This window comes from Hafnia sp. (assembly GCF_036648275.1).
In the GTDB taxonomy this organism is placed as follows: domain Bacteria; phylum Pseudomonadota; class Gammaproteobacteria; order Enterobacterales; family Enterobacteriaceae; genus Hafnia; species Hafnia alvei.
In genome coordinates this window covers 173,015-227,264 of the sequence record NZ_JAVXIQ010000006.1, presented here as the reverse complement: position 1 = coordinate 227,264, position 54,250 = coordinate 173,015, and the positions used below count along the sequence as shown (strand labels likewise).

49 protein-coding genes are annotated in these 54,250 nt (G+C 49.3%); 36 read left to right on the top strand and 13 right to left on the bottom strand.

The window, feature by feature from the left end; all coding sequences use genetic code 11:
• Nucleotides 1-203: 203 nt before the first annotated feature.
• Entirely contained in the window at nucleotides 204-1,244 is a 1,041-nt protein-coding gene (gene rsmC, locus RSC70_RS08445; protein WP_332542212.1) for a 16S rRNA (guanine(1207)-N(2))-methyltransferase RsmC, read from the bottom strand.
• Between the two features lie 185 nt (nucleotides 1,245-1,429).
• Here rsmC and RSC70_RS08440 point away from each other — a divergent pair, with 185 nt between their 5' ends.
• The 5 genes from RSC70_RS08440 to RSC70_RS08420 all read left to right on the top strand — a co-directional run bounded on the left by RSC70_RS08440 (nucleotide 1,430) and on the right by RSC70_RS08420 (nucleotide 5,466).
• Nucleotides 1,430-1,840 (top strand): DNA polymerase III subunit psi, encoded by a 411-nt coding sequence (locus RSC70_RS08440; protein ID WP_332542211.1) that lies wholly within the window; start codon nucleotides 1,430-1,432, stop codon nucleotides 1,838-1,840.
• Nucleotides 1,809-2,276: a ribosomal protein S18-alanine N-acetyltransferase gene (gene rimI / locus RSC70_RS08435; RefSeq protein ID WP_063585868.1), complete on the top strand. Its 468-nt coding sequence runs from the start codon at nucleotides 1,809-1,811 to the stop codon at nucleotides 2,274-2,276. The genes RSC70_RS08440 and rimI overlap by 32 nt, the downstream gene beginning before the upstream one ends.
• 158 nt (nucleotides 2,277-2,434) lie before the next feature.
• Complete coding sequence (gene prfC / locus RSC70_RS08430; RefSeq protein ID WP_025799070.1) at nucleotides 2,435-4,024, top strand: peptide chain release factor 3; 1,590 nt, start codon at nucleotides 2,435-2,437, stop codon at nucleotides 4,022-4,024.
• 528 nt (nucleotides 4,025-4,552) lie between these two features.
• Nucleotides 4,553-5,167, top strand: coding sequence for a molecular chaperone OsmY (gene osmY, locus RSC70_RS08425; RefSeq protein ID WP_063585867.1), 615 nt, complete (start codon nucleotides 4,553-4,555; stop codon nucleotides 5,165-5,167).
• Between the two features lie 137 nt (nucleotides 5,168-5,304).
• Nucleotides 5,305-5,466: a DUF1328 domain-containing protein gene (locus tag RSC70_RS08420; RefSeq protein ID WP_004846733.1), complete on the top strand. Its 162-nt coding sequence runs from the start codon at nucleotides 5,305-5,307 to the stop codon at nucleotides 5,464-5,466.
• Between the two features lie 33 nt (nucleotides 5,467-5,499).
• Here RSC70_RS08420 and RSC70_RS21045 read toward each other — a convergent pair whose 3' ends face one another.
• Nucleotides 5,500-5,727: a hypothetical protein gene (locus tag RSC70_RS21045; protein WP_442904270.1), complete on the bottom strand. Its 228-nt coding sequence runs from the start codon at nucleotides 5,725-5,727 to the stop codon at nucleotides 5,500-5,502.
• A 46-nt stretch (nucleotides 5,728-5,773) separates the two neighbouring features.
• Here RSC70_RS21045 and RSC70_RS08410 point away from each other — a divergent pair, with 46 nt between their 5' ends.
• The 3 genes from RSC70_RS08410 to RSC70_RS08400 all read left to right on the top strand — a co-directional run bounded on the left by RSC70_RS08410 (nucleotide 5,774) and on the right by RSC70_RS08400 (nucleotide 9,263).
• Complete coding sequence (locus tag RSC70_RS08410) at nucleotides 5,774-6,970, top strand: patatin-like phospholipase family protein (protein ID WP_040046224.1); 1,197 nt, start codon at nucleotides 5,774-5,776, stop codon at nucleotides 6,968-6,970.
• Nucleotides 6,971-6,978: 8 nt separating this feature from the next.
• Nucleotides 6,979-7,770, top strand: coding sequence for a TatD family hydrolase (locus RSC70_RS08405; protein ID WP_332542220.1), 792 nt, complete (start codon nucleotides 6,979-6,981; stop codon nucleotides 7,768-7,770).
• A 227-nt stretch (nucleotides 7,771-7,997) separates the two neighbouring features.
• A complete protein-coding gene (locus tag RSC70_RS08400) occupies nucleotides 7,998-9,263 on the top strand; it encodes a NupC/NupG family nucleoside CNT transporter (RefSeq protein WP_332542219.1) in 1,266 nt (421 codons plus the stop codon).
• 159 nt (nucleotides 9,264-9,422) lie between these two features.
• Here the strand turns inward: RSC70_RS08400 and RSC70_RS08395 are convergent, their stop codons facing one another.
• The 4 genes from RSC70_RS08395 to uxaC all read right to left on the bottom strand — a co-directional run bounded on the left by RSC70_RS08395 (nucleotide 9,423) and on the right by uxaC (nucleotide 14,672).
• The gene (locus RSC70_RS08395; RefSeq protein ID WP_025799079.1) at nucleotides 9,423-9,956 is read right to left on the bottom strand and encodes a YgjV family protein; all 534 of its coding nucleotides are present in this window, start codon (nucleotides 9,954-9,956) and stop codon (nucleotides 9,423-9,425) included.
• A gap of 89 nt (nucleotides 9,957-10,045) precedes the next feature.
• A complete protein-coding gene (locus tag RSC70_RS08390; protein WP_304186100.1) occupies nucleotides 10,046-11,536 on the bottom strand; it encodes a UxaA family hydrolase in 1,491 nt (496 codons plus the stop codon).
• Between the two features lie 22 nt (nucleotides 11,537-11,558).
• Nucleotides 11,559-13,034, bottom strand: coding sequence for a tagaturonate reductase (locus tag RSC70_RS08385; RefSeq protein WP_332542210.1), 1,476 nt, complete (start codon nucleotides 13,032-13,034; stop codon nucleotides 11,559-11,561).
• A gap of 228 nt (nucleotides 13,035-13,262) precedes the next feature.
• Complete coding sequence (gene uxaC, locus RSC70_RS08380; protein WP_304186093.1) at nucleotides 13,263-14,672, bottom strand: glucuronate isomerase; 1,410 nt, start codon at nucleotides 14,670-14,672, stop codon at nucleotides 13,263-13,265.
• A gap of 629 nt (nucleotides 14,673-15,301) precedes the next feature.
• On the opposite strand from uxaC, the gene RSC70_RS08375 reads away from it, so the two are divergent.
• From RSC70_RS08375 to RSC70_RS08320, 12 genes are all read left to right on the top strand, one after another.
• Entirely contained in the window at nucleotides 15,302-16,597 is a 1,296-nt protein-coding gene (locus tag RSC70_RS08375; protein ID WP_040046221.1) for an MFS transporter, read from the top strand.
• 200 nt (nucleotides 16,598-16,797) lie between these two features.
• Nucleotides 16,798-17,571 carry a transcriptional regulator ExuR gene (gene exuR / locus RSC70_RS08370; protein ID WP_040046220.1) on the top strand — a complete coding sequence of 258 codons (774 nt, stop codon included), beginning with the start codon at nucleotides 16,798-16,800 and terminating at the stop codon, nucleotides 17,569-17,571.
• Nucleotides 17,572-17,857: 286 nt separating this feature from the next.
• Nucleotides 17,858-18,253, top strand: coding sequence for a fluoride efflux transporter CrcB (gene crcB, locus RSC70_RS08365; RefSeq protein WP_025799091.1), 396 nt, complete (start codon nucleotides 17,858-17,860; stop codon nucleotides 18,251-18,253).
• Nucleotides 18,254-18,549: 296 nt separating this feature from the next.
• Nucleotides 18,550-19,041, top strand: coding sequence for a hypothetical protein (locus tag RSC70_RS08360; RefSeq protein ID WP_232353155.1), 492 nt, complete (start codon nucleotides 18,550-18,552; stop codon nucleotides 19,039-19,041).
• An 82-nt stretch (nucleotides 19,042-19,123) separates the two neighbouring features.
• Nucleotides 19,124-19,801: a DedA family protein gene (locus RSC70_RS08355; RefSeq protein WP_040046218.1), complete on the top strand. Its 678-nt coding sequence runs from the start codon at nucleotides 19,124-19,126 to the stop codon at nucleotides 19,799-19,801.
• A gap of 1 nt (nucleotide 19,802) precedes the next feature.
• Nucleotides 19,803-20,204 (top strand): EnvZ/OmpR regulon moderator MzrA, encoded by a 402-nt coding sequence (gene mzrA, locus RSC70_RS08350; RefSeq protein WP_040046217.1) that lies wholly within the window; start codon nucleotides 19,803-19,805, stop codon nucleotides 20,202-20,204.
• Between the two features lie 262 nt (nucleotides 20,205-20,466).
• On the top strand, nucleotides 20,467-20,856 hold the full coding sequence (locus tag RSC70_RS08345) for a DUF1090 domain-containing protein (RefSeq protein ID WP_063585863.1): 390 nt from the start codon (nucleotides 20,467-20,469) through the stop codon (nucleotides 20,854-20,856).
• Nucleotides 20,857-20,992: 136 nt separating this feature from the next.
• Nucleotides 20,993-21,298 carry a DUF883 family protein gene (locus RSC70_RS08340; protein WP_004846778.1) on the top strand — a complete coding sequence of 102 codons (306 nt, stop codon included), beginning with the start codon at nucleotides 20,993-20,995 and terminating at the stop codon, nucleotides 21,296-21,298.
• Entirely contained in the window at nucleotides 21,298-21,699 is a 402-nt protein-coding gene (locus RSC70_RS08335) for a phage holin family protein (protein ID WP_040046216.1), read from the top strand. The genes RSC70_RS08340 and RSC70_RS08335 overlap by 1 nt, the downstream gene beginning before the upstream one ends.
• Complete coding sequence (locus RSC70_RS08330) at nucleotides 21,696-21,989, top strand: YqjK-like family protein (protein ID WP_046359347.1); 294 nt, start codon at nucleotides 21,696-21,698, stop codon at nucleotides 21,987-21,989. The genes RSC70_RS08335 and RSC70_RS08330 overlap by 4 nt, the downstream gene beginning before the upstream one ends.
• Before the next feature lie 320 nt (nucleotides 21,990-22,309).
• The gene (locus tag RSC70_RS08325) at nucleotides 22,310-22,705 is read left to right on the top strand and encodes a DoxX family protein (RefSeq protein ID WP_025799105.1); all 396 of its coding nucleotides are present in this window, start codon (nucleotides 22,310-22,312) and stop codon (nucleotides 22,703-22,705) included.
• Between the two features lie 136 nt (nucleotides 22,706-22,841).
• Nucleotides 22,842-23,822, top strand: a complete 981-nt coding sequence (locus RSC70_RS08320; protein WP_332542209.1) for a glutathione S-transferase family protein — start codon at nucleotides 22,842-22,844, stop codon at nucleotides 23,820-23,822.
• A gap of 170 nt (nucleotides 23,823-23,992) precedes the next feature.
• Here RSC70_RS08320 and RSC70_RS08315 read toward each other — a convergent pair whose 3' ends face one another.
• Both RSC70_RS08315 and RSC70_RS08310 read right to left on the bottom strand, forming a co-directional pair.
• On the bottom strand, nucleotides 23,993-24,856 hold the full coding sequence (locus RSC70_RS08315; protein ID WP_040046213.1) for a YjjW family glycine radical enzyme activase: 864 nt from the start codon (nucleotides 24,854-24,856) through the stop codon (nucleotides 23,993-23,995).
• Nucleotides 24,828-26,390, bottom strand: a complete 1,563-nt coding sequence (locus RSC70_RS08310; RefSeq protein ID WP_332542208.1) for a YjjI family glycine radical enzyme — start codon at nucleotides 26,388-26,390, stop codon at nucleotides 24,828-24,830. Before RSC70_RS08310 ends, RSC70_RS08315 begins: the two co-directional genes overlap by 29 nt.
• Nucleotides 26,391-26,836: 446 nt before the next feature.
• Here RSC70_RS08310 and deoC point away from each other — a divergent pair, with 446 nt between their 5' ends.
• The 4 genes from deoC (at nucleotide 26,837) to deoD (ending at nucleotide 31,355) form a co-directional block, all read left to right on the top strand.
• The gene (deoC, locus tag RSC70_RS08305; RefSeq protein WP_040046211.1) at nucleotides 26,837-27,616 is read left to right on the top strand and encodes a deoxyribose-phosphate aldolase; all 780 of its coding nucleotides are present in this window, start codon (nucleotides 26,837-26,839) and stop codon (nucleotides 27,614-27,616) included.
• A 256-nt stretch (nucleotides 27,617-27,872) separates the two neighbouring features.
• Nucleotides 27,873-29,195 (top strand): thymidine phosphorylase, encoded by a 1,323-nt coding sequence (deoA, locus tag RSC70_RS08300; RefSeq protein ID WP_040046210.1) that lies wholly within the window; start codon nucleotides 27,873-27,875, stop codon nucleotides 29,193-29,195.
• 108 nt (nucleotides 29,196-29,303) lie between these two features.
• Nucleotides 29,304-30,527, top strand: a complete 1,224-nt coding sequence (gene deoB, locus RSC70_RS08295) for a phosphopentomutase (RefSeq protein WP_130999289.1) — start codon at nucleotides 29,304-29,306, stop codon at nucleotides 30,525-30,527.
• 93 nt (nucleotides 30,528-30,620) lie between these two features.
• Nucleotides 30,621-31,355, top strand: coding sequence for a purine-nucleoside phosphorylase (gene deoD, locus RSC70_RS08290; protein ID WP_040046209.1), 735 nt, complete (start codon nucleotides 30,621-30,623; stop codon nucleotides 31,353-31,355).
• A 608-nt stretch (nucleotides 31,356-31,963) separates the two neighbouring features.
• Here deoD and RSC70_RS08285 read toward each other — a convergent pair.
• Together RSC70_RS08285 and metK are read right to left on the bottom strand one after the other, a co-directional pair.
• The gene (locus RSC70_RS08285) at nucleotides 31,964-33,370 is read right to left on the bottom strand and encodes a sugar porter family MFS transporter (RefSeq protein WP_025799118.1); all 1,407 of its coding nucleotides are present in this window, start codon (nucleotides 33,368-33,370) and stop codon (nucleotides 31,964-31,966) included.
• A gap of 372 nt (nucleotides 33,371-33,742) precedes the next feature.
• Nucleotides 33,743-34,897, bottom strand: coding sequence for a methionine adenosyltransferase (gene metK / locus RSC70_RS08280; protein ID WP_040046207.1), 1,155 nt, complete (start codon nucleotides 34,895-34,897; stop codon nucleotides 33,743-33,745).
• An 892-nt stretch (nucleotides 34,898-35,789) separates the two neighbouring features.
• On the opposite strand from metK, the gene RSC70_RS08275 reads away from it, so the two are divergent.
• From RSC70_RS08275 to speB, 4 genes are all read left to right on the top strand, one after another.
• Nucleotides 35,790-35,969 (top strand): hypothetical protein, encoded by a 180-nt coding sequence (locus RSC70_RS08275; protein ID WP_071842608.1) that lies wholly within the window; start codon nucleotides 35,790-35,792, stop codon nucleotides 35,967-35,969.
• Nucleotides 35,962-37,938, top strand: a complete 1,977-nt coding sequence (gene speA / locus RSC70_RS08270; RefSeq protein WP_304187507.1) for a biosynthetic arginine decarboxylase — start codon at nucleotides 35,962-35,964, stop codon at nucleotides 37,936-37,938. Before RSC70_RS08275 ends, speA begins: the two co-directional genes overlap by 8 nt.
• A gap of 113 nt (nucleotides 37,939-38,051) precedes the next feature.
• The gene (locus RSC70_RS08265) at nucleotides 38,052-38,951 is read left to right on the top strand and encodes a PHP domain-containing protein (protein WP_332542207.1); all 900 of its coding nucleotides are present in this window, start codon (nucleotides 38,052-38,054) and stop codon (nucleotides 38,949-38,951) included.
• Between the two features lie 154 nt (nucleotides 38,952-39,105).
• Nucleotides 39,106-40,026: an agmatinase gene (speB, locus tag RSC70_RS08260; RefSeq protein WP_025799129.1), complete on the top strand. Its 921-nt coding sequence runs from the start codon at nucleotides 39,106-39,108 to the stop codon at nucleotides 40,024-40,026.
• Nucleotides 40,027-40,076: 50 nt separating this feature from the next.
• Here the strand turns inward: speB and RSC70_RS08255 are convergent, their stop codons facing one another.
• Nucleotides 40,077-40,259 carry a hypothetical protein gene (locus tag RSC70_RS08255; RefSeq protein ID WP_282807477.1) on the bottom strand — a complete coding sequence of 61 codons (183 nt, stop codon included), beginning with the start codon at nucleotides 40,257-40,259 and terminating at the stop codon, nucleotides 40,077-40,079.
• 387 nt (nucleotides 40,260-40,646) lie between these two features.
• On the opposite strand from RSC70_RS08255, the gene fdnG reads away from it, so the two are divergent.
• From fdnG to fdnI, 3 genes are read left to right on the top strand one after another with little or no spacing between them, the layout of a single operon-like run.
• Nucleotides 40,647-43,694: a formate dehydrogenase-N subunit alpha gene (fdnG, locus tag RSC70_RS08250; RefSeq protein WP_115103670.1), complete on the top strand. Its 3,048-nt coding sequence runs from the start codon at nucleotides 40,647-40,649 to the stop codon at nucleotides 43,692-43,694.
• 12 nt (nucleotides 43,695-43,706) lie between these two features.
• Nucleotides 43,707-44,609: a formate dehydrogenase subunit beta gene (gene fdxH / locus RSC70_RS08245; RefSeq protein ID WP_332542206.1), complete on the top strand. Its 903-nt coding sequence runs from the start codon at nucleotides 43,707-43,709 to the stop codon at nucleotides 44,607-44,609.
• A complete protein-coding gene (fdnI, locus tag RSC70_RS08240; RefSeq protein WP_025799135.1) occupies nucleotides 44,602-45,252 on the top strand; it encodes a formate dehydrogenase-N subunit gamma in 651 nt (216 codons plus the stop codon). The genes fdxH and fdnI overlap by 8 nt, the downstream gene beginning before the upstream one ends.
• A gap of 71 nt (nucleotides 45,253-45,323) precedes the next feature.
• Here the strand turns inward: fdnI and RSC70_RS08235 are convergent, their stop codons facing one another.
• Both RSC70_RS08235 and RSC70_RS08230 read right to left on the bottom strand, forming a co-directional pair.
• Nucleotides 45,324-46,079 carry a M48 family metallopeptidase gene (locus RSC70_RS08235; RefSeq protein ID WP_227741690.1) on the bottom strand — a complete coding sequence of 252 codons (756 nt, stop codon included), beginning with the start codon at nucleotides 46,077-46,079 and terminating at the stop codon, nucleotides 45,324-45,326.
• A gap of 177 nt (nucleotides 46,080-46,256) precedes the next feature.
• A complete protein-coding gene (locus tag RSC70_RS08230) occupies nucleotides 46,257-47,012 on the bottom strand; it encodes a M48 family metallopeptidase (protein ID WP_025799139.1) in 756 nt (251 codons plus the stop codon).
• Nucleotides 47,013-47,263: 251 nt separating this feature from the next.
• Between RSC70_RS08230 and tkt the strand changes: the two genes are divergently transcribed.
• The 5 genes from tkt (at nucleotide 47,264) to mscS (ending at nucleotide 54,183) form a co-directional block, all read left to right on the top strand.
• The gene (gene tkt / locus RSC70_RS08225; protein WP_332542205.1) at nucleotides 47,264-49,258 is read left to right on the top strand and encodes a transketolase; all 1,995 of its coding nucleotides are present in this window, start codon (nucleotides 47,264-47,266) and stop codon (nucleotides 49,256-49,258) included.
• A 323-nt stretch (nucleotides 49,259-49,581) separates the two neighbouring features.
• Nucleotides 49,582-50,625 carry an erythrose-4-phosphate dehydrogenase gene (epd, locus tag RSC70_RS08220; RefSeq protein ID WP_332542204.1) on the top strand — a complete coding sequence of 348 codons (1,044 nt, stop codon included), beginning with the start codon at nucleotides 49,582-49,584 and terminating at the stop codon, nucleotides 50,623-50,625.
• Nucleotides 50,626-50,665: 40 nt separating this feature from the next.
• Nucleotides 50,666-51,829 carry a phosphoglycerate kinase gene (gene pgk, locus RSC70_RS08215; RefSeq protein WP_025799145.1) on the top strand — a complete coding sequence of 388 codons (1,164 nt, stop codon included), beginning with the start codon at nucleotides 50,666-50,668 and terminating at the stop codon, nucleotides 51,827-51,829.
• A 145-nt stretch (nucleotides 51,830-51,974) separates the two neighbouring features.
• On the top strand, nucleotides 51,975-53,054 hold the full coding sequence (fbaA, locus tag RSC70_RS08210; RefSeq protein WP_040046200.1) for a class II fructose-bisphosphate aldolase: 1,080 nt from the start codon (nucleotides 51,975-51,977) through the stop codon (nucleotides 53,052-53,054).
• Between the two features lie 262 nt (nucleotides 53,055-53,316).
• Nucleotides 53,317-54,183: a small-conductance mechanosensitive channel MscS gene (gene mscS, locus RSC70_RS08205; protein ID WP_040046199.1), complete on the top strand. Its 867-nt coding sequence runs from the start codon at nucleotides 53,317-53,319 to the stop codon at nucleotides 54,181-54,183.
• Nucleotides 54,184-54,250 lie beyond the last annotated feature (67 nt).

Genomic DNA, 54,250 nt, shown 5'->3' with positions numbered 1-54,250 from the left:
CACGGAGGCGAATTCTAGAGATTTTCGCGGTTACGTCAACACTTATTTCCCCATCAATGCTTGTTTGATGCGCGTTTGCTGAAAATGTGGGCATTTATTTTGTAAATCACGATAGGACAATGAATTATCGTGATCAATAACACGGCATGCAGAAAAGCAGGTGGGGCGCTGGTAAACCGAGGTTTACCAGCTAAAAGCAGAAATTAACGTTTTTTCTTGGCCATTGCAGCACGGCCTAAGCGCGCCGAATACACTTTGAAACGACCGGTCTGTGCCAGCACTTCGTGAGCGCCAAAAACATCGTCCAACAGCTGCGGATAAGGCAGGAAGGCGTTAGCCACGATACGCAGTTCACCACCAATTTGCAGCTGTTTAGCCGCGCCGCGGATCAGCGTTTCTGCAGCGGTTAAGCTGGTTTGCATGCCGTCATGGAACGGTGGGTTCGAGATGATCATGTCAAAGCGTCCGGTAATGTCGGAATAGACATTGCTGGCAATCACTTCGCCCTGAATATCGTTAGCCGCAAGCGTTGCACGGCTAGATTCAAGCGCAGCAGCGCTGACATCGCTGAGTGTCAGCTTAATTTTTGGTGACATTTTTGCCATTGCGGCAGACAGCACGCCTGCGCCACAGCCGACGTCTAGAACTTTACCTTTCATGTGTGGTTCAAGCGATGACAGCAGCAGATGACTGCCGACATCCAGCCCATCGCGGCTAAATACACCCGGCAAGGTAGCGATAGTCAGGCTGCCCGTCTGGTAGTTTTCCCACCAGTCTTCGAGTTTGAAATCGCTCTGTTTTTCTAAACGACCGTGATACAAACCACAGCGGCGTGCGCTGTCGATTTTATTCAGCGGGCCAAACGCTTCGATGACACCTTCGGCGCTACGCACGCCTGCGCGGTTTTCACCGACGATAAACAATTCAGTGCCTACTGGCAGCAAAGAGAACAGGTTTTGCAGCTGGAACTGCGCTTCTTGCTTGCTCTTGGGCCAGTAATAAATCAGGGTATCGCAGCCAGCAACCAGCTCTGCATCAGCCGTCAGCCCAAACTGGCAGCGCTCTGCCATCGTGCGGCTCAACTGCTGCCAATGATGATACTGATTGGTGTGAACACGAACCTCTGCCGCTTCAAACTGTGCTGGCAGGGTATCTTGTAAATCGCCTGCAAAGAGGACTCGGCGTGGTTCGAATTCCTCGCTGTGGCGCAGAATGACTTCGCTGGCAGGGGTAAATAATGACATTAAACGTGTTTCCTTAGGTTAACTAGCCGCGCAGTATATACCCAAACTACGTGGAGTTGCAGCCAACACCGCGCCGCTTCGTGCAACAAGGCGATTGAGCTTTAATGACGCGGGTTCGCTAGCTTTGCTAGAATACGCGGCAATATCGTTTCTTTAACGTCATTTTGACACTTTAGCAGGACAGTATGGCCACCCGACGCGACCTTCTTTTACAGCAGCTTGGTATTACTCAGTGGGTGCTGCGGCGTCCAACGGCGCTGCATGGCGAGATTGCGGTGAGTGTACCTAGCTCGACCCGCTTATTAATTGTTTCCGCGGAGCCGATTTCTCCCGATGACGTTTTGTTGTGTGACGTTCTCAAGGCATTAATGCTCACACCGGATCAGGCGGTTATTCTCACGCCAGAACAGTACGCCATGCTTAATGATGGTGCGGAATATTATGTTTGGTGGCTAGGCGATCCTCCGGCTACCGAACGCGCAAGCGCCACGCTGCATTCTCCGGCGCTTAGTGCGCTTTACCATAACTCAAGCGCCAAACGCGCGCTATGGCAGCAAATTTGTCATGATGAACAACATTTCTTCCCTAAAGGGTGAGATCTCACCTCTCACCGAGGCTGATTTTAAAGCGGCTTTTGACATCGAATGTGCCAGCCACGCGTTTCCGTGGACGGAAAAAACGTTCCTCAGCAATCATGGGGAGCGTTATTACAATCTAAAATTAGAGTGCGACGGAAAACTCGCCGCTTTTGCGATTACGCAGGTGGTGCTTGATGAAGCCACGCTTTTCAATATTGCCGTTGCTCCCTCACACCAACGTCAGGGCCTTGGCCGCGAATTGCTGGATGCGTTGATTGCAGGCCTTGAGGAAAAAGGCATCGTGACATTGTGGCTAGAGGTACGAGACTCGAACCGCCCAGCGATCGCGCTTTATGAGTCGCTAGGCTTTAACGAAGTTTCAATACGCCGCAATTATTATCCAACCGCCGATGGTCGCGAAGACGCCCGTATTATGGCGCTACCATTGGGCTGACGACCTTTCCTTAGATAATTACATTATTGCGCGTTGTCTAACCTGACTAAATCAGGGAAAATAGCCCGCTATACCCTTTTTATTCCCGCTTTGCGTAACAATAAATCGCCTGAATTACGGGCGTTGGCGCAGGGTGGCTAACGATAGAACGTAAAAACATGTCTCCTAGTGAATACGCTCGCGAAGTGGCTAAACGCCGCACTTTCGCAATTATTTCTCACCCCGATGCCGGTAAAACCACGATCACTGAAAAAGTTCTGTTATTCGGACAGGCTATTCAGACCGCGGGTACGGTAAAAGGGCGCGGCTCCAACCAGCATGCTAAATCTGACTGGATGGAGATGGAAAAACAACGTGGTATTTCGATTACCACCTCGGTGATGCAGTTCCCTTACCACGATTGCTTGGTAAACCTGCTCGATACCCCAGGGCACGAAGACTTCTCTGAAGATACCTATCGTACCCTGACCGCCGTTGACTGCTGCTTGATGGTTATCGATGCGGCAAAAGGCGTCGAAGATCGTACCCGTAAGCTGATGGAAGTTACGCGTCTGCGTGATACGCCGATCTTGACCTTCATGAACAAAGTCGACCGCGAAATTCGCGATCCGATGGAGTTGCTGGACGAAGTCGAAAACGAGCTGCGTATCGTATGTGCGCCAATCACTTGGCCAATCGGCTGTGGTAAATCGTTTAAGGGTGTTTATCACCTTTATAAAGACGAAACCTATCTGTATCAAACAGGTAAAGGCCACACCATTCAGGAAGTCCGTATCGTTAAAGGTTTGGACAACCCTGATCTGGATGCTGCCGTTGGCGAAGATCTGGCCGAGCAACTGCGTGGTGAACTGGAGTTGGTGAAAGGCGCTGCCGCTGAGTTTGATAAGGACGATTTCCTTAATGGCGAATTGACCCCTGTCTTCTTTGGTACGGCGCTGGGTAACTTCGGTGTTGACCACATGCTTGATGGCTTGGTGGATTGGGCTCCTGCGCCAATGCCACGCAAGACCGATACTCGCGTAGTTAGCGCTGATGAAGAGAAGTTCACCGGTTTTGTGTTTAAAATTCAGGCCAACATGGACCCAAAACACCGTGACCGCGTAGCCTTTATGCGTGTGGTGTCTGGCCGTTATGAAAAAAGCATGAAACTGCGTCAGGTCCGCACGGGCAAAGACGTGGTGATCTCTGACGCCCTGACCTTTATGGCTGGTGACCGCTCACACCTTGAAGAAGCCTATGCAGGCGACATCATCGGCTTGCATAACCACGGCACGATTCAGATTGGTGATACCTTCACTCAGGGTGAAGATATGAAGTTCACCGGTATCCCGAACTTTGCGCCAGAACTGTTCCGCCGTATTCGTCTGCGTGATCCGCTGAAACAGAAACAGCTGCTGAAAGGCTTGGTTCAGCTGTCTGAAGAGGGCGCGGTGCAGGTGTTCCGTCCAATTCACAACAACGATCTGATTGTGGGGGCGGTCGGTGTGCTGCAGTTTGAAGTGGTGGTAGCGCGCCTGAAAAGCGAATATAACGTTGAAGCTATCTACGAATCCGTTAACGTATCAACCGCTCGTTGGGTTGAGTGCGATGACGTGAAGAAATTCGAAGAGTTCAAACGTAAGAACGAGCTGAACTTGGCGTTGGATGGTGGCGATAATTTAGCCTATATTGCGCCAACGATGGTTAACCTTAATCTGGCTAGCGAACGCTATCCTGAAGTGAAATTCCGCAAAACTCGCGAGCATTAATCGCTTTGTTCGTGTAATTTTTCTGCTGAATTTGCTGATAAACCGCACTCATGTGCGGTTTTTTTATACCCAAAATTCGCAGAATCGTCTTAATAAGCCGCTTTTTTGCACAAAAAAACGCCGGTTATTGTGATCTAAACTGCATTTTTTTGTTACTGGGCTATAGTTATTCCAGTGGCGCATGACACCGAGAATTAATCGGTTCGATTAGATTAGTTTAACAGTCGAGTGCTTCACCAAGGTAAAGCGGGAAGCATAACGTATTGATTTTAAATCAGCAGACTAACGATTGATAGTTTAAATAATAGATGATGAACGCTTCACAAGGCATGTTTTCATACCGTGATTTGTTAATCGTTTGTTTGTTAATTGCTGGTTTTAACTGTTTCTTACTGAGCCGATGGTGAACGATAGGCTACGTTTTTAAGCATTAGCACAGCGAGTCTCCGATGAGACGATGTGATTAAGGGCTGAAAGAAATACGGCCCACGGCGTTAAGCCGTTACTGAAATCAAAAGGAAGAAATCGATGAAAAATACCAAGTTTGCACGTTCAATGATGGCAATTGTTTTAGGTTCTGTACTGGTTAGCGGTAGTGCTATGGCAGAAGAAACCTTAATGCAGAAAGCACAAAGCGCGGCTGACTCTACCGGTGCGAAAATCGATAGCTCCATGAAGAAAGTTGATGGTTACATGGACGATAGCGGAATTACCGCTAAAGTTAAAAGTGCACTGGTTGATGCCAAAGATATCAAAAGCAACGATATCTCTGTGAATACCAGCAAAGGTGTCGTTACCCTGAACGGTTTTGTCTCTTCACAAGATCAGGCAGAACGTGCGGTGACTCTGGCGAAAGGCGTTGAAGGCGTTAAATCCGTGAGCGATAAGCTGCACGTGAAAGATAGCACTAAGGCCAGCGTTAGCGGATACGCCAGCGACACGGCGATCACTAGCGAAGTCAAAGCGAAATTACTGGCTGATGACATCGTCCCATCACGTAATGTGAAAGTGGAAACCGAAAATGGTTTGGTACAGCTTTCCGGTACGGTGAAAACCAAAGCTGAATCCGATCGTGCTGAAAGTGTTGCTAGCGCGGTGGAAGGTGTAAAAAGCGTTAAAAATGATCTGACGGTAAAACAGTAATCTGCTTTCCCCGAACGAACCACGGCGTGGGGCGTTCGGTGTGATTACCTATGAGAAACAAAGACCTTTTAGAAACAAAGAAAAGAACGTCGTTGGTCGACACTTCATTTTTATTTTAGGCAAGGTAAGGAGAGCATATGTTTCGTTGGGGAATTATCTTTTTAATCATTGCATTGATCGCTGCAGCATTAGGTTTTGGTGGTCTGGCCGGCACAGCGGCATGGGCAGCTAAAGTGGTGTTTGTAGTGGGTATTATTCTGTTCTTGGTCAGCCTATTTACAGGACGTCGTCGTCCTTAGGTAAGGATACCTTTAGCGCTCATTGTTAGGACATTAGACATGAGCGATAGGGGTATCAACACCAAATTCGCATCCATTTTGAATGGAAAGCACAAAAGGTTTGTAAATATGAACGGTGACATTGTTGTCGGTAAGTGGAAACAGATTCGCGGTCAAGTCAGGTCTACTCTGGCTGAATGGCTTGGCAGTGACGGCGAATGGCTTGCTGGCAACAATGATTGCCTCCTTGGATTGCTGCAAGAGGATTACGGAATTGCGCAAGACAGGGTATCCTCGGAGGATGTGACGACTCATTGAGGATGGATGGTTGGGATACCGAATACCGATTACGCTGGGCAATATAGAGCCCCTAGCGTACAAACCCTACCAGCCGGGTAAAATTGCGCTGGTATGTGAAGGCGGCGGTCAGCGTGGTATTTTTACCGCTGGCGTGCTGGATGAATTTTTGCGTGCGCGCTTTAACCCCTTCGATCTCTATCTCGGCACTTCTGCCGGAGCACAAAACCTTTCCGCCTTTGTCTGTGGCCAACCGGGCTACGCACGACGCGTCATCACGCGCTACACCACCTCTATTGATTTCTTTAATCCGTTACGCTTTGTTCGTGGCGGGCACTTAATCGATCTTGATTGGCTGATTGAGGCGACGGCGAACGATCTGCCGTTAGCGATGGATTATGCGGAACAACATTTAGTCGATGGCCGCCAATTACTGATGTGTGCCAGCCGCACTGAAGATTTCGCGCCAACCTATTTCCCCGCTCAGCGTAAAAATTGGCTGGATGTAATCAAAGCCAGCAGCGCGATCCCAGGGTTTTATCGCTGGGGCGTTGAGCTAGACGGTGTAAGTTATCAAGACGGTGGGATTAGCGATGCAATCCCGGTGCGCGAGGCTCATCGACGCGGTGCGGATACCATTGTGGTGATACGTACCGTGCCGTCACAAATGTTCTACACGCCCAAATGGATGCGTCGAATGGAAGCTCTGCTGGGCGAAAGTAGCCTGCAGCAGATGGTCAAGATGATGAAGTACCATGAGAAAAGCTACCGTCGTATCCAGCGCTTCATTGAGAAGCCGCCGGGAAAGGTAAGGGTATTTGAAATCTACCCGCCGAAGCCGCTGGCGAGCCATGCGCTAGGGAGCAAAATTGCTGCCTTAAATGCGGATTATCATCTTGGGCGCCGTTGCGGTCGCTATTTCTTAGCCACCGTTGGGCATTGGCTATTGCCACGAGAAGATCAGCCCAATGTAGACAAACGCGCGTTCTCTCGTCGCCTACTACAGCCGTCAGATACTATTTCTCCTGAAATGCCGATTGTGGCGGCAACGCACTCGGCGGCTAAAAATGGCATTGTCCTGCCGGAGCCGCAAACCAATATGGTGGCAGAGAAGTCTTTGATTTTGCCTGACAGCGTGCACTTGGATAAAAGCGCTCGGCAAACCACCATTGACCCGAGTGCTGCAAAAAAAGCAGATAAACCGTCTTCGCAGGACAGTTCGACGTGACAGATCCTATGGCTGCTGCGCAGTTCGTCGATACTCACTGCCACTTTGATTTCCCGCCCTTTAGCGGTAATGAGACTGAAAGCCTTGAGCTGGCCTACGCACAGGGAGTGCGTAGCATCATCGTTCCAACCATCAGCGCACAGCGTTTTCAGCAAGTGCTTGAGCTAGCGAACCGTTACTCGATGCTGTACGCCGCGTTAGGACTTCATCCGCTGTATATCGCCCAACATCGTGAGCAGGACATTGATGCTCTAGCGCAAGCATTGGCGCAGAAACCCAATAAGTTGGTGGCAATCGGTGAGATTGGCCTTGATTTGTTTATGGATGATCCACAGCTTGAGCGACAAATCTCACTGCTAAAAGCCCAGCTAAAACTGGCTAAGCGATATGATTTACCGGTGATCTTGCATTCTCGCCGCTCCCACGATCAGTTGGCTCGTGAGCTGAGAAACGCAGCGGTGCCGCGATGTGGCGTTGTACACGGTTTTTCTGGCAGCCTTTCACAGGCTCAGGCTTTCATCAAGTTAGGCTATTTTATTGGCGTTGGTGGCACGATAACCTACGAGCGAGCGCAGAAAACGCGGCAGGTGATTGCCCAATTGCCATTAAGCGCATTACTGCTGGAAACCGATGCGCCCGATATGCCATTGGCCGGTTACCAAGGACAGCCCAATCGCCCAGAACGCGTGCGTCAGGTGTTCGAAACGCTATGCCAACTCAGACCTGAATCTCCCGCAGTGATTGCTGAGGCCATATTGGTAAATACTGATAGATTATTCGGTATTTCCGTGCTGTTTTAGATTGATTGCTAACTATTCTAAATGCAGCTGAATTATTTATTTTCATTGATATGATGAGCGTCTCATTTTAATGATTTTTGATGCTTCAGGTTGTATAAAACTGTGACAGCGTTGACCAATAAATCTTCTCTCCTCGGTATAATCGCCGCCATCGGCAATGTGAATCTTTCGTCGATACTCAATCAAAAAATCTAACGCGTTACAGGGACTATTCCATGCAACTTATTATGAGCGTGGTAGGGATGGCGGTACTCATTCTGATTGCCGTGCTACTTTCGAGCAATCGTCGTGCTATCAACCTACGCACCGTGATTGGCGCATTTCTTATTCAGGTCGTTATCGGCGCGTTCGTGCTTTATGTCCCCACTGGGCGGGATGTGTTGGGTGCCATGTCCTCCGGCGTCGCCAACGTGATTGCCTACGGAAATGAAGGGATTTCGTTTATTTTTGGCGGGCTGGTGTCTGACAAAATGTTTGAAGTCTTCGGCGGCGGCGGGTTTGTATTCGCACTGCGTGTTTTGCCCGTTATTGTTTTCTTCTCTTCATTAATTGCCGTGCTGTATTACCTCGGCATCATGCAAATCGTTATCCGTTTACTCGGCGGCGGTTTACAGAAACTGTTGGGCACTTCTCGCACAGAATCTCTGTCTGCAACCGCAAATATCTTTGTGGGTCAGACTGAAGCACCGCTGGTGGTTCGCCCATATATTTCCACCATGACGCAGTCTGAGCTGTTTGCCGTAATGTGCGGTGGTTTGGCTTCGGTGGCGGGTTCGGTATTGGCGGGTTATGCGCAAATGGGCGTGCCGTTGGAGTATCTGATTGCAGCGTCATTTATGGCGGCTCCTGGCGGCTTACTCTTTGCCAAGCTGATTGTGCCTGAAACAGAAAAAAACCACGACAAAACTGACGCAGCGGCGCTGATTGCTGAAGAAGATCGCCCGGCTAACGTGATTGATGCCGCGGCTGCGGGTGCGGCGTCTGGTATGCAGTTGGCGTTGAACGTGGGCGCGATGCTGTTGGCGTTTATTGCGTTGATTGCGCTTGTTAACGGTATGCTGGGCGGTATCGGTGGCTGGTTCGATTATCCGCAGCTTTCGCTGGAATTGATCTTAGGTTGGGTCTTCTCGCCGATTGCTTATCTGATTGGTGTGCCGTGGAGCGAATCCCAGATTGCGGGTTCTTTCATTGGTCAGAAGATTATCGTGAATGAGTTCGTGGCATACATGAACTTTGGTGAGTATCTCAAAGCGGATGCGGAAGTTGCCGCAGCGGGCTTACAGGTTCTCTCCGACCATACAAAAGCGATTATCTCCTTTGCACTGTGCGGGTTTGCGAATCTCTCTTCGGTGGCTATTTTGCTCGGAGGTTTGGGAAGCATGGCACCTACGCGTCGTCATGATATCGCTCGCTTCGGTCTGAAAGCCGTGGCCGCAGGGACGTTATCAAACCTGATGAGCGCCACAATTGCTGGTTTCTTCCTCGCGCTGTAATGGTTTTACGCAATCTCCAGCCCGCTCGTTGGGCTGGAGGTTTTGACCTATCGATAGATTAATATCGATTATTTAAAAGCCTGATTTTAGGGGGAGCACCCCGCGGGGTGCTAGACCCGTGTATCTCGATCCCTTAAACGATCTGGCATGCCTCTATCGCTAAGCCTTACCTTCAACTTTAAACGGATCGATACCGCGCAGCTGCATGCGGCGAAAACGGATAATATTGAAGCCGTTCATCAGCAAAAAACTTCCTTCAATCAGCGAACCACCAATCGATCCCAGCCAAATATTGTGCGTGACCCAGCAAGCCGTGGAGCACCACATAACGCAGCGCGTGGTTAATCCTTTGGTTCGGAAGAGCGCCCAGGTACTGGCAACGGTGCCGATAATTGGCAGCAACTCCATTGCGTGCTGTAGGCTATAGCCGCCAAATCCCAGCGTGAGGGCGATAAAAATAAACATCACCCAATTGCTACGTGTGCGGGTAGATATCACGGTACGAATGGCATTAAGCTCGGCGGCAGCGGCGGCTGAATGCGCTCCCATCAGGAAAAAATGCAGACCAATAATGGCTGAATAAATAGAGAGTTGGTATTTGAAGCGCAGCTCATTTCGATTGAAGAAAGTGGTGATACCCACCAAAAAAGCAAAAACGCCGACGCCCTGTGCAAACCACTCGTAGCTGTGCATATCTAACTCCCTTTAATCCTTTCCTCATATCGCTTCAGATAGAAAAACGGCGCTCAGATGAACGCCGTTTCCGGAGGGCGACTATGGGTTTACAGCGTTACACCGCTTTTAAAAATGGCCAGTTCGCGGAAATCATTAATTTCATTACGCGTCTGATGACCATTGGCAATATTGACGATCATATCGATGAATGAAACCAATAGTTGCTCCATGGTTTTACCATGCAACAACTGACCTGCATCGAAGTCGATCCAGTGCGGTTTTTTGGTTGCGATTTCTGTATTGGTCGCCAGTTTCACGGTTGGAACGAAGCCGCCGTATGGCGTACCGCGACCGGTACTAAACAGCACCATATGGCATCCAGCTCCGGCTAACGCGCTGGTGGCAACCGCATCATTGCCCGGTGCGCTCAGCAGATTCAGCCCCGGCGTTTTTAACCTTTCGCCATAGCGCAGCACGTCGATAACCTGACTCTGTCCTGCTTTTTGCGTACAGCCTAAGGATTTCTCTTCCAGCGTGGTGATACCGCCTGCTTTGTTGCCCGGAGACGGGTTTTCATAAATAGGCTGGTTGTGTTCGATGAAGTATTGTTTGAAGTTATTAACCATGTCGACGGTCTTTTCAAACGTTGATTCATCGCGGCAACGGCTCATCAGAATGCGCTCAGCGCCAAACATTTCAGGCACTTCGGTGAGAACGCTGGTGCCGCCGTTGGCGATCACATAATCAGAGAAACGGCCCAACAGCGGGTTCGCGGTAATACCGGATAAGCCGTCAGATCCTCCGCACTCTAAGCCGAATTTCAACTCGCTGAGTTTGCCCGCTTCACGGCGATCGTTGCGCATCACTTGATAAAGCTGATGCAGATGTTCGATACCGGCTTCAACTTCATCATCCTGTTGCTGACATACCATGAAATGCACGCGGCTGGCATCGTATTCACCCAATGTGTCACGGAAAGCCGCAATTTGGTTATTCTCACAGCCCAACCCAACCACCAGGACAGCACCGGCGTTAGGGTGGCGCACCATGTTTTGTAGCATGGTACGGGTATTGATGTGGTCGTCGCCCAACTGTGAGCAACCAAATGGATGAGTAAACAAATGAGCGCCGTCGATGCCTTCTGCATCGCCGGTTTCCTTCAAAAAGCGGGTTAACATCTGACGAGCCATACCGTTAACGCAGCCAACGGTAGGCAAGATCCAAAGCTCATTACGGATCCCGACATCGCCGTTTTGTCGGCGGTAGATCTGTACGTCACGATCGGCCATCTGCGCCGGAAGATCGGCAAAATCTGGTTGGTATTGGTACTGATCCAGATCGTTGAGGTTGGTTTTCGCATTTTGCGAATGAATATGCTCACCAGCGGCAATCGCCGTTAAGGCATGGCCGATGGGCAAACCATATTTCACAATCATGTCGCCCGATGCTAAAGGCGCGAGGGCAAATTTGTGCCCACGAGCAATGTCGCTCAGCAGATGAATGGACTGTGATTCCACGCTAAGGGTTTCACCTGCGCTGAGATCGCGCAGGGCAACAGCGACATTATCCAGCGGATGAATTTTAATAACGCTTGGCATATTTTGCATAATTCAATTCAGCTCAGGCAGTAACGGATAATGATGAAACGGCAGAACGCATACCGTGCTGTTCAATTTGCTGCAAGTATCCGGTGATGGTTTGGGTCATTTCAGGAATCTGGTTAAGATCTTGTCCCCAGTGGTCAGCGTCGCTCAGGATTTTTTGCACGAAGCTTTCCAGACTTTCACTGCCTGCTTTTACTGCGCTCCATCCAGAGTGATAACGCTTGAGCCAATGTGCATCATCTTGCAATGGATAGGTTTCGCCATCACGTTCGCCACGGTAGAACGCGATCAACGCGGCAAGTGCGAAGCATAAATGCTGCGGCAGTTTGCCCGTTTGCTGCTGATAAGCCAGCACCTGAGGCAGAATACGGGTGCGGTATTTCGTCATGCCGTTTAATGCAATGGATAACAGCTGGTGCTGAATGTACGGGTTACGGAAACGGCTTAGCACCGCATCAGCAAATGATTTCAGTTCATCGGCAGGCAGATCGAGCACCGGTACGATTTCTTGGCTAATCGCTTTCTCGACGAATTCGGTTATCTGAGCGTCATTCATGCTTTCGCCCACGGTGTTAAGTCCGGCCAAGAATGCCACCGGAACCAGAGCGGTGTGAGCGCCGTTCAGGATTGCTACTTTGCGCTCTTTATAGGGCTTGATGTCATCCACGATACGAATGTTCAGCGGCTTATGATCTTTAGCAAAGGTATCTAAACGAAGCTCTTGAGCCAGTGACTGTGGGCCTTGGATGACAAACAGATAAAAGTGCTCTGCGGTATCTAAAAATGTGTCTTGATAGCCCAGCTCGTTCGTTAGCGCTTCGACTTCGTCTCGCGGGTATCCGGTCACGATGCGATCTACCAGCGTTGAGCAGAACGTGTTGCTTTGTTCTAACCACTGAATGAATTCTGACGGTAAATCCCACTGCTGAGCGTAGCGCAACACCAGCTCGCGCAGCGCTTCACCGTTGTAGTCGATTAACTCGCATGGCAGCAATACCCAACCTTTATCGGCTGCACCATCGAAATGGCAAAAGCGTTCGTACAATAAGCGTGTCAGCTTGGCTGGGAAGCTGGTTGGTGGGGTATCGGTTAGCTTATCTTCGGCGACATAGCTAATACCTGCTTCGGTGGTGTTCGAAAACACAAAGCGGATGTTGGCATCATGCGCCAGCGCCAAATAGGCATCAAAGTCTTGATACATATTGATTTCGCGGTTCACGCTGCGAATGATGCGAGACTCACGAACGGCTTCGCCTTGTTCGTTCAAACCACGAATAATCGTGGTAAACAAACCGCCCTGCGTGCTGAGTGACGGCGGGAAATCGCTGTTTAGTGGGCGTACAACCACCACGCCCGCATTCAAATCGGTATGCTCATTCAGCAGATCCAACTGCCAGTCTACAAACGCGCGTAGGAAATTGCCTTCACCAAACTGAATCACTTTATCTGGGTGCTGGCGGCCGGGAAAATCACGACGATTAAGAGTTTGCATTCTGGATCTACCTCAGAGGGGCCGCCATTTAGCGGCCTTCAACATATAAAAGGAACAAGCGTTGGGTGTTATACCCTCATACTTCAAGTTGCATGTGCGTTGGCTTTCCTCGCTCACCCTAGTCACTTACTCAAGTAAGCTCCTAGGGATTCACTGCGTTGCCGCCTTCCCGCAACTCGAATTATTTGGGGTATAGAAAAAAGGGGCGGCTAAACCGCCCTAGGATAATTACAACTCAATCGCAAAATAGTTTTTGGCATTATCGAAGCAGATGTTTTTCACCATATTACCCAGCAACTCGATATCTGCCGGTGCTTCGCCATCGGCAACCCAGCGGCCAATCATTTGGCACAGGATGCGGCGGAAATATTCGTGACGGGTGTAAGACAGGAAGCTGCGGCTATCGGTGAGCATGCCAACGAAGCGGCTCAGCAAACCAAGCTGGGCGAGCTGAGTCATCTGGCGCTGCATACCGTCTTTCTGATCGTTGAACCACCAGCCAGAACCGAACTGCATTTTCCCTGCCATGCCTTCGCCTTGGAAGTTACCGATCATGGTGCCGATGACTTCGTTATCGCGTGGATTCAGGCAATAGATAATGGTTTTGGCTAAGCCACTAGAGCGGCTTTGCGCATCGAGCAAGCGAGAAAGTGCGAAAGCCACCGGCGCGTCATGGATAGAGTCAAAACCGATATCAGGGCCAACGGTTTCAAACATGCGAGAGTTGTTATTGCGCAGTGCGCCAATGTGGTATTGCTGCACCCAACCGCGTTTGTGGTATTCGGCCCCCAAGAACAGAAGCACCGCAGTTTTAAACTGGGCAACTTCTTGCTCGGTTGGCATTTTGCCTTCAAGGCGACGGGTCAGAATGCTGTTCAACGTGGTTTCGTCGGCTTCGCCGTACATAACCACATCAAGCGCGTGGTCAGACACCTTGCAGCCATGTGCGGCAAAGTGGTCCATCCGGATTTTAAGCGCATCGCAGACATCGCTGAATTTACGGATATCAACGTCAGCTGCTGCACTCAGTTTTTGCATATATTCAGGGAAGATCGCGGCATCAATGTTAAATGCTTTATCTGGACGCCAGCTCGGCAGCACTTTGACGTCAAAGCTGCTGTCTTCCGCGATGATTTTATGGTGGCTCAGATCGTCAATAGGGTCGTCCGTAGTGCCCACCATTTTGACATTCATCTGCTTCATGATGCCGCGAGCGCTGAACTCTTCGCGTTCAAGCAGCGCATTACAGCGATTCCAAATGTCGTCTGCCGTTGCGCCAGAGAGCAGGGTGCCGGTAATGCCAAATGGGCGACGCAATTCTAGGTGAGTCCAGTGATAAAGCGGGTTACCAATGGTATGAGGAACGGTTTCAGCCCAAGCTTGAAACTTATCACGATCGCTTGCGTCGCCGGTACATAGGCGTTCGGCAACGCCGTTGGTGCGCATCGCACGCCATTTATAGTGGTCACCTTTCAACCAGATGTCATACAGGTTTTTAAACCGATAATCCTGTGCGATTTGCTCAGGAGGGAGATGACAGTGATAGTCAAAAATTGGCTGTTCAGCCGCGTAACCGTGGTACAGGCGGCGCGCAAACTCGGTATCAAGCAAGAAATCTTCGGTTAAAAACTGCGACATAATCGGGTTCCTCAGGAGCGTAACGCTTCGGTGAGCTATTCTTTTGCGGCTAAAGTTATCACACCAATTATGGCGCTCGTCCAGAACTTTTTCCGCGATTAGCGTAATGAAAGCAACAAAACAGAATAATTACTCAGCACTTTCGCTTATGAAGCCACTTTTCTGCGTGGCTAAGGTGTGCGTTTATTATTCCTTAATCCAAAAATGGTTTTTGTGATGGCTCTCAACTTTTAAATCTGTATGACAAGTTATCTTAGCCACCGCTGCGAAATGAGTATTGCCCTAACCAATCATGAGCAGTGGTTTGACCAATATCTATTTACCAAGCAACAGAAAACCAATTCAAAGTCGGAACAGGAACGTCCGAACTTTCCATCTAGAGCCGTAGTTTTAGAACCACAGCGCAGATGAATAAGGTAGATGCGTACCTCACAAGTAACGCTATCACCGTTTCAATATGGAGAGTTATTACGCGGCGCAGTCACAAGCGCGGTTCATTGCAGCCTTGCACACATCGCCAAAGGCGTTCCACAAGGCAGAGTTCTAAGCCCAAACAATTTCAACGTGTCGGAAGTCGGCCAATGCTGATGTCGCTTGAAGGTTACGGGATATACTGGGAGAGAGTTTAAATGCGTAAAATTAAAGGCTTACGCTGGTACATGATAGCCTTGGTTACCGTGGGAACTGTATTGGGTTACTTAACTCGTAACGCCATTGCTGTTGCTGCTCCGACCTTACAAGACACCATGCATATCACCACCCAGCAATACTCTTATATTATTGCTGCGTATTCTGCGTGTTATACCATCATGCAGCCTGTTGCAGGCTACGTGCTTGATGTGCTGGGAACGAAGGTAGGTTATGCACTGTTTGCCATCCTGTGGGCGGTATTCTGCATGGGCACCGCATTAGCCAGTAGCTGGGGTGGCTTGGCCATCGCACGTGGTGCGGTGGGTATGGCTGAAGCAGCCATGATCCCTGCGGGGCTGAAAGCCTCATCCGAATGGTTCCCTGCGAAAGAGCGTTCCATCGCCGTTGGCTACTTTAACGTAGGTTCATCGATTGGTGGGATGATTGCGCCTCCATTAGTGGTATGGGCTATCGTTGCACACAGCTGGGAAATGGCCTTCATTATTACCGGTGCACTCAGCCTGATTTGGGCAATCTGCTGGTTAATCTTCTACAAACATCCGAAAGACCAGAAAAAACTGTCTGATGAAGAGCGTGATTACATCCTGAGCGGTCAGGAAGCGCATCACCAAACTAACAATGCTAAGCGTATGTCTGCATGGGAAATTCTGCGTAACCGCCAGTTCTGGGGTATTGCCCTACCACGTTTTCTGGCTGAGCCAGCGTGGGGGACTTTCAACGCCTGGATCCCGCTATTCATGTTTAAAGCTTACGGCTTCAACCTGAAAGAAATTGCGATGTTTGCTTGGATGCCAATGCTGTTTGCTGACGTTGGTTGCGTGCTTGGCGGCTATTTGCCTCCGCTGTTCCAGAAATATTTCAAAGTAAACCTGATTGTTTCGCGTAAGTTGGTTGTCACCATGGGGGCGGTTCTGATGATTGGCCCTGGCATGATTGGCTTGTTCACCAGCCCTTATGCGGCAATCGCTCTGTTGTGTGTCGGTGGTTTTGCTCACCAGTCTCTGTCTGGCGCCTTGATCACGCTATCTTCCGACGTCTTTGGACGTAATGAAGTAGCGACGGCCAACGGCTTGACCGGGATGGCCGCATGGACTGCGAGTACCATGTTTGCGCTAGTCGTCGGGGCATTGGCAGATACTATAGGCTTTAGCCCGTTGTTCGCAGCATTAGCGGTCTTCGACCTGCTGGGTGCACTGGTTATCTGGACGGTGTTGCAAAACCGCACGGCGGAAGAAGTTGAGGCTTCATCGGGTCATCAGAAAGCAACGGTGTAATTTATTTGATGTACTAACGGTTTAGCTTATCGACCGTATACTTAGAATCCGCCGTATATCGGCGGATTTTTTTATCTGCATTTTCCCTCTCACCAGGGCGTTGGGCTCTCTGGTGCCCATATTGGAAAAGTGGTATAACAGATTTAAATCTGCATGTATCACAGCCTTTGCCCACTCTTAACCCTAATAGAGCACCATAAATGGAATTCACAGAACCCAGAAGACTGTACCAACAGTTAGCCGCAGAGCTGAAACAGCGCGTCGAATCAGGCGTTTACCCTGTGGGTGAGAAACTGCCAGCCGAGCGTTATATCGCCGAAGAGATGAACGTGAGCCGCACCGTGGTTCGCGAGGCTATCATCATGCTGGAGGTTGAGGGCTATGTTGAGGTGCGTAAAGGCTCGGGCATCCATGTCATCAGCAATCAGCCAAAAACGTTGGTTCAGCCTAATCGCAATATTCAGTTTGCGAGCGCAGGGCCGTTTGAGCTGCTGCAAGCACGCCAGCTGATTGAAAGTAATATTGCCGAGTTTGCGGCAACTCAGGTCACCAAACAGGATATTGTGGCGCTGATGGAAATTCAGGAACATGCGCGTCAGGAAGATCGTTTCCGTGATTCTGAGTGGGATTTGAAATTTCACGTACAGGTGGCCTTGGCGACGCAGAACTCAGCCATGGCTACGATTGTGGAGCAGATGTGGAGCCAGCGTATTCATAATCCATACTGGCTAAAACTCCATGAACATATCGACGATGTGTCGATCGAAAGCTGGTGTGAAGATCACGACAAGATCCTTAAAGCGCTGATGCGCAAAGATCCCTACGGTGCGAAAGTGGCGATGTGGCAACATTTGGAAAATACTAAGCAAATGCTTTTCCAAGCCACCACAGATGACTTCGAATTTAATGTCGATCGCTATTTGTTTGCCGAAAATCCTGTGGTGCATTTGGACGGCGTAACCAACGCCAAATGATTTCACCTAAGTGATTGTGCGTTGTAAAGAATCGTTGGCTTAATCTATAATTCAATCGGTGATGGTGCTCCACCGTTGGTTGCTCAATTCTCGGCAACTAAAAACCGCCAAAAGAGTTTTCTCTTTTCGCTGATGACGCCTGGCAGAAGTTTGAGTTTTATTTCTCTGTTTATTCAGAGCGATAGTGCTTGGCTGCCGGGCTGCAATCCTCTCCCTGTGGTTAATCAAATCGCCTCTGCTGACAGTCTTCATCTATAACATGCTTGTTATTATCAAGGAGCACGCCATGAGCTATGGCCTAACACTACTGATTGTTGCCTTTGGTGGCGCCGTGGGAGCTATTACCCGTTTTCAAATCACCAACTGGTTCAACGGTTGGTTTGGGAATTCATTCCCTTACGCCACGCTGACGGTGAACGTGGTGGGGTGCTTTATCATGGGATTATTGGTTGCTGCGCTAAATACCGGAACACTAATTTCTCCTCATTGGCGTCCACTGATTGCGGTTGGTTTTCTGGGGGCGTTAACCACTTTTTCTACATTCTCGTTTGATACCTTGGCGCTGTTTACGCAAGGATTCTGGCTGCGGGCAGCCATGAACGTTATTTTGAATCTGGTGCTGTGCATGATCGCGGTTGCTGCAGGCTATGCGCTGCTGAGCCGTGGCTCTATGCCGGGTTAATCAGTCATCGGTATATCTAGCCGTGTTTATTGAGAACGTAGGATTATTAAGAACAAATCGGTAAACACGGCATAGTTCATTGATCATACTAATACCCACTTTTTTCCCTTCTGGTTTCCTTTTCTTGAACCTCGCGGAAACCAGAGGCAAATAAGCACCTATATCGCTAAATTCGTCGCGATAAATGCGTATTTTCTGCTGTTTCCTAGACGGTGATTTTGCTACAGTTAGCCGACTTTTTTCTGCATATGTCTGGAAGCAACAAAATATTGAAGCGTCTTTCGTCTGCCACCGTTATGTTACTGTTGTTATGCTGGGTCAGTGTGGCCTCTGGCAAGCAAACGGCTTGGCATTCGCACAATGCGAATCACTATGCTATTCCAGCCTACGTTGTTAAAGCAGATAGCGATTTAGGCGAAATATTTACAGATAGTTTGTCCATGTCGGTCATGCAACCGTCAGATGAACCAGCGCAATATCTTTCTCGTAAATCGAATGCGCGGAAGCTAGCGGCGCTACTGCGCCTCCATATGCAAACAGGTTCAGAACAAGGGCGAACGTTGCCTAAGTTGCCGGATGCTCCTCTACCGCTGCGCGCGGAAATTCCCTATTTTGAAGCTTCTCGACAATATAGCGACGAGAGCGTTTCTCTTGCTCTTTTACGAACATTACAGCTTCCCCCACATCAAAATCGGCTGGGTGGCTGGAAAGAGAGTAATATTCTATACAGAGGCAAGCTGACGTATGACCAACCGGATGCCAAGCGCACGTTGGTTAACTTTAGCTAGCTCCCTGACTCCATCGTCCTTTGTGACGTCCATGAGATGAGCTGGCGGATGGACCTTCCGAATTTTCAGTTAGGAATACTCGATGGATATGATTAACGAATTGATACATGCCCTGTGGCAACAGGACTATGAAACACTGGCGAATCCATCGCTGGTGTGGACGATTTACGGCATTTTGTTTGTGATTTTATTTCTGGAAAATGGTTTGCTGCCGGCGGCCTTTTTACCGGGCGATAGTTTGCTGATCCTCGTCGGCGTGCTGATTGCTAAAGGCACTATGGGCTTTGGCATGACCATCTGTGTTTTGACCACTGCGGCCAGCCTCGGCTGCTGGGTGGGATATATCCAAGGACGATGGTTGGGGAATACCAGACTGGTGCAAAAGTGGCTTTCTCACCTTCCTGCGCACTATCATCAGCGCTCGCATCATCTGTTCCACAAGCACGGTCTTTCGGCGCTGCTGGTTGGGCGTTTTCTTGCTTTCGTGCGTACGCTGTTGCCGCTGATCGCGGGTCTTTCTGGTTTAAGCAGCACCCGCTTCCAGTTCTTTAACTGGATGAGCGGTTTCCTGTGGGTCATTATTTTGACAACGCTAGGCTATGTGCTGGGCAAAACCCCGTTGTTCCTACGTTACGAAGACCAGCTGATGTTTCTGCTGATGATGCTTCCGCTGGTACTTCTGGTGGTAGGACTGGTGGGCTCATTGGTCGTGTTATGGCGTAAAAAACATACAACGACACAGCCTGAGCAAAGGAAATAACGTGACTCTGCTACTTATTCAGCGGCTTGGATGGAAGCGTGCTTTACTGCTTTTGGCATTGATCGTCGCTGCATTTGCATGGTGGGTTGTGCCACATTTAGTGCACAAAGAAACCACGCTGCAAATCAGCGCGACGCAGTCTGGTTTAGCGACGCCCGATGGTTTTTTTGTCTATCAGAAACTCGATGAGCACGGCATCAGCATTAAAAGCATCACGCCAGATGGAAACGGCTTGTTGGTTCATTTAGCTAAGCCTGAACAGCAGGATGAGGCAATGCACGTGTTGCAGACGGTGCTGCCACGTGGCTATAGCATCGCGTCTAAAACGCATCGGCGCACGCTATTCCAGTCAGCCGAAAGTGACGTCAAGGATCCTCCCAGGCAACCGAGACTTAGCAGCTAAACATTAAAAACAGAGCCTTATGGCTCTGTTTTTGTTTTTAAGGATTGTCTGATTTTTCGATTATCGGCTCCCATTTTTTACTGCAAAGCACCTATTATTTAATGATAGTGATAAGTAATCGTTAATAATTGCAGGTTATAGTTATAACGGTCGGGCGCACTCCAGTGACGAGGTAATGCGTATCGAACCCTAGGCTTGTTTTGATGATACAAAGATATATGTCCCCGGAGTGGGGCACTTTTAAACTCAATAAGGACTTTTCATGACATTCAAAAAAAACGTACTTTTAGCTGTGACCGTTGCTTCTTTGGGCATGATGAGCGCGGCCGCTAATGCGGCGGCGGTGACCTGTGCGAGCAAGCAGCAAAGCATTGAAGAGCAGATCCAATACGCCCAACAGCACAACAACACACATCGCGTTGCCGGTTTGCAAAAGGCGCTTAGTGAAGTGAAAAGCAACTGTACTGAAGCTGGACTACGTGCCGATCTGCAAAAGGACGTAAAAGAAAAACAGCAGAAAGTGGCTGAACGTCAGCAAGAACTCAGCGAAGCTCAGCAAACCGGAAAAACTGACAAAATCAGTAAAAAAGAGAAAAAACTGGTCGAAGCTCAAGACGAGTTGAAAGAGGCGCAGCAGGCGTTAGGGCAGTAATTAACGTCAGCAAAATGCCGAGTTTTTTCATACCAAAAACGGCAGATACAGAAGGATATGTGGCAATTACCTTTGCGCTCATGGAAAAAGCTCGCTATGTTAAAAGACCATATCAGTAAAGTTAAGGAGTCTAGGAATGGCTAACGATTCAACTTCCGAGCAATTACGTGCTGAACTGAAGTCCCTCGCCGATACCTTAGAAGAAGTTCTGAATTCTTCTACCGACAAGCCGAAGGCCGAGCTGGAAAAAATCCGCGCGAAAGCTGAAAGCGCGTTGCAAGGTAGCCGTGCGCGCTTGAACGCGGCCGGTGAGAAAGTGGCTGCACAAACCAAAGAGATCGCAGATCGTGCAGATAGCTATGTTCATGACAATCCTTGGACTGGCGTTGGCATCGGCGCAGCGGTCGGTGTGGTGCTAGGCGTTCTATTGGCTCGCCGTTAATGCCTGCTGATAACACCACTTCTCAGGGCCCCGCTCGCGGGGTTCTGAGTACCGCTCAGCGCATTGTCACCATTATTGTTGGCATGGTGGAAACTCGGCTGCGTTTGGCCGTGGTGGAGCTGGAAGAGGAAAAGGCTAACGTTATTCAATTGCTGATGATGGCAGGTATTACGCTGCTGTTTACGGCATTTGGTTTGATGACGTTGCTGGTTCTGCTCTTCTGGGCGATTGATCCGGCCTATCGCCTGATGGCTTTAGGGATCACCACCGCTGTTTTGCTGGGGCTAGCATTAATTGGGGCAATTTGGACTATCACCAAAGCTCGACGATCAACGCTGTTAGGGGCCACTCGGCGCCAGCTAGAAATTGACCGAGAGTTACTGGAAGAGGATCGCAAGTGAGCCGTAATCGTCAAGAACTCGCCTTAGAGAAAGCGCGTCTGCTGCGCCAGGTTCAGCAGCAACGTCTTGATTTAGCCGGTGAGCGTCGTGCATGGTTACAGCTCACGGCGAAATTCGACCACCGTGTTTCGGCCGTGATGCGGTTGCGCAAATTTATGCTGCTAGGCTCAAGCCTACTGGCGCTATATGGCGCTCGTCATCCGGCTAAAACCGCTCGCTGGACGCGCCGCGCATTTAGCGTATGGGGCGTGGTTAAAGTAGTACGTAAAGCGTTTTACTCAAAAGCCTAGCCAGATTTCCCTCTCTTCAGATCTATAAAAATCCCACAAAAATCTTGCGGTTTTATCTAAAATAAAAGTAATAACTTGCGAAATCACTCGCATGCTATCTTTTAACTTATTGTATTTGATTATTTTCTTATAACTTTTTGACTTCAGTTTTTTTGAAGAATTCCAGCAATTTTACTCGCTAACACTCCTTCATGCTTTGTCCTAGTATTAGCCCATCGAGAGAAACGCGCTCCACAATATGGCTAACGCCACATGGATTGCACGCCTCACACCGAACAGCGCTGCATAAGCGGCAACATCAAATTGTCTGGAGCATGAAAATGAGCAACAAATTAGAAAATATCGCACTGCTGGCCGCCCGTATCCTGATGCCAATCCTGTTTATTTCTGCGGGTTGGGGCAAAGTCACTGGCTACGCTGGCACCCAGCAATACATGGAAGCCATGGGCGTTCCGGGCGCACTGTTGCCGCTGACTATTTTGTTAGAGCTGGGTGGTGGTTTAGCCGTTCTGTTCGGTTTACTGACTCGCACTACCGCACTGTTTACCGCAGGCTTCACGATTCTGACAGCATTCCTGTTCCATTCGAACTTTGCGGACGGTGTTAACCAACTGATGTTCATGAAAAACCTGACTATCGCTGGTGGATACTTGGTTCTGGCAGTTGCAGGCCCAGGCGCATTCAGCATCGACCGTTTGCTGAACAAAAAATGGTAATGACTTACCTTTCTACAGCTCGAATGATTTAGAGTAAAAAGGGCTATAGTGAGATAGTAAAGGGGCGGAAACGCCCCTTTATGCTTTGGTATAAAGTCACTTCTCTGCGAATTATTGGGCACAATCAGGAGGATTTATGGGACAACTCGTTGACGGTATCTGGCAAGATATCTGGTATGACACCAAATCTACCGGTGGACGTTTTAAGCGTTCAAACGCGCAGTTTCGTAACTGGGTTACTTCTGATGGATCTGCTGGCCCAAATAATGAACCGGGATTTAAGGCAGAAAAAGATCGCTACCATCTTTATGTCTCTTTGGCCTGTCCGTGGGCACATCGCACGTTGTTAGTTCGTAAGCTCAAGGGGCTGGAAACGCTGATACCTGTTTCCGTAGTCAGCCCGCTGATGCTGGAAAATGGTTGGACGTTTGATCGCTCCTTCGATGCCGCGACCGGTGACGAACTTTATCACCATGATTTTCTCTATCAGCTCTATCTACAGGCCGATCCGCACTATACCGGACGCGTCACTGTCCCTGTGCTGTGGGATAAACAAACTCAAACCATCGTCAGCAATGAATCTTCAGATATCATTCGTATGTTTAATACTGCGTTTGATGATTTGGGCGCAAAGCCGGGTGATTTTTATCCGTCGGAATTGCGTACTGAAATTGATGAACTCAATAGCTGGGTTTATGACACCGTCAATAATGGCGTCTATAAAGCAGGGTTTGCGACGTCGCAAGAGGCCTATGATGAAGCCGTTAGCGCGGTATTTGCCTCATTAGATAAGCTGGAAAACATTCTTTCTCGTCAACGTTATTTAACCGGCGAGCGTTTAACCGAAGCCGATCTTCGCTTGTGGACCACGTTAGTGCGCTTTGATCCGGTATACGTGACGCATTTTAAATGCGATTGGCAGCGGATTAGCGACTACCCGAATCTGTATGGATTCCTGCGTGATATTTATCAGATGCCGGGTATTAAAGAGACGGTCAATCTGGAACACATCCGTAATCATTATTATCGCAGCCATAAAACCATCAACCCAACGGGCATTATTTCGATTGGGCCAAAGCAAGACCTTGATGCTCCGCACGGCCGCGATAAACGTTAAAAAAGCCCTGCAAAAGCAGTAACACCTTTCACTTAAGTGTGATTTTAGGGGAAGTACACCGATGGGGTCGTAGCAGCTTTAGCTGCCGGAGCGCCCCGCGGTGTGCTAGCCCCGTGTATCTCGATCTCTTAAACGAACGGCGTTATGCAAAAGCAGGGCTTTTCGATTTCTCATAAATACAGCGCAGGGCGAATAATCTGCTTCACTCCACGTTGGGTGAGTGCGGTGGCTAGCGTTTCAATATCTTCTTTTGTGGCACTTTGCCATGCCTGCGCATCACCGCGAACGCCATGATGATGAAAGGCGTTGAGGCGTACAGGAATATCCCCGAGAGTGGTAATAAACTGTGCTAGTTCATCGGCATGCTGAAGATGATCGCTATGCTGTGGGATCACCAGCAAACGCAGTTCGCTGAGTTTGCCATGTTTTGCCAACCACTGAATGCTTTGCTTGATCCTTTGATTATCTCGCCCCGTCAATGCGGTGTGGCATTCGCTTCCCCACGCTTTAAGATCGATCATGGCACCGTCCATCCATGGTGCGATTTTCTCCCAACCCGCCGTGGATAGTTCGCCGTTACTGTCGATCAGGCAGGTTAAATGCTTGAGCGTTGGTGCGGATTTAATTGCCGTAAAGAAATCATATAAAAACGGCAGTTGCAGCGTTGCTTCGCCACCGCTAACGGTTATCCCATTGATAAACAGTGCATTGCGTTTTACCTGTGCCAAAAGGGAATCTACGCTGTAGCGCTGCACCATTGGGCTGGACTGCCGTGTACAAGTTTGCAGGCAGGTATCGCATTGCTGGCAGGCCTTCTCATCCCAATGCACACTCCCTTCCACTAGACTTAATGCTTGATGAGGGCAGGTGGCTACACAGTCTCCGCAGTGGTCACAAAGACCAATGGTGTAGGGGTTGTGGCAATTTTTACAGTTTAAATTGCACCCTTGTAGAAAAATGGCCAAGCGACTGCCTGGCCCATCGACGCAGGAGAACGGTAAGATTTTACTTACCGAAGCGCATCGTTTGTTCATGACTAATCACTCGTGGCTGGCGTTGCATGATCCCGGTATTTTTGGCTGCTTCCTCACCCAGCCACGTCGTATTTAGGCGTGAACCTTCCGCATTGAATTTTTCAATATCAGACAGACGCACCATGTAGCCGGTAATACGAACCAGATCGTTACCGCAGACGTTGGCTGAAAACTCACGCATACCAGCGGCAAAACCCCCAAGGCAAAGCTGCATCATAGCTTCAGGATTGCGCTTGATGGTTTCTTCCAGCGTTAAGATGTCGCTGATGCCCGATGTGTAATGCGCATGGTGAGGGGCAACGGTCATCAAATGGGTTACGGGATCGGGTTCTGTGCCGTAAGGAATTCGAGCACCCGGTGTAGTGCCAATGTCAGAGCTAATACCCGATTGAGCATGCAGCATGGCACGCTGTTTCCAGCCGTGTTTAACCGGCGTTTGTGCCACAAATTCAGCTAATTGTTCACTGATACGATAGCCAAGCTGATTAGCTTGCTCGCTTTCACCGTAAACACCCGATAAACCGTCTTTCTCCTGCAAAATATTTACGGCTTCTGCCAACGCATAAATCCCAAACATAGGTACAAAGCGCTGAGGATCGATTAAACCTTCTTTTACGAGGAAGCTTTGCTCAAAGAAATGCGATTGGTTGTAGAGGAAGTCGGTGCGAGCATCAATAATATTAATTTGCTGGCGGCAATAATACGGTAGTTGGCGAGTGAAGAAGTCCTGCGAAGACTCGCTGCGTAACGCAACCTGCTTCAAATTAATACGAACTAACGTGTTTCCGCCTCCGGCAAGTGGCAGAGAATTGTAACAGCTGACAATACCGTAGCCGCCTTTTGTGAAAATATTATCATGCGCAGGGCCGTTGGCGATGTGAGGCTTACTGCATTCACAAATGTTTTTAGCGGCCTGAAGTAGCAAAGATTCAGGAGTAATTTGTGGATCGTAGATAAACGTGAGATTAGGCGCAACCTGCTTCAGTTCAGCGTCTGCGCGTAAAATTAGGCGAGTCAGTAGGTTATCGTTTGGCCCAATATTGGCATGCATAAAGGCATCTGGCAAAGTGCGATCCAGGTAACGCCAGAAACGTTTTATGCGGATATATAATTCGTTTTCTGTTAGAATTCCAACATAAGGCAGCAGTAGGCTGTCTAAATGGCCGAGAAACACGGGCATAGAGGTAACTGAAGGGACATGGTGGTACAGGATGCACAGCATATTTAGTGCGTCGTCAAAATCCTGTGCCGGTTCCAGTTCCAGATATTCGGAGCCCTGTGACAAAAACTTGACGTAATCCGGCAGAACGTAGCGTGGTTTGTACGGCGCATGCCCTTCAAACATATCGCAAATGACGTTCTCATCCAGTGCCTGACGGGCTTCTGGTGGTAAATTGGGATACGGTAGAGCGTTCTCGGCTTCTAGAGCCAAAAAGTGACGTTTTTGCTCTGGAGACAGCGTTTCGCTGGTCGCAATTTGCTGGCAGCGCTGTAGTAAAGCAGGTAGTACAGAAGTATCGGTGGAATTCGTCATAACGCCTCTCTGCGGGCAATAGTGCTGTTTTATCGTCATTCTAAAGAGGATAAGCAAGCAAACTATTGATCCTGATATAGGCCGTGAGAAGGTAATGCGTTTTTCATTCATATAAGAGGTTATTTCGTGATGTTAATCACATATAATCTCGAGTTGTTACAGTTGGTTTTTCATCTACTGTGACGATGAGCACAAATGTGACGGAGGGTTTGTGTTCAAATAGTAACATATGATGTTGACCATGAAGGGCCATATGCGGTGAGATGGATCTCAGTTGCTTTCCGGTCAGAATGACGGAACAGAATCTTCAAGGAACCAAGTCCGCTCGCCAACGTATTGGGATACCTTCAAGGCTTTCGCGCTTATCGTGAACTGTGAAGCCTCCGAGCCCTAAATCATTGTGTCTGAATCTAGGCAAAGCCAGTTCAGCCCAGTTGGAGAGTAAAATGACTGATTTAAAAGTTGCTGCAAAACGTGCGTTACAGTTGATGGATTTGACTACCCTGAACGAAGACGACACCGACGAAAAAGTGATCGCTCTGTGCCATCAGGCAAAAAGCCCAGCTGGTAACACCGCAGCAGTTTGCATCTATCCACGTTTCATCCCAATTGCGCGTAAAACTTTGCGCGAGCAGGGCACCCCTGAAATTCATATCGCTACCGTGACTAACTTCCCGCACGGCAACGATGATATCGCTATTGCACTGGCAGAAACCAAAGCGGCTATCGCTTACGGCGCTGACGAAGTTGACGTGGTATTCCCATACCGCGCGCTGATGGCGGGCAACGAGCAGGTTGGTTTCGACATGGTTAAAGTCTGCAAAGATGCCTGTAACGAAGCTGGCGTATTGCTGAAAGTGATCATCGAAACCGGCGAGCTGAAAGATGCCGCGCTTATCCGTAAAGCGTCTGAAATTTCTATCAAAGCGGGTGCTGACTTCATCAAAACCTCTACCGGTAAAGTTCCTGTTAACGCCACGCTGGAAAGCGCAGAGATCATGATGACCGTGATCCGTGATATGGGCGTAGGCAAAACCGTTGGCTTCAAGCCTGCTGGTGGCGTTCGTACCGCTGAAGATGCCGCAGAATATCTGGCTCTGGCTGGTCGTTTGCTGGGTGATGACTGGGCTGATTCCCGTCACTTCCGCTTTGGTGCTTCTAGCCTGTTGGCAAGCCTGCTGAAAACGCTGGGCTACGATGCTAAAGGCACTGGCAGCGCTTACTAATTCAGTTTTGGTTTAACTGTTTTTCGCCGCGGCGGTTTCGTCGCGGTGATACTTATTGTTTTATTTAAATTATTTGTTCGATACCCAAAATGATTGACGTTGCATCAAGGCGGCAAACATAGCCAACGTAGCGGCAACTTCAAGCAGAAAGGGGCGGGGCGTTCCGCAGAACATACCTCTTTAACCTACACACATATCCAATGTCTTGAGCATGCGCTCTAAGTTCTGAGGATATAATCAGCAGGGGGATACAACCTTGTTCCTAGCACAAGAAATTATTCGTAAAAAACGTGATGGCCACGCGCTCAGCGAGGAAGAAATTCGTTTTTTCATCAACGGTATTCGTGACAATACCGTTTCTGAAGGTCAGATTGCCGCATTGGCGATGACCATCTTTTTCCACGATATGATCATGCCTGAACGCGTTGCTCTTACTATGGCAATGCGAGATTCCGGTACGGTTCTGGACTGGAAATCATTGAATCTGAACGGCCCGATTGTGGATAAACATTCCACCGGCGGCGTGGGTGACGTGACTTCATTGATGCTTGGCCCAATGGTGGCGGCATGCGGTGGTTATGTTCCGATGATTTCTGGCCGTGGTTTAGGCCATACCGGCGGTACGCTGGATAAGCTGGAAGCGATCCCAGGATTTGATATTTTCCCTGACGATGCGCGTTTCCGTAAAATTATTTCTGAAGTGGGTGTGGCTATTATCGGCCAGACCAACTCTTTGGCACCGGCAGATAAACGTTTCTACGCGACGCGTGACATTACCGCGACCGTTGACTCCATTCCGCTGATCACCGCGTCTATTTTAGCTAAGAAATTGGCTGAAGGACTGGATGCGTTAGTGATGGACGTGAAAGTCGGCTCAGGTGCCTTCATGCCTACTTTCGAGCTCTCCGAAGCGCTGGCGCAGTCTATCGTTGGCGTGGCTAACGGCGCAGGCTGCAAAACAACCGCGTTACTGACTGATATGAATCAGGTTCTGGCGTCAAGCGCCGGTAACGCCGTTGAAGTGCGCGAGTCTGTGCAGTTCCTTACAGGTGAATACCGCAACCCGCGTTTGTTTGAAGTGACGATGGCTTTGTGTGCCGAGATGTTGATTTCTGGTAATTTGGCCGCAGATCAACAGGACGCACGCAATAAACTGCAAGCCGTGTTGGATAACGGTAAAGCGGCAGAGATCTTTGGCCGCATGGTGGCAGCACAAGGTGGCCCAGCTGATTTTGTTGAGCGCTACGATAGCTACTTACCGCAGGCCACATTAAGCAAGCCGGTCTTTGCTGAACACAGTGGTATTATTACTGCTATGGATACCCGCGAACTGGGTATGTCAGTGGTTGGACTGGGTGGCGGGCGTCGCCGTGCGACCGACAGCATCGATTACAGCGTCGGTTTAACTGATATGGTTCGTTTGGGCGACAGCGTGGATGCGCAGCGTCCATTGGCGATTGTGCATGCGTCCAATGAAGAAGATTGGCAACAGGCTGCTCGTGCAGTACGCAGCGCAATTGTGTTGGGTGACAAAGCTCCGGCAGAAAATCCGGTAGTTTATCGCCGTATCACTGAGTAAACGCCATACTTAACGGGTGTTGGTTAAACCAGCCTTAGGATTAAAACCAGAGAGTCGCCAAGTTTGCATCGGCTCTTTGGTCACAGCGCTAAAGCGCAGGAGAGTAAGATGAAACGTACATTTATCATGGTATTAGACTCATTTGGTATCGGTGCGAGTGAAGATGCTGAACGCTTTGGCGATGTGGGTTCCGATACGCTAGGTCATATTGCTGACGCCTGCGCGCGCGGCGAAGCAGATATTGGCCGCAAAGGTCCGCTGACCCTGCCTAACCTGAGCCGTTTAGGTTTAGGTAAAGCGGCTGAAGAATCAACTGGTCGTTTCCCGCAGGGCTTAGATAAAAACGCTGATATCATCGGCGCGTATGGTTATGCGAGCGAACTCTCTTCCGGTAAAGACACCCCGTCTGGCCACTGGGAAATCGCCGGTGTTCCTGTTCTGTTCGATTGGGGCTATTTCTCCGATCATGAAAACAGCTTCCCACAGGAGCTGTTAGATATTCTGGTCAAGCGCGGCAATCTGCCAGGTTATCTGGGTAACTGCCACTCTTCTGGTACCGTGATTTTGGATCAGTTGGGTGAAGAGCACATGAAAACCGGCAAACCGATTTTCTATACCTCAGCTGACTCCGTATTCCAGATTGCTTGCCATGAAGAGACCTTCGGGCTGGATCGTCTGTATGAGCTGTGTGAAATCGCGCGTGAAGAGCTGACTAAAGGTGGTTACAACATTGGTCGTGTGATTGCGCGTCCATTCGTTGGTGACAAACCAGGCGAGTTCAAACGTACCGGCAACCGTCATGACTTAGCGGTTGAGCCACCGGCACCAACCATGCTGAAAAAGCTGGTTGATGAGAAGGGCGGTGAAGTCGTTTCTATCGGTAAAATTGCTGATATCTACGCTAACGTCGGCATCACTCAGAAAGTGAAAGCGACTGGCATCGATGCGCTGTTTGATGAAACGCTTATCGAGATGGAAAAAGCGGGTAATAACACCATTGTGTTCACCAACTTTGTTGATTTCGACTCCTCTTACGGCCACCGTCGTGACGTCGCAGGTTATGCTGCTGCGCTTGAGCTGTTTGACCGCCGTCTGCCAGAAATGCTGAAATTAGTGAAAGATGACGATATCATTATCTTCACCGCTGACCACGGCTGTGACCCAACATGGGAAGGCTCCGACCATACCCGTGAACACATCCCAGTTCTGGTTTACGGACCTAAAGTGAAACCGGGTTCGTTGGGCCATCGTGAAACCTTCGCAGATATTGGCCAAACCGTAGCAAACTACTTTGGTCTGTCTCCGATGGATTACGGTAAAGTGATGTTTTAATTTCTGAGCGCCACCCGGCTTTAGTGAGTCGGGTGGCGTTTCATTTCATAGTTAGCTTGATATTTAGACTTACATACCAAAAGGATACGAATTATGGCTACGCCGCATATTAATGCCGAGATGGGTGATTTTGCAGACGTTGTGTTGATGCCGGGCGATCCGCTGCGTGCAAAACACATTGCTGAAACTTTCCTGCAAGACGTCCGTCAGGTAAACAGCGTGCGCGGCATGCTGGGCTTCACCGGTACTTATAAGGGTCGTAAGATCTCCGTTATGGGTCACGGCATGGGTATCCCATCATGTTCTATCTATGCGAAAGAGCTGATCACTGATTTTGGCGTGAAAAAAATCATCCGCGTGGGTTCATGTGGCGCAGTGCGCATGGACGTTAAACTGCGTGACGTGGTTATCGGCATGGGTGCATGTACTGACTCTAAAGTTAACCGTATGCGTTTCAAAGACCACGACTATGCAGCGATTGCAGATTTCGACATGGTGCGTAACGCATCTGACGCTGCGAAAGCCAAAGGCATCAATGCACGCGTAGGTAACATCTTCTCCGCTGACCTGTTCTACACGCCAGACCCGTCTATGTTCGACGTGATGGATAAGTACGGCATTCTGGGTGTGGAAATGGAAGCTGCGGGTATCTACGGCGTTGCCGCTGAGTTTGGCGCGAAAGCACTGACTATCTGTACCGTATCTGACCACATTCGTACCCACGAGCAGACCACTGCTGAAGAACGCCAGACCACTTTCAACGACATGATTGAAATCGCGCTGGAATCCGTTCTGCTGGGCGATGCGGAAGAAGCTGCTGCTAAGTAATAGCGGATAGCTGGAATACGTTTAGAGGCTCCTGAAAAGGGGCCTTTTTTGTATTCGGTGATGGTGTAAGGTTTCGTTCGCCTATCAATAACGGCGTTTATATGTAGCTAATTCGAAGGCGACCGATGAGGGGCGCCAGCGCGCGCCCCTTCAATCCTCGCGCTTTTATCCAAGACGCCATCTCCGCTCCGGTTTGGTATCGCCCATCCCGGGCGGCCCAAACTCCGCCGGTACATCCCTGTACCGGCGGCTCTTTCTACCAAAACTTACACAGGTAAAAAGACAAAGAGACAAAAATATCTTTTGTCTTTTCCGTGTTAGATGAAATGCATTTTAGAGCCGCCAGCAGGGATGCTGGTGGCAGGTTGAGGGCGCACAGGACGTGCGCTCCGAGACCGGTCGGTCAAACGACTCGGTAAAAAGCGCGCGAGTTGAGAGTCCCCGCGCAACGGGACTCTCATCGGATGCCTACGGCAGCGGTTTCATGGAAACATAAAAGCTAACCGGCGTACGAAACCTTTCACTGTTCTAATATAAATACAAACAAGGCGACACACTGGCCGCCTTGTTCGTATCTGTGTAGAGAATCGATATTACATCAATTTAAATCACTTAGACCCAATCTTACGCAGTGGTTTACCCTGCATCAGGTTACGTTCAATGTGCTCCAGAGAGATGTTCTTAGTCTCAGGGATCAGCGCTAACGTAATGAAGATGAAGATAACGTTCAGGCCGGCATAGACCCAGAAGGTATGTGCGCTACCCAGAGAGTTCAGCATGGTCAGGAAGGTTGCCCCGACGATCATGTTGGCAATCCAGTTGGTGGCGGTTGAACAGGTGATACCAAAATCACGACCTTTCAGCGGCTGAATTTCAGAACACAGCACCCAAATCAATGGACCGGCGCTCATGGCAAAACCGACGATGAAGATTAGCAGCATGATAACGGCAAAGTACTGAGCAAACACGGAGCTGATACCGATGTTCATCATAGTACCCAAGGTGCCCATACCTAAAGCCATCACGATGAAGCCGAGAATCAAGGTTGGCTTACGGCCCCAGCGGTCAACCAAACCGATGGCAATAAAGGTGGCTAATACGTTAACCAGACCGACAATAACCGTGCCCCACATCTGCTGTGAGGTGCTGGCAAATCCGGCTAAGTCGAAGATTTTTGGTGCGTAATACATAATGACGTTCATACCGGTGAACTGCTGCATCACCTGTAACAACACGCCAAGATAAACGGCACGGCGGAAGTTTTTATTGTTGATAAACAATGCCCAGCCGCTTTGTTTCACTTTCAGACTTTCGCGAATTTCATCCAGTTCACTTTTGGCTTGTTCACTGGTATCACGCAGTTTTTCTAACACACGGCGGGCTTTTTCATCGCTGCCGCGAGCGGCTAACCAGCGCGGGCTATCTGGCAGGAAGAACACACCAATCAATAGCAGAATAGCTGGAATAGTGATGACACCCAGCATCCAGCGCCATGCGCCGGTGTAGCTGAAAGCGGTGTCAGAAAGATAAGCGGCCAAAATACCGATGGTGATCATCAACTGGTACATTGAAATCATACTGCCGCGAATCTTTTCTGGTGCAATTTCAGAAAGATAAATCGGCGCTGTATAAGATGCGATACCCACCGCCAATCCCAACAGTACGCGAGAAAGGATCAGGATTTCAACGTCAGGTGCGAAGGCAGAAAACAGGGAGCCAACCACAAACAGGATTGCGCCAATCATCAAGCTGTATTTACGGCCAATGCGGAAGTTCAACCAGCCGCTACCTACTGCACCGACTGCCGCACCAAACATCATAGAGCTCACAACCCATTCTTGTTGAGAGCTGGTGATTTGAAACGTCTCGCTGATAAATGGCAAAGCACCAGCGATAACACCAATATCCAGCCCGAACAGTAAGCCTGCCAGCGCAGCTAAAAAGCAGACAAAGAACGTTAGACTGGCATTTGAACGGGTCTTGCGAACCGATTGTGTACTCACGGTAGTACTCATACTGCCTCCGAAAAGAAACTCGTTTGTATGCTTATCATGTTAAGAATCTATGGCGCTAATGTAAGTGCTCCCGATCACATAAATGTAATCGCTTACACTAATATGGCATTCATGCGGAAAGCGAGTAGGTACAAGGTTATGGATTTACTTACAGTGTTACGTGGTTAATTAATTGGTTTTAAAACAATTTAATCCATAAAATAGAATGGTACTATATTGGTTTATATGGGTATTTTTTAATCATTAAACGTATTTTTAGTTTAAGTATGAATTTAATGTAATCGTTTTCATTTTGGCGGTAATACCGACGAGTCAATTTTTAGACAATAAAAAAGCAGGCACAAAGGCCTGCTTTTTCAGTCAGGGTTAACCTTATTTCAGGCCAGCGGCTTCACGCAGAAGTGCGGCTTTGTCGGTTTTTTCCCATGGGAAGTGCTCACGGCCAAAGTGACCATAGGCTGCGGTTTCACGGTAGATTGGTTGGATCAGATCCAGCATCTGAATCAAACCGTATGGACGCAGGTCGAAGAATTCACGTACCAGCAAGGTAAGCTGCTCGGTAGAGATTTTTTCGGTGCCAAAGGTTTCGATCATGATTGAAGTTGGCTCAGCGATACCAATTGCGTAAGAAACCTGAATCTCACAGCGATCAGCCAGACCCGCAGCAACGATATTTTTTGCTACGTAACGAGCAGCGTATGCCGCTGAACGGTCAACTTTTGAAGGATCTTTACCGGAGAATGCACCGCCACCGTGACGTGCTGCGCCGCCGTAGGTATCAACGATGATTTTACGACCGGTCAAACCACAGTCACCCATTGGGCCACCGATAACGAAACGGCCGGTTGGGTTGATGAAGTATTTGGTATTAGCAGACAACCATTCTGGCGGCAGAACCGGCTTGATGATTTCTTCCATTACCGCTTCTTTCAAATCAGGCAGGCTGATGGTATCAGAGTGCTGAGTGGAAAGAACCACGGCATCGATGCCGGCAATTTTGCCGTCGTCGTACAGGAAAGTGACCTGGCTTTTGGCATCCGGACGCAGCCATGGCAGAGTGCCGTTTTTACGCACTTCAGCCTGACGCTCCATCAGACGATGAGCATAGGTGATTGGCGCAGGCATCAATACGTCGGTTTCGTTGGTCGCGTAACCAAACATAATACCTTGGTCGCCAGCACCCTGTTCTAAAGGATCGGTACGGTCAACGCCTTGGTTGATGTCTGGTGATTGTTTGCCGATAGCGCTCAGCACGGCACAAGAGTTAGCATCAAAGCCCATATCAGAACTTACATAACCGATTTCAGCAACGGTTTTACGGGTCAGTTCTTCAATGTCTACCCATGCATTAGTGGTGATTTCACCACCAACCAGCACCATGCCGGTTTTGACATAGGTTTCACATGCAACGCGCGCTTTTGGATCCTGTTCGAGTATCGCATCAAGCACGGCGTCAGAAATTTGGTCTGCAATCTTATCAGGATGCCCTTCGGACACTGATTCAGACGTGAAAAGGTGTTTAGCCATGGTGTTCTTTACCTTTAAAAGACGGGTTTAAAGTCACTGCGTAATGCTGGGGTATGTACATCAGTATCTAGCTTGTGGCTAGCTCTGGTGCCTGATGCATCCTGCAACGCCCCTCAGGCAAAGCCGTTCAGCAGTTTATCAGTCAATAAGTATAGATGGATTAACATCTGGACGGCTATTTTAAGACAGACCCGTCGTAGTTTTCTAGTCTTTTTGTCACTTTATGTCCGCAAAGGAGTATTTTTTTCTATACAGCCCGTTCTTTTACACCTGCGTAAACGCACAGAAACAGTTTTTAGCAAAATTTCATTTTGCAATTTCTAGCTGTTGATTGTATAAACTGCGCGCGGCTTACCGGTGCATGACGCTTTAACCGAATCGCTAAAATGTGTTAACAGCAGGGATTTTTGGATAACTTGCTGAAAATACAAGTGATAAGGGGCGGCTATGTGTCTCACTTCCGGCCGAGGAGGGTATGAGTTGTTGCTCATACTGTCAGTCTCAACACACTGTTAACTTTTTGGATCTGCGCGTTATTTTAGCCGCAGGCATGGAGGTGGTTCAGGTAATGATCCGCACGAACATCTCAGCGACAACTGTCGCGTTTCACATTATTGCTTCCGGCAATATTCTGCGTCTTCATGGCGCTCCGCTGTTCCGCGCTTTGCGCCTTCCTTCCTATTTATCTGCATTTCTCGCATTTTCCCGATGTTATTCACCACTTTGGTGAAGATGGGGCGCGACTCAGGATTCTTACGCCGATAGCGGCAACTGATGACTGAACAAGGGTAACCTGCGGCGTGGTATTGCTACCAAACAACGCGCAGGCGAATTTTCATTGGGGTTTATCCTGCATTCAAGAATGCACTCCCCGACCCACGGAGTTAGCGACGTGTTTTGCTCTTATACTTATATCAGTCCGGCATTTTGTCCGGTGCTGAGCTTTGTGGTCACGCCAAAAATCCCGGCGTGTGGGTTGTTAAGCGCAGATGTTGCTGCGATAGTGAATAACCGTGCTGTGAATAATTCCATTATTTGCCACGACAGTGCACAAGGAGTTCGTCATGTCTAACGAACTTCGCCAACGTCCGCAGGAAGCGGCCGGAAACCATCAATTGCGTTCTATGCAGGAGGTTGCCATGAATGATCGTAATGCCAGCAAAATGCTGAGTACTTATAACGTCGCCTACTGGGGTGGCAACTATTATGACGTCAACGAGTTAGGTCATATTTCAGTTTGTCCAGATCCCGACGTCCCAGAAGCGCGCGTCGATCTGACGCAACTGGTAGAGAAGCTGCAAAAAGAGAGCAACCAGCGTTTGCCTGCGCTGTTCTGTTTCCCGCAGATCCTGCAACATCGCCTGCGTTCAATTAACGCAGCGTTTAAGCGTGCGCGTGAATCTTTCGGCTATGAGGGCGGCTACTTCTTGGTTTATCCGATTAAGGTAAACCAGCATCGTCGCGTCATTGAGTCGTTAGTGAATTCTGGCGAGCCCTTAGGTTTAGAAGCAGGTTCGAAAGCGGAGTTGATGGCGGTGCTGGCTCATGCCGGTATGACGCGTTCCGTGATTGTGTGTAACGGCTATAAAGATCGTGAATACATCCGCTTGGCATTGATCGGCGAAAAACTGGGTCACAAGGTGTATCTGGTTATCGAGAAGATGTCTGAAATCAAGCTGGTGATGGAAGAAGCCGAGCGCCTGAACGTGGTGCCCCGCCTTGGCGTGCGTGCACGCTTATCTTCGCAAGGCTCCGGTAAATGGCAGTCGAGCGGCGGTGAGAAATCTAAATTTGGCTTGGCGGCAACGCAAGTGTTGCAACTGGTTGAAACCCTGCGTGAAGCGGGTCGTTTAGATAGCCTGCAGCTGCTGCATTTCCATTTAGGTTCTCAGTTGGCGAACATTCGCGATATCGCCACCGGCGTGCGCGAATCTGCACGTTTCTACGTTGAGTTACATAAGCTGGGCGTGAACATCCAGTGCTTTGACGTCGGCGGCGGCTTGGGCGTGGACTACGAAGGAACGCGTTCTCAGTCTGATTGCTCGGTGAACTATGGCCTGAACGAATACGCGAACAACGTCATTTGGGGTATCGGTGATGCCTGTAATGAGCATGGTTTGCCGCATCCGACGGTGATCACGGAGTCCGGTCGTGCGGTAACGGCGCATCATACGGTGCTGGTTTCCAATGTGATTGGCGTTGAACGTAATGAATTCCACGCGCCTGTGGCTCCGGCTGAAGATGCACCTCGTGCGCTGCAAAGCCTGTGGTCTACATGGGAAGAGATGCAGGATTCTGATACCAAGCGTTCATTGCGTGAATGGTTGCACGATAGCCAGCTCGATCTGAACGACGTGCACAGCCAGTATGCGCACGGTATTTTGGATCTTACTCAGCGTGCATGGGCTGAGCAGCAATATCTGACGATCTGTAGCCAGATCCAAGAACATCTTGATCCAAGCAATCGCGCACACCGTCCGATCATTGATGAACTGCAAGAGCGTATGGCTGACAAGCTGTATGTGAACTTCTCACTGTTCCAGTCAATGCCTGATGCGTGGGGGATCGATCAGTTATTCCCTGTTCTGCCATTGAGCGGTTTGGATCAGGCGCCTGAGCGTCGTGCGGTGCTGCTGGATATTACCTGTGACTCAGATGGTGCCATCGATCACTACATCGACGGCGATGGGATCGCAACGACGATGCCGATGCCGCAGTACGATCCAGAAAATCCGCCGCTGATTGGTTTCTTCATGGTGGGGGCGTATCAAGAGATTCTGGGCAACATGCACAATCTGTTCGGGGATACGGCTTCGGTTGACGTCTTTGTCTTTGAAGATGGCAGCGTTGAGGTGCAAGACTCGGACGAAGGCAATACGGTTGCCGAGATGCTGGAATATGTTCAGCTCGATCCTGAAGTATTGTTGACCCGCTTCCGCGATCAGGTCCGCAAAACGGATCTCGACGCTGAGCTACAAACCCAGTTCTTGGATGAATTTGAGTCTGGTCTCTACGGGTATACCTATCTTGAAGATGAGTGATCGGTTGATCTAACAGACATCGAGATCACAAAGTGTAAGGGTGCTTCGGCACCCTTTTTTGTGGCTGATGTATAGTGAGAAATTATACCGATCTGAAGAATGGGAGTATTCACATGGAAAAAGTCGACCTGCATATGCACTCGCATCATAGTGATGACGCAGATTATCCGGTTGCAGAACTGATTGCTCGCTGCGTTCGTGAAGGCGTTACCACGCTGGCGATAACCGATCACAATTCGGCGTTTTCATTTGCTGAATCTGAAAAGTGGCGAAGTGATGCGCTGAATATCATTTCTGGCATTGAAATCGACTGTACCTTCCAAGGACGTAACTTTCATTTGCTCGGCTATGGCTTTACGCCATCGGATGATTTCACGCAGGTATATGAAAACTTCAACGATATTCAGCGTGAGCTGGTGCCCGTGAAGTTGGCGAAGCTCCGTGAGTTCGGTTTCTTTATTGATGACGAGCATTTAGCGCGGCTGGCGAATGACCGTTTGCCTCAGGAAGAGCAAATGGGCGAGGCTATTCTTGAAGATGAGCGCAATGCCAATAATCCACTATTGCTGCCGTACCGCTCCGGTGGTGCGCGCGCCGATATGCCATTAATCAACTTTTACTGGGATTTTTTCGGCCTCGGTAAGGCCTGCTATCAGCCTGTGACCTATCCGGCTCTGGAAGAGATGGCGGATTTGATCCGTGATAACGGCGGTATTCCCGTTATTGCGCATATTGGGGCCAACGTGAAAGAAGATCACGAGGCGATACTCGAGCAAATGCTGGAATCTGGCGTAGCGGGAATTGAAGTGTTCTCCAGCTACCATGATGATGAACTGGCGCAGCGCTTATATGATTTTGCCTTGGAGCAGGGCGCTTATGTGACCTGCGGCAGTGATTTCCACGGACGTAACAAACCCAAAATTGAAGTGGGAACCTGTCGATACAATCCAGAGCAGCTGATAGAGATAAAACGTTTTCTGGATGTGGTGAGCGAGAGTTCACATCAGGCTTGAAGAGTCGAAATTTTACGGCGATAATCGTCTACAGCAGCTTTTAAAGCGAACAATGAATCCCTTTCTCGTCGGGCTAACGACGCGGAAGGGATTTTTTTTCATCGGTACTTTGACTTCGGCCAGCGATAACTGCGGCCTTTTACGAGGATTGATTATGAGCACCCTGGGCAATAAACCCGATAACTCACTGGTTTCTAACGCCTTTGGCTTCCTGCGTTTTCCGCTGAATTTCCAGCCATACGACAGCGATGCTGATTGGGTTATCACCGGTGTACCTTTCGATATGGCGACTTCAGGTCGTGCTGGTGGGCGTCATGGCCCAGCGGCAATTCGTCAGGTCTCCACTAATCTGGCGTGGGAAGGCAACCGCTGGCCGTGGAACTTCGATCTGCGCGATCGCTTAAACGTGGTTGACTGTGGCGACGTAGTATTTAATTTCGGTGACGCGCAGGATATGAGTGATTCTTTGCAGGCTCATACCGAAAAGCTGCTGGAATCCGGTAAGCGTTGTTTGACTTTCGGCGGTGACCACTTTGTGACTCTGCCATTGTTGCGTGCGCATGCTAAGCATTTTGGCAAGATGGCGCTGGTGCATTTTGATGCGCATACCGACACCTATGCTAACGGCAGCAAATTCGATCACGGTACGATGTTCTTCCATGCGCCGAATGAAGGCCTGATCGATCCAAATCATTCGGTACAGATCGGTATTCGTACTGAATTCGATCACGATAATGGTTTTACCGTGTTGGATGCCGCACAGGTGAACGATCGTGGCGTAGATGATGTGTTAGCGCAGATCAAACAGATCGTCGGCGATATGCCGGTCTATCTGACCTTTGATATCGACTGTTTGGATCCTGCTTTTGCACCAGGTACCGGTACTCCTGTTATTGGCGGACTGACTTCTGATCGTGCGCTCAAACTGGTGCGTGGCCTGAAGGATCTTAATATCGTCGGTATGGACGTGGTGGAAGTCGCTCCGGCTTACGATCAATCTGAAATCACCGCGCTGGCAGCTGCAACGCTGGCGCTGGAAATGCTCTACATTCAGGCAGATAAAAAAGGCGAGTAATCCTCGCGTTTTTGCTGATATCAAGGCGACCTTCGGGTCGCCTTTTTTCGTTATGGATAGCTAATTTTTTTGGCCAACAGCAAATAGATTTTCATATTGATGGGACGGCTGGTGGAGGCAAAAACCGACTCACCAATCCTGTGAGACTGTTGGCACAGTATTTGGGAATAATGCATGGGCTGCAGCGTAATAATTTTGCACATGATTTTCGCCTCATCTGTATAGATACTCATGCGATAAAGCCAGAATAAGACGATCGTTATAAAGGTTGGGTAAAACGTCATCGGGATAGAGTAAAAAATGTGTAAAGCCGCATAATTCAAACTTAAGAAAGCCTGTTCTCCCAATTATTGAATGTTATATCTATTCATTCTTTTTTATCTATTTACACCAATAATCACTTTTTTAATCTAATTTTTTGAATGACTACCTGATTGCAGATAAATCCTACAAATCCTTATTCTGTGTGCCACAAGAGTTAACGAAACGTTACCCTTTCTACTTATTAAGGGGTAAATATTGAGTGAATAGTTCTATTTTTTGATTTGACTCAATATGAGCAGGGTTGTAACTGTTAGTTTGCCGCTGACAAAAACATCATTGAAGCAATGAGGATGGCAATGGACGTCAGTCGCAGACAGTTTTTTAGAATCTGCGCCGGCGGGATGGCTGGTACAACAGCGGCAGTTTTAGGATTTACTCCTACTATGGCGCTGGCGGAGTCACGTAACTATAAGTTGCTGCGTGCAAAAGAAACCCGTAACTCCTGTACCTATTGTTCTGTTGGCTGTGGGTTATTGATGTATAGCCTTGGCGATGGTGCCAAGAACGCGAAATCAACGATTTTTCACATTGAAGGGGACCCGGATCATCCGGTAAACCGTGGCGCACTTTGCCCGAAAGGTGCTGGCCTGCTGGATTATATCCACAGTGAAAATCGTCTTCGTTACCCAGAATACCGTGCGCCAGGCTCTGATAAATGGCAGCGCATTAGCTGGGACGATGCTTTTGAGCGCATCGCCAAGCTGATGAAAAACGACCGTGATAAGAATTTTGAAACGACAAACGCCGAAGGCGTCACGGTTAACCGCTGGCTTTCAACCGGTATGTTGTGCGCCTCTGCGGCCAGCAATGAAACCGGTATGCTCACGCAAAAATTCGCCCGTTCACTGGGCATGTTGGCGGTTGATAACCAAGCGCGCGTCTGACACGGACCAACGGTAGCAAGTCTTGCTCCAACATTTGGTCGCGGTGCGATGACCAACCACTGGGTTGATATCAAAAACGCCAACGTAGTTATGGTGATGGGTGGCAACGCCGCTGAAGCGCATCCGGTTGGATTCCGCTGGGCGATGGAAGCCAAAAACAACAATGACGCCACGCTGATTGTGGTCGATCCGCGCTTTACCCGCACCGCTTCGGTTGCGGATATTTATGCGCCGATCCGCTCTGGTACCGACATTACCTTCTTGTCGGGCGTTTTGCTGTACCTGATTTCTAACAACAAAATTAACGCTGAATACGTTAAAAACTATACCAACGCCAGCCTGCTGGTGCGGGATGATTTTACGTTTGAAGACGGTTTGTTCAGCGGCTATGACGAATCTAAACGTCAGTACGACAAAACCACGTGGAACTACCAGTTCGACGAAAATGGTTATGCTAAACGTGACGACACTTTGCAGCATCCGCGCTGCGTGTGGAATCTGCTAAAAGCGCACGTGAGCCGCTATACGCCAGACGTGGTGGAAAACATCTGTGGTACGCCGCAGGCGGATTTCCTGAAAGTCTGCGAAGTCTTAGCGTCAACCAGCGCAGCCGATCGTACAACGACGTTCCTGTATGCATTGGGTTGGACTCAGCACACAGTGGGTGCGCAGAACATCCGTACCATGGCGATGATCCAGTTGCTGTTAGGCAATATGGGGATGGCCGGTGGTGGTGTTAACGCCTTACGTGGTCACTCTAATATTCAGGGTCTTACCGATCTTGGTTTGCTGTCTACCAGCCTGCCGGGCTATTTGACGCTGCCATCAGAAAAGCACACCAATCTAGAAACTTATCTCGCAGCCAATACGCCAAAAGCGACGCTGCCGGGTCAGGTTAACTATTGGGGCAATTACCCGAAATTCTTCGTCAGCTTGATGAAGGCTTTCTATGGTGACGATGCGCAGAAAGAAAATAACTGGGGCTTTGATTGGCTGCCGAAGTGGGATCAGTCCTACGACGTGATGAAGTACTTCCAGATGATGGATCAGGGCAAAGTTACTGGCTATATCTGCCAAGGCTTTAACCCGGTGGCGTCATTCCCAGATAAAAATAAGGTCGTTGAGTCGCTTTCTAAGCTGAAATATCTGGTGATTATCGATCCGTTGGTGACAGAAACTTCAAACTTCTGGCAAAACCACGGTGAGATGAACGAGGTTGATACGGCATCGATCCAGACTGAAGTCTTCCGTCTACCTTCAACCTGCTTCGCAGAAGAAGATGGTTCGATTGCAAACTCAGGCCGTTGGCTGCAATGGCACTGGAAAGGCGCTGACGCCCCAGGTGAAGCGCGTAACGACGGCGAAATTCTTGCCGGTCTGTACCATCGCCTGCGCACCATGTATCAGAATGAAGGCGGTAAAGGCGTTGAGCCGTTACTGAAAATGGGCTGGGGCTATGAGCAGCCAGATCATCCTGAATCTGAAGAAGTGGCGAAAGAAAACAACGGTTATGCGTTGGCCGATTTGTACGACGCTAACGGCACGTTGTTAGCCAAGAAAGGTCAGTTGCTGGATACCTTTGCTCATCTGCGCGATGACGGCACCACGGCAAGCGCCTGCTGGATTTATGCCGGTAGCTGGACCAGCAAGGGCAACCAGATGGCGAACCGTGATAACAGCGATCCGTCCGGCTTAGGTAATACCTTGGGCTGGGCTTGGGCATGGCCGCTGAACCGCCGCATTATTTATAACCGTGCGTCGGCAGATCCAATGGGTAAACCGTGGGATCCTAAGCGCATGCTGATCGAATGGAATGGCAGTAAGTGGGTCGGAAACGATATTCCAGACTACAACACCGCCGCACCGGGCAGCGGCGTCGGGCCGTTTATCATGCAGCCGGAAGGCTTGGGTCGTCTGTTTGCCATCGACAAGATGGCGGAAGGGCCATTCCCTGAGCACTACGAGCCGTTTGAAACACCGTTGGGTACCAACCCACTGCATCCAAACGTTATCTCCAATCCGGCGGCGCGTTTGTATGAGGCGGATGCCAAACGTATGGGCAACAAGACTGAGTTCCCTTACGTCGGTACCACGTATCGTCTGACCGAGCATTTCCACACGTGGACGAAGCATGCGCGTCTTAACGCCATCGTTCAGCCTGAACAGTTCGTGGAGATCAGCGAAGGTTTGGCTAAAGCGAAGGGCATTGAGCACGGTGATACGGTGAAAGTCAGCAGCAAACGCGGCTTTATCAAAGCGAAAGCGGTGGTGACTCGCCGTCTGCGTACCTTGCAGGTCAATGGTCAGGAAGTGGATACCGTGGGTATTCCAATTCACTGGGGCTTTGAAGGCGTGGCACGCAAAGGCTTTATCGCCAACACCCTGACTCCGTTCGTTGGCGACGCTAACTCGCAAACGCCAGAGTACAAGGCGTTTTTAGTTAACGTGGAAAAGGTATAAGGAGCCGAACTTATGTCCATGCAATCACAAGACATTATTAAGCGTTCGGCGACTAATGCCTTAACGCCGCCGCCGCAGGCTCGCGACTACAAAGAAGAAGTGGCTAAGCTTATCGACGTGTCTACCTGTATTGGCTGTAAAGCCTGTCAGGTAGCCTGTTCTGAGTGGAACGATATCCGTGACGAGGTAGGGCACTGCGTTGGGGTTTACGATAACCCTGCCGATTTGAGCGCTAAATCTTGGACGCTGATGCGTTTCTCGGAAGTCGAGCAAAACGGCAAACTGGAGTGGCTCATCCGTAAGGATGGCTGCATGCACTGTTCCGATCCGGGCTGCCTGAAGGCATGCCCGTCGGCTGGCGCAATCATTCAGTATGCAAACGGCATTGTAGATTTCCAGTCTGAGCACTGTATCGGCTGCGGCTACTGCATCGCAGGTTGTCCGTTCAACATTCCTCGCTTAAATCCAGACGACAACCGCGTGTACAAATGCACGCTGTGCGTTGACCGCGTGAGCGTGGGACAAGAACCCGCCTGTGTGAAAACGTGTCCGACCGGTGCGATTCATTTCGGCAGCAAGAAAGAGATGCTGGAAGTGGCGAGCGAGCGCGTTGAGAAGCTGAAAAAACGTGGCTTTGAGCATGCGGGTATTTATAACCCTGAAGGCGTTGGCGGCACTCACGTGATGTATGTTCTGCATCATGCGGATAAGCCAGAGCTTTATCACAACCTGCCGAAAGATCCGAAGATCGATATGGCGGTTGGTTTGTGGAAAGGGGTATTGAAGCCGCTGTCCGTCGCTGGATTTATCGCGACCTTTGCCGGTTTGATTTATCACTACATTGGCGTAGGCCCGAACAAAGAAGTGAGCGACGAAGAAGAAGGTGATGACGAGAAGGGGAACCATCATGAGTAAAAGTAAAATGATAGTTCGTACCAAATTCATCGACCGTGCCTGTCATTGGACGGTGGTAATTTGCTTCTTCTTGGTTTCGCTATCTGGCATCGCGCTGTTCTTCCCAACGTTGCAGTGGCTGACACAAACGTTTGGTACACCGCAGATGGGGCGCATCATGCACCCATTCTTTGGCGTGCTGATTTTTGTGGCGCTAATGTTCATGTTCTTCCGTTTTGTGAAGCACAACATTCCTGAACGTGAAGACGTGCCGTGGGTGGTGAACATCGTTGAAGTGCTCAAAGGCAATGAGCACGAAGTTGCTGATGTGGGTAAATATAACGCCGGTCAGAAAATGATGTTCTGGAGCATCATGAGCCTGATTTTCGTGTTGCTGGTTACCGGCATCATTATCTGGCGTCCGTATTTTGCCCAGCACTTCCCGATCGAAATGGTGCGCTATTCGCTGCTGATCCATGCGGCTGCGGCTATCGTGCTGATCCACGCGATCCTGATCCATATGTATATGGCATTCTGGGTTAAGGGATCGATCAAAGGCATGGTGGAAGGTAAAGTCAGCCGTCGCTGGGCGCGTAAGCATCACCCGCGCTGGTATCGTGAAATCGAAGCCAAAGAAGCGAAAGGCGAGAAAGCAGACGACTAATTCGTTTTGTTGTGTTCGCTAAATAAAAACCGCAGCCAAAGAAAAGCTGCGGTTTTTTTATGCGTCAGTTCTTATTTGTCTGCAGCGATACGATCGCGGATATGCTGTGCGCGTTCGGTTGATGGTGGGTGAGAATCGAACATGCTGCCTTTGCGGCCACCGTCGAGCTCAGCCAGTTTCTCAAAGCTGGTTGCCAGCCCCAGCGTGTTCAGCTTGTGCTTTTTCAGGAAATCATAAGAGAAGTCATCGGCTTCAGATTCCTGATGCTGTGAGAACTGCGAGTTGATCAGCGCTTCTCCCAGATCGGCTAACTGCGTTTGTGATAGCTCGGCGGCCACGCCGCTGGTGGAAGCTACCGCTGTTCTTGCCGCGATGGTGCCATAAGCAACCTTCATGGCTTTCAGGCTGTGACCGAGTGCCACGTGCCCCATTTCATGGCCTAACACGCCTTCGATTTCATCGTCGGTCATCATGTCCATCAGGCTGCTGTATACGCGGATACAGCCGTTCGCCATCGCGAACGCATTGATGTCATCGGTCATGTACACCTTGTAGTTGACCGGTAGCCCATTGATGTTGTTACCCATCGCCTTCGCAATTTTGTTTAAGCGTTTGGTGTATTTGCTTTTGCTGCTGGCGATTTGGCTTTGGCTATCCAACTCCTTACAGGATTGATTAGCGAGGGATCTTGCGTCTGCATCGCTGAGCGTTGCGGCCTGAATCGCTTGCACGCCAGACTGCGCGGCCATTTGGGTATTAATATTCTCACAGCCGGTTAATGCGGCTGATGCGATTGCTATCGCAATAAGCGTTTTAATGTTCATTATCTTTATCTTTCGTTGACAAATGATAGGTTAATTATATGATTTTTATACAGTAAAATCGGCTGAGACTATCATTGGGTAGACGCTGGAAGTAGTTAATTTACGATTAAAATAGACGCAATTTCGTGGGCGGGAATGAGGTGAAAAATGGCTCCGAAATGATTTCGGAGCCTGAGTTTATTATTGCTCTGCGGCGATGCGATCGCGAATGTGCTGAGCACGAGCCTGAGAAGATGGGTGGTCGTCAAACATGCTGCTTTGACGCCCTGCTTCCTGAGAGGCCAGTTTGTCGAAGCTGGTGGCTAGCCCAATCGGGTTGATTCCGCGCTTTTTAAGCAGATCGAAAGAGTAGTCATCGGCTTCGCTTTCTTGTTTTTGCGAGAACTGTGAATTCACCAGTTTTTCTCCCAGATCGGCGAGCTGTGATTGGGATAGCTCAGCGCCGATACCGCTGCTGGCGGCAATGGCGGTACGTGCAGCCGTGGTGGCATAAGCCACCTGCATCGCTTTACGTGAATGGCCTAATGCAACGTGGCCCATTTCATGCCCAAGCACGCCTTCGACTTCGTTGTCATTCATCATGTCCATAAGTCCGCTGTAGACACGCACGCAGCCGTTAGCCATCGCCCACGCGTTGACGTCTTTCGTCACGTAGACTTTATAGTTGACTGGGGTACCATTGATATCGCTGCCCAGCGCTTTTGAAATGGTCGCCAGACGTTTGGCATAGGTGCTATCCGCAGGGGCGATTTGGTTCTTGCTGTCCATTTCCGCGCAAGACTGTTCACTCAGGGCCTTAACTTGAGCATCAGATAGCGTTGCGGCCTGAAAGGCCTGCGCGCCAGACTGCATCAGTCCTTCAGTATTCATGTTTTGACAGCCGCTGAGGAAGGCAGAGGCTGTTAGAGCAATAAGAGGAAGTGTTATTTTGTTCATGTTATTTTCCTTGGGTGCAGTCTTTCCAGAGATTGAATGACGATCTGTGGTAGTGTATCCAGCGCCAATTGTGCTGTCATTGAGTATGTATTCTGTCTATACAGACCCCGTATGAAAGCGGATTAATCTGCTATTAAGAGAAATATAATGAGACATCATCGACTCATTTAGCCTTAGGGATTGCTGTTTTCATACGTAGTCTGAGAAAATACCCCGAACCCTGTTTCTTTAAATCCGACTTGGAGTAGAACATGTCCTCTCGTAAAGAGCTTGCCAATGCGATCCGTGCACTCAGTATGGACGCTGTGCAGAAAGCCAATTCTGGTCACCCAGGTGCCCCTATGGGTATGGCTGATATCGCGGAAGTCCTGTGGCGCGATTACATGAATCACAACCCGACCAATCCAAATTGGGCCGATCGTGACCGCTTTGTGCTTTCTAACGGCCATGGCTCTATGTTGATTTATAGCCTGTTGCACCTCACTGGCTATGACCTGCCAATCACCGAGCTGGAAAACTTCCGTCAGTTGCATTCTAAAACTCCAGGTCACCCAGAATACGGCTATACCCCAGGCGTAGAAACCACCACTGGCCCACTGGGTCAGGGCATCGCGAATGCGGTGGGTATGGCAATTGCTGAACGTTCTTTGGCCGCGCAGTTTAACCGTCCTGGTCACGATATCGTGAATCACCACACCTATGCGTTCTTGGGTGATGGCTGCATGATGGAAGGCATCTCTCACGAAGTTTGCTCTTTGGCGGGTACCTTGAAGCTGGGCAAACTGACTGCGTTCTATGATGACAACGGTATTTCTATCGATGGTCACGTTGAGGGCTGGTTCACCGATAACACCGCTGAGCGTTTTGAAGCTTACGGCTGGCACGTTATCCGTGGCGTAGATGGCCACAACAGCGACGCAATCAAAGCGGCTATCGAAGACGCACGTAAAGTGACCGACAAGCCATCTCTGCTGATGTGCAAAACCACTATCGGTTTCGGTTCACCAAACAAAGCAGGTTCTCACGAAGCGCACGGTGCCCCACTGGGTGCCGCTGAAATTGAAGCAACCCGTAAAGCGCTGGGTTGGAACTACGCTCCGTTTGAAATCCCTCAGGAAATCTATTCTCAGTGGGATGCGAAAGAAGCGGGCAAAGCGAAAGAAAGCGCTTGGGATAAGAAATTTGCTGCTTATCAGGCTGCATTCCCTGAACTGGCTGCTGAGTTCAAACGTCGCGTAAGCGGTGAACTGCCAGCTAACTGGGCTGAAGAATCCAAGAAATTCATCGATCACCTGCAAGCTAACCCAGCGAAAATCGCTAGCCGTAAAGCGTCTCAAAACGCGCTGGAAGCTTTCGGTAAAGTGCTGCCTGAATTCCTGGGTGGTTCTGCTGACTTGGCACCAAGCAACCTGACTATGTGGTCTGGTTCTAAGCCGTTGAACGAAGATCTGGCCGGTAATTACATCCATTACGGTGTACGTGAATTCGGTATGTCAGCCATCATGAACGGTATTGCTCTGCACGGCGGTTTCCTGCCATACGGCGCAACCTTCCTGATGTTTATGGAGTATGCACGCAACGCCGTTCGCATGGCTGCGCTGATGAAAATCCGTAATATCTTCGTTTATACCCATGACTCTATCGGTCTGGGTGAAGATGGCCCAACTCACCAGCCGGTTGAGCAGATGGCTAGCCTGCGTGTGACACCAAACATGAACACATGGCGTCCATGTGACCAGGTTGAATCTGCGGTTGCATGGCAGTTCGCTATTCAGCGTAACGATGGCCCATCTGCGCTGATCTTCTCGCGTCAGAATCTGGCTCAGATGGATCGTACTCCAGAGCAGGTGGCTAACATCTCTCGCGGTGGTTACATCTTGAAAGATTGCGCTGGTCAGCCAGAGCTTATCTTCATTGCGACCGGTTCTGAAGTTGAACTGGCTGTGAACGCTGCAGATCAGCTGACCGCAGAAGGTCGTAAAGTTCGCGTTGTTTCAATGCCTGCAACTGAAGTCTTCGACAAGCAAGACGCTGCATACCGTGAGTCCGTACTGCCAGCGGCAGTTAGCGCTCGCGTTGCCGTTGAAGCCGGTATCGCTGACTTCTGGTACAAGTATGTTGGTCTGAACGGTGCCGTGGTCGGTATGACTACCTTCGGCGAATCTGCGCCAGCTGAGCTGTTGTTCAAAGAGTTTGGCTTCACCGTAGACAACGTCGTAGCTAAAGCGAAAGCGCTGCTGAAGTAATTCGGTAGCCATCGCTGATAAAAACGGGATTGCCGCAGGGCAGTCCCGTTTTTTTATGCTTAACGATGGGCTTTAATGCCCATAATTTGTGAGCTATAGCACATTTTAAGCGAAAGAAAGCGAGGCATAACGCCCATTTTATTGCGGTTATTTCTTTTATTGAGCCTTTGGTTTATTCTTGGCTGAAGCGTTTCAGTTGATTGATGAAACATCAATTATCGAGATTATGTGACAGCGGGATTTCCATCGTTTTCGATGCTGGATTACTCTATGCTCTTGCCTTAAAACTTTCGTTTTAAACTGCGTTTGGCGCAGGGAGTGATATGACTATTCGCATCGCAATAAACGGTTTTGGCCGAATCGGACGCAGCGTATTACGCGCGTTATACGAATCTGGCCGTAGAGTAGAGATGTCCGTGGTAGCGATAAATGAATTGGCAAATGCGGAAGGCATGGCTCATTTATTGAAATACGATTCCAGCCATGGGCGCTTTGCTTGGGATGTCCGTCAGGAACGGGATACGATGTGGGTGGGCGATGACACAATTCGTCTGCTGCATGAGAAGCAGATTGCAGATTTACCGTGGCGTGAACTGGGTGTGGATATCGTACTCGACTGTAGCGGTGTTTATGGCAGTCGAGCCGATGGTGAAGCTCATATTATGGCGGGGGCCAAAAAAGTTTTGTTCTCCCACCCAGGCAGTCACGATCTTGATGCAACCGTAGTCTACGGTGTAAACCAGCAGGAATTGCAGCCAGAACACCACATTGTGTCTAACGCATCTTGCACGACTAACTGCATTATCCCTGTCATTAAATTGCTCGATGATGCGTTTGGGATTGAATCAGGTACGGTTACCACGATTCACTCATCAATGAACGATCAGCCGGTGATAGATGCGTACCATTCCGACCTGCGTCGGACGCGTGCCGCCAGCCAGTCGATAATTCCCGTCGACACGAAGTTAGCGGCTGGTATCACCCGCATATTTCCTAAGTTCTGCGATCGCTTTGAGGCGATTTCAGTGCGAGTGCCGACGATTAACGTGACGGCAATCGATTTGAGCGTTAGCGTGCAGGCCGCAGTAAAGGTGAGTGATGTCAACCACCTACTGCAAAAGGCAGCAAGCACCTCATTTCGTGGTATAGTTGACTATACAGAATTACCACTGGTTTCGACCGATTTTAATCACGACCCGCACAGTGCCATTGTTGATGGCACGCAGACGCGCGTCAGCGGTCAACACTTGATAAAAACGTTGGTCTGGTGTGACAACGAATGGGGTTTTGCCAATCGTATGTTAGATACAACGCTGGCAATGTTCCAAGCGGTTTCCAGTACGGCACAGCGGCCTGTGCTGCTGTGACGGTCAAGCAACTTTAAGAGAATCAACGAGAGGGTTCACCATGTCTGTAATTAAGATGACCGATTTGGATTTGGCTGGTAAACGTGTCCTGATCCGTTCAGATCTGAACGTTCCAGTTAAAGAAGGCAAAGTGACTTCTGATGCGCGTATCCGTGCGTCTCTGCCAACTATCGAAGCTGCTCTGAAACAGGGCGCTCGTGTTATGGTTACTTCCCATCTGGGTCGTCCTACCGAAGGCGAATACAACGAAGAGTACTCTCTGCTGCCGGTTGTTAACTATCTGAAAGACCACCTGAAGTCTCCAGTTCGTCTGGCTAAAGACTATCTGGACGGTGTTGACGTTGCAGAAGGTGAACTGGTTGTTCTGGAAAACGTTCGCTTCAACAAAGGCGAAAAGAAAGACGACGAAACCCTGTCTAAAAAATACGCTGCGCTGTGTGACGTTTACGTCATGGACGCATTCGGTACTGCACACCGTGCACAGGCTTCAACCCACGGCGTAGGTAAATTTGCACCTATCGCATGTGCGGGTCCTCTGCTGTCTGCAGAGCTGGAAGCACTGGGCAAAGCGCTGGGTAACCCAGCACGCCCAATGGTTGCTATCGTTGGTGGTTCAAAAGTTTCTACCAAACTGACCGTTCTGGACTCTCTGTCTAAAATCGCTGACCAGCTGATTGTTGGTGGTGGTATCGCGAACACCTTCGTTGCTGCTCAAGGCCACAACGTAGGTAAATCACTGTACGAAGCGGATCTGGTTGATGAAGCTAAAAAACTGCTGACTACCTGCAATATCCCAGTACCTACCGACGTACGTGTTGCTACCGAGTTCTCTGAAACTGCGGCTGCAACGCTGAAATCTGTAAACGACATTAAAGATGACGAACAGATTCTGGATCTAGGCGATGCTTCAGCACATCAGCTGGCTGAAATTCTGAAGAATGCGAAAACCATTCTGTGGAACGGCCCAGTAGGCGTGTTCGAGTTCCCTAACTTCCGTAAAGGCACCGAGATCGTTGCTCAAGCAATCGCTGATAGCGAAGCATTCTCTATCGCAGGCGGCGGTGATACTCTGGCGGCTATCGATCTGTTCGGTATCGCAGACAAAATTTCCTACATCTCTACTGGCGGCGGCGCATTCTTAGAATTCGTTGAAGGCAAAAAATTGCCAGCGGTAGTAATGTTGGAAGAACGTGCTAAGCAGTAATGAACCGTAACGGGAGGCCGAGCCTCCCGTTGTTCTATCTATTTGGATACACGGCGCTCTATGACGATATTCGTGATAAGCGTGTAACAAGTAGCTGAAAACGATTTATTTTTTACTTACGGCCCACGAAACAGGACGACGTAACATGTCTAAAATTTTTGATTTTGTTAAACCGGGTGTCATCACTGGTGATGATGTTCAGAAAGTTTTCCAGATCGCTAAAGAAAACAATTTCGCATTGCCTGCAGTTAACTGTGTTGGTACAGACTCAATCAATGCGGTAATGGAAGCGGCTTCTAAAGTACGTGCTCCGGTTATCGTTCAGTTCTCAAACGGCGGTGCTGCATTTATCGCTGGTAAAGGCGTGAAAACCGACGTTCCTCAGGGTGCTGCAATTCTGGGTGCTATCTCTGGTGCGCATCATGTACATCAGATGGCTGAACACTACGGTGTTCCAGTAATCTTGCATACTGACCACTGCGCTAAGAAACTGCTGCCATGGTTAGACGGCCTGTTGGACGCGGGTGAAAAACATTTCGCCGCTACTGGCAAACCACTGTTCTCTTCTCACATGATCGATCTGTCTGAAGAGTCTCTGGAAGAAAACATCGAGATCTGCTCCAAGTATCTGACCCGTATGTCTAAACTGGGCATGACGCTGGAAATCGAACTGGGCTGCACCGGTGGCGAAGAAGATGGCGTGGATAACAGCCATATGGATAGCTCTGCGCTGTACACTCAGCCAGAAGACGTTGATTACGCGTACACTAAACTGAACGCAATCAGCCCACGTTTCACTATCGCTGCCTCTTTCGGTAACGTACACGGCGTATACAAGCCAGGTAACGTACAGCTGACGCCAAAAATCCTGCACAACTCTCAGGAATACGTTTCTAAGAAACACAACCTGCCACACAACAGCCTGAACTTCGTATTCCACGGTGGTTCTGGTTCTACTGCTGCAGAAATCAAAGAAGCGGTCAGCTACGGCGTAGTTAAAATGAATATCGATACCGATACCCAGTGGGCAACATGGGAAGGTATTCTGAACTACTACAAGAAAAACGAAGGCTATCTGCAGGGCCAACTGGGTAACCCAGAAGGCGCAGACAAACCTAACAAGAAATTCTACGATCCACGCGTTTGGTTGCGTGCTGCTCAGACCAGCATGATTGCTCGTCTGGAACTGGCATTTGACGAACTGAACTGCAAAGACGTTCTGTAATGCTTGTTGCATCACGCTAATTTGATTAGCGTGATGGTCGAATAAAACACCCTAGCGTTCTCGTTGGGGTGTTTTTTTTTGTGTTTTTATTACCACTAAGCTATTCGTAATGGCTATTTCGACTAATCCCAATTTTGCTATTTAGGCTTTGATTAGTTGGCGTATAACGCATTGTCCGTTAACCTTACACAAACATGCCGTACAAAACGGCATAAATTGAGCATATTGCGCTACTTTTGATTTGTTAAAGGAAGGATGGTTTATGAAAGACCTGAACGTTGTCGATGGCATTAATAGTGCCGGAAACTGGTTAGTGAAAAATCAGGACTTACTAATTCAGTATGCAGTCAATATTGTTGCTGCAATTGTTATTTTCATTGTCGGTTCGATTATTGCCAAAATTGTGTCTGGTACGATTACCCGCGTAATGAAAGCGCGCGGCGTTGATCTTACCGTCGCTCATTTCCTTTCTGCATTAGTTCGTTACGGCATTTTGGCGTTTACTATTATCGCCGCATTAGGTCGTATTGGTGTACAAACGGCTTCCGTTATTGCGGTAATTGGTGCCGCAGGTTTAGCCGTTGGTCTGGCATTACAAGGGTCACTTTCTAACTTTGCTGCGGGTGTGCTGTTGGTTCTGTTCCGCCCATTCCGCACGGGAGAGTTCGTCGATCTGGGGGGCGTTTCCGGTACCGTGAAGGATGTTCAGATTTTCTCTACAACCATGCTGACTTCGGATAATAAAACTATCGTGGTACCTAATGGGAAAATCATTGCGGGCAATATTATCAACTATTCCCGTGAGCCAAACCGCCGCGTAGATATTACCGTTGGTGTAGCCTACGATGCGGATATCGATCTGGTCAAAAAAGTATTAGGCGATATTGTTGCCGCTGATAAACGTATTATGCACGACCAAGGTGTGACCATTCGTTTGAATGAAATGGCTGCTTCATCGCTGAATTTCGTGGTGCGCGCTTGGACGACGAATGCTAATTACTGGCCGGTCTATTTTGATCTGATGGAAAACTTCAAACGCGGTTTGGATGCCAATAAAATTGGAATTCCATTCCCGCAGATGGATGTTCATCTGTATCAAGCCGCTGTGCGCAAGGCTGAGCAGGAATAATCCTTAGCGTTCTCCCCCATAACTCTCCTTTGGCAAAGGAAAAGGTAGGGAGGGGGAGAACGCTAAA

Bases quoted from the DNA above. Each gene is read 5' to 3' on its own strand.
- osmY (WP_063585867.1), top strand. From the start codon at position 4,553: ATGAAAAATACCAAGTTTGCACGTTCAATGATGGCAATTGTTTTAGGT.
- RSC70_RS08315 (WP_040046213.1), bottom strand. From the start codon at position 24,856: ATGAACAAACGATGCGCTTCGGTAAGTAAAATCTTACCGTTCTCCTGC.
- RSC70_RS08340 (WP_004846778.1), top strand. From the start codon at position 20,993: ATGGCTAACGATTCAACTTCCGAGCAATTACGTGCTGAACTGAAGTCC.
- speA (WP_304187507.1), top strand. From the start codon at position 35,962: ATGTCTAACGAACTTCGCCAACGTCCGCAGGAAGCGGCCGGAAACCAT.
- RSC70_RS08335 (WP_040046216.1), top strand. From the start codon at position 21,298: ATGCCTGCTGATAACACCACTTCTCAGGGCCCCGCTCGCGGGGTTCTG.
- RSC70_RS08345 (WP_063585863.1), top strand. From the start codon at position 20,467: ATGACATTCAAAAAAAACGTACTTTTAGCTGTGACCGTTGCTTCTTTG.
- RSC70_RS08420 (WP_004846733.1), top strand. From the start codon at position 5,305: ATGTTTCGTTGGGGAATTATCTTTTTAATCATTGCATTGATCGCTGCA.
- deoB (WP_130999289.1), top strand. From the start codon at position 29,304: ATGAAACGTACATTTATCATGGTATTAGACTCATTTGGTATCGGTGCG.
- RSC70_RS08395 (WP_025799079.1), bottom strand. From the start codon at position 9,956: ATGCACAGCTACGAGTGGTTTGCACAGGGCGTCGGCGTTTTTGCTTTT.
- RSC70_RS08265 (WP_332542207.1), top strand. From the start codon at position 38,052: ATGGAAAAAGTCGACCTGCATATGCACTCGCATCATAGTGATGACGCA.
- RSC70_RS08355 (WP_040046218.1), top strand. From the start codon at position 19,124: ATGGATATGATTAACGAATTGATACATGCCCTGTGGCAACAGGACTAT.
- pgk (WP_025799145.1), top strand. From the start codon at position 50,666: ATGTCTGTAATTAAGATGACCGATTTGGATTTGGCTGGTAAACGTGTC.
- RSC70_RS08400 (WP_332542219.1), top strand. From the start codon at position 7,998: ATGAGCGTGGTAGGGATGGCGGTACTCATTCTGATTGCCGTGCTACTT.
- uxaC (WP_304186093.1), bottom strand. From the start codon at position 14,672: ATGTCGCAGTTTTTAACCGAAGATTTCTTGCTTGATACCGAGTTTGCG.
- rimI (WP_063585868.1), top strand. From the start codon at position 1,809: ATGATGAACAACATTTCTTCCCTAAAGGGTGAGATCTCACCTCTCACC.
- RSC70_RS08230 (WP_025799139.1), bottom strand. From the start codon at position 47,012: ATGAACAAAATAACACTTCCTCTTATTGCTCTAACAGCCTCTGCCTTC.
- speB (WP_025799129.1), top strand. From the start codon at position 39,106: ATGAGCACCCTGGGCAATAAACCCGATAACTCACTGGTTTCTAACGCC.
- RSC70_RS08325 (WP_025799105.1), top strand. From the start codon at position 22,310: ATGAGCAACAAATTAGAAAATATCGCACTGCTGGCCGCCCGTATCCTG.
- prfC (WP_025799070.1), top strand. From the start codon at position 2,435: ATGTCTCCTAGTGAATACGCTCGCGAAGTGGCTAAACGCCGCACTTTC.
- deoC (WP_040046211.1), top strand. From the start codon at position 26,837: ATGACTGATTTAAAAGTTGCTGCAAAACGTGCGTTACAGTTGATGGAT.
- deoD (WP_040046209.1), top strand. From the start codon at position 30,621: ATGGCTACGCCGCATATTAATGCCGAGATGGGTGATTTTGCAGACGTT.
- crcB (WP_025799091.1), top strand. From the start codon at position 17,858: ATGAGCTATGGCCTAACACTACTGATTGTTGCCTTTGGTGGCGCCGTG.
- epd (WP_332542204.1), top strand. From the start codon at position 49,582: ATGACTATTCGCATCGCAATAAACGGTTTTGGCCGAATCGGACGCAGC.
- RSC70_RS08375 (WP_040046221.1), top strand. From the start codon at position 15,302: ATGCGTAAAATTAAAGGCTTACGCTGGTACATGATAGCCTTGGTTACC.
- metK (WP_040046207.1), bottom strand. From the start codon at position 34,897: ATGGCTAAACACCTTTTCACGTCTGAATCAGTGTCCGAAGGGCATCCT.
- RSC70_RS08385 (WP_332542210.1), bottom strand. From the start codon at position 13,034: ATGCAAACTCTTAATCGTCGTGATTTTCCCGGCCGCCAGCACCCAGAT.
- fdnI (WP_025799135.1), top strand. From the start codon at position 44,602: ATGAGTAAAAGTAAAATGATAGTTCGTACCAAATTCATCGACCGTGCC.
- RSC70_RS08440 (WP_332542211.1), top strand. From the start codon at position 1,430: ATGGCCACCCGACGCGACCTTCTTTTACAGCAGCTTGGTATTACTCAG.
- fbaA (WP_040046200.1), top strand. From the start codon at position 51,975: ATGTCTAAAATTTTTGATTTTGTTAAACCGGGTGTCATCACTGGTGAT.
- fdxH (WP_332542206.1), top strand. From the start codon at position 43,707: ATGTCCATGCAATCACAAGACATTATTAAGCGTTCGGCGACTAATGCC.
- rsmC (WP_332542212.1), bottom strand. From the start codon at position 1,244: ATGTCATTATTTACCCCTGCCAGCGAAGTCATTCTGCGCCACAGCGAG.
- tkt (WP_332542205.1), top strand. From the start codon at position 47,264: ATGTCCTCTCGTAAAGAGCTTGCCAATGCGATCCGTGCACTCAGTATG.
- RSC70_RS08310 (WP_332542208.1), bottom strand. From the start codon at position 26,390: ATGACGAATTCCACCGATACTTCTGTACTACCTGCTTTACTACAGCGC.
- RSC70_RS08405 (WP_332542220.1), top strand. From the start codon at position 6,979: ATGGCTGCTGCGCAGTTCGTCGATACTCACTGCCACTTTGATTTCCCG.
- RSC70_RS08360 (WP_232353155.1), top strand. From the start codon at position 18,550: ATGTTACTGTTGTTATGCTGGGTCAGTGTGGCCTCTGGCAAGCAAACG.
- RSC70_RS08320 (WP_332542209.1), top strand. From the start codon at position 22,842: ATGGGACAACTCGTTGACGGTATCTGGCAAGATATCTGGTATGACACC.
- exuR (WP_040046220.1), top strand. From the start codon at position 16,798: ATGGAATTCACAGAACCCAGAAGACTGTACCAACAGTTAGCCGCAGAG.
- RSC70_RS08390 (WP_304186100.1), bottom strand. From the start codon at position 11,536: ATGCCAAGCGTTATTAAAATTCATCCGCTGGATAATGTCGCTGTTGCC.
- RSC70_RS08285 (WP_025799118.1), bottom strand. From the start codon at position 33,370: ATGAGTACTACCGTGAGTACACAATCGGTTCGCAAGACCCGTTCAAAT.
- mscS (WP_040046199.1), top strand. From the start codon at position 53,317: ATGAAAGACCTGAACGTTGTCGATGGCATTAATAGTGCCGGAAACTGG.
- RSC70_RS08255 (WP_282807477.1), bottom strand. From the start codon at position 40,259: ATGAGTATCTATACAGATGAGGCGAAAATCATGTGCAAAATTATTACG.